53 protein-coding genes are annotated in these 57,671 nt (G+C 40.0%); 26 read left to right on the top strand and 27 right to left on the bottom strand.

The window, feature by feature from the left end:
- Positions 1-413: 413 nt before the first annotated feature.
- Complete coding sequence (locus tag CTN07_RS06815) at positions 414-2,495, bottom strand: ATP-binding protein (protein ID WP_005299416.1); 2,082 nt, start codon at positions 2,493-2,495, stop codon at positions 414-416.
- A gap of 4 nt (positions 2,496-2,499) precedes the next feature.
- Positions 2,500-3,675, bottom strand: a complete 1,176-nt coding sequence (locus CTN07_RS06820; protein WP_005299419.1) for an FIST signal transduction protein — start codon at positions 3,673-3,675, stop codon at positions 2,500-2,502.
- Between the two features lie 159 nt (positions 3,676-3,834).
- On the opposite strand from CTN07_RS06820, the gene CTN07_RS06825 reads away from it, so the two are divergent.
- Positions 3,835-4,560: an SDR family oxidoreductase gene (locus tag CTN07_RS06825; RefSeq protein WP_036763888.1), complete on the top strand. Its 726-nt coding sequence runs from the start codon at positions 3,835-3,837 to the stop codon at positions 4,558-4,560.
- A 139-nt stretch (positions 4,561-4,699) separates the two neighbouring features.
- Here CTN07_RS06825 and CTN07_RS06830 read toward each other — a convergent pair whose 3' ends face one another.
- The gene (locus tag CTN07_RS06830) at positions 4,700-5,143 is read right to left on the bottom strand and encodes a hypothetical protein (RefSeq protein ID WP_036763890.1); all 444 of its coding nucleotides are present in this window, start codon (positions 5,141-5,143) and stop codon (positions 4,700-4,702) included.
- A 278-nt stretch (positions 5,144-5,421) separates the two neighbouring features.
- On the opposite strand from CTN07_RS06830, the gene ccoN reads away from it, so the two are divergent.
- The 10 genes from ccoN (at position 5,422) to uspE (ending at position 14,591) form a co-directional block, all read left to right on the top strand.
- Complete coding sequence (ccoN, locus tag CTN07_RS06835) at positions 5,422-6,852, top strand: cytochrome-c oxidase, cbb3-type subunit I (RefSeq protein ID WP_005299425.1); 1,431 nt, start codon at positions 5,422-5,424, stop codon at positions 6,850-6,852.
- Between the two features lie 11 nt (positions 6,853-6,863).
- Positions 6,864-7,475: a cytochrome-c oxidase, cbb3-type subunit II gene (gene ccoO / locus CTN07_RS06840; RefSeq protein WP_005299428.1), complete on the top strand. Its 612-nt coding sequence runs from the start codon at positions 6,864-6,866 to the stop codon at positions 7,473-7,475.
- Between the two features lie 10 nt (positions 7,476-7,485).
- The gene (locus CTN07_RS06845) at positions 7,486-7,665 is read left to right on the top strand and encodes a cbb3-type cytochrome oxidase subunit 3 (protein ID WP_036763891.1); all 180 of its coding nucleotides are present in this window, start codon (positions 7,486-7,488) and stop codon (positions 7,663-7,665) included.
- Positions 7,662-8,654, top strand: a complete 993-nt coding sequence (gene ccoP, locus CTN07_RS06850; RefSeq protein ID WP_005299430.1) for a cytochrome-c oxidase, cbb3-type subunit III — start codon at positions 7,662-7,664, stop codon at positions 8,652-8,654. The genes CTN07_RS06845 and ccoP overlap by 4 nt, the downstream gene beginning before the upstream one ends.
- Before the next feature lie 95 nt (positions 8,655-8,749).
- On the top strand, positions 8,750-9,241 hold the full coding sequence (locus tag CTN07_RS06855; protein WP_036763893.1) for a FixH family protein: 492 nt from the start codon (positions 8,750-8,752) through the stop codon (positions 9,239-9,241).
- Complete coding sequence (locus tag CTN07_RS06860; RefSeq protein WP_005299433.1) at positions 9,238-11,658, top strand: heavy metal translocating P-type ATPase; 2,421 nt, start codon at positions 9,238-9,240, stop codon at positions 11,656-11,658. The genes CTN07_RS06855 and CTN07_RS06860 overlap by 4 nt, the downstream gene beginning before the upstream one ends.
- Positions 11,659-11,859, top strand: a complete 201-nt coding sequence (gene ccoS / locus CTN07_RS06865; protein WP_036763895.1) for a cbb3-type cytochrome oxidase assembly protein CcoS — start codon at positions 11,659-11,661, stop codon at positions 11,857-11,859.
- 2 nt (positions 11,860-11,861) lie between these two features.
- Complete coding sequence (locus CTN07_RS06870; protein ID WP_005299435.1) at positions 11,862-12,539, top strand: sulfite exporter TauE/SafE family protein; 678 nt, start codon at positions 11,862-11,864, stop codon at positions 12,537-12,539.
- 75 nt (positions 12,540-12,614) lie between these two features.
- Positions 12,615-13,370 (top strand): fumarate/nitrate reduction transcriptional regulator Fnr, encoded by a 756-nt coding sequence (fnr, locus tag CTN07_RS06875; RefSeq protein ID WP_036763897.1) that lies wholly within the window; start codon positions 12,615-12,617, stop codon positions 13,368-13,370.
- A 279-nt stretch (positions 13,371-13,649) separates the two neighbouring features.
- Positions 13,650-14,591, top strand: a complete 942-nt coding sequence (gene uspE, locus CTN07_RS06880) for a universal stress protein UspE (RefSeq protein WP_005299441.1) — start codon at positions 13,650-13,652, stop codon at positions 14,589-14,591.
- Positions 14,592-14,671: 80 nt separating this feature from the next.
- Here uspE and CTN07_RS06885 read toward each other — a convergent pair whose 3' ends face one another.
- A complete protein-coding gene (locus CTN07_RS06885; RefSeq protein WP_036763900.1) occupies positions 14,672-15,019 on the bottom strand; it encodes a hypothetical protein in 348 nt (115 codons plus the stop codon).
- Positions 15,020-15,374: 355 nt separating this feature from the next.
- Here CTN07_RS06885 and ttcA point away from each other — a divergent pair, with 355 nt between their 5' ends.
- The 3 genes from ttcA to CTN07_RS06900 all read left to right on the top strand — a co-directional run bounded on the left by ttcA (position 15,375) and on the right by CTN07_RS06900 (position 18,980).
- The gene (ttcA, locus tag CTN07_RS06890; RefSeq protein ID WP_005299444.1) at positions 15,375-16,304 is read left to right on the top strand and encodes a tRNA 2-thiocytidine(32) synthetase TtcA; all 930 of its coding nucleotides are present in this window, start codon (positions 15,375-15,377) and stop codon (positions 16,302-16,304) included.
- Between the two features lie 195 nt (positions 16,305-16,499).
- Positions 16,500-18,221: a trypsin-like serine protease gene (locus CTN07_RS06895; RefSeq protein WP_005299446.1), complete on the top strand. Its 1,722-nt coding sequence runs from the start codon at positions 16,500-16,502 to the stop codon at positions 18,219-18,221.
- Positions 18,222-18,224: 3 nt separating this feature from the next.
- Positions 18,225-18,980: a protease inhibitor BamI-like protein gene (locus CTN07_RS06900; protein WP_005299449.1), complete on the top strand. Its 756-nt coding sequence runs from the start codon at positions 18,225-18,227 to the stop codon at positions 18,978-18,980.
- A 131-nt stretch (positions 18,981-19,111) separates the two neighbouring features.
- On the opposite strand, the gene CTN07_RS06905 is transcribed toward CTN07_RS06900, so the two are convergent.
- Complete coding sequence (locus tag CTN07_RS06905) at positions 19,112-20,287, bottom strand: D-alanyl-D-alanine carboxypeptidase family protein (protein ID WP_036763904.1); 1,176 nt, start codon at positions 20,285-20,287, stop codon at positions 19,112-19,114.
- A gap of 336 nt (positions 20,288-20,623) precedes the next feature.
- On the opposite strand from CTN07_RS06905, the gene CTN07_RS06910 reads away from it, so the two are divergent.
- Both CTN07_RS06910 and CTN07_RS06915 read left to right on the top strand, forming a co-directional pair.
- Complete coding sequence (locus CTN07_RS06910) at positions 20,624-22,105, top strand: carboxypeptidase M32 (RefSeq protein ID WP_005299457.1); 1,482 nt, start codon at positions 20,624-20,626, stop codon at positions 22,103-22,105.
- A gap of 166 nt (positions 22,106-22,271) precedes the next feature.
- Positions 22,272-22,577 carry a hypothetical protein gene (locus tag CTN07_RS06915; RefSeq protein WP_005299460.1) on the top strand — a complete coding sequence of 102 codons (306 nt, stop codon included), beginning with the start codon at positions 22,272-22,274 and terminating at the stop codon, positions 22,575-22,577.
- Positions 22,578-22,629: 52 nt separating this feature from the next.
- On the opposite strand, the gene CTN07_RS06920 is transcribed toward CTN07_RS06915, so the two are convergent.
- The 5 genes from CTN07_RS06920 to CTN07_RS06940 all read right to left on the bottom strand — a co-directional run bounded on the left by CTN07_RS06920 (position 22,630) and on the right by CTN07_RS06940 (position 26,821).
- Positions 22,630-23,304, bottom strand: a complete 675-nt coding sequence (locus CTN07_RS06920) for an RES family NAD+ phosphorylase (protein ID WP_005299464.1) — start codon at positions 23,302-23,304, stop codon at positions 22,630-22,632.
- A complete protein-coding gene (locus CTN07_RS06925) occupies positions 23,295-23,696 on the bottom strand; it encodes an MbcA/ParS/Xre antitoxin family protein (RefSeq protein WP_036763907.1) in 402 nt (133 codons plus the stop codon). Before CTN07_RS06925 ends, CTN07_RS06920 begins: the two co-directional genes overlap by 10 nt.
- A gap of 141 nt (positions 23,697-23,837) precedes the next feature.
- Positions 23,838-25,070, bottom strand: coding sequence for a peptidase T (pepT, locus tag CTN07_RS06930; protein WP_005299468.1), 1,233 nt, complete (start codon positions 25,068-25,070; stop codon positions 23,838-23,840).
- Between the two features lie 173 nt (positions 25,071-25,243).
- Positions 25,244-25,843, bottom strand: coding sequence for a DUF2987 domain-containing protein (locus CTN07_RS06935; RefSeq protein WP_005299470.1), 600 nt, complete (start codon positions 25,841-25,843; stop codon positions 25,244-25,246).
- 156 nt (positions 25,844-25,999) lie between these two features.
- Complete coding sequence (locus CTN07_RS06940) at positions 26,000-26,821, bottom strand: DUF2189 domain-containing protein (protein ID WP_005299473.1); 822 nt, start codon at positions 26,819-26,821, stop codon at positions 26,000-26,002.
- Positions 26,822-27,264: 443 nt separating this feature from the next.
- Between CTN07_RS06940 and potA the strand changes: the two genes are divergently transcribed.
- The 5 genes from potA to CTN07_RS06965 all read left to right on the top strand — a co-directional run bounded on the left by potA (position 27,265) and on the right by CTN07_RS06965 (position 32,634).
- Complete coding sequence (gene potA, locus CTN07_RS06945; protein ID WP_005299476.1) at positions 27,265-28,383, top strand: spermidine/putrescine ABC transporter ATP-binding protein PotA; 1,119 nt, start codon at positions 27,265-27,267, stop codon at positions 28,381-28,383.
- A complete protein-coding gene (gene potB / locus CTN07_RS06950; RefSeq protein ID WP_005299479.1) occupies positions 28,367-29,224 on the top strand; it encodes a spermidine/putrescine ABC transporter permease PotB in 858 nt (285 codons plus the stop codon). The genes potA and potB overlap by 17 nt, the downstream gene beginning before the upstream one ends.
- On the top strand, positions 29,224-29,991 hold the full coding sequence (gene potC, locus CTN07_RS06955; RefSeq protein ID WP_036763913.1) for a spermidine/putrescine ABC transporter permease PotC: 768 nt from the start codon (positions 29,224-29,226) through the stop codon (positions 29,989-29,991). The genes potB and potC overlap by 1 nt, the downstream gene beginning before the upstream one ends.
- Before the next feature lie 190 nt (positions 29,992-30,181).
- Entirely contained in the window at positions 30,182-31,219 is a 1,038-nt protein-coding gene (locus tag CTN07_RS06960; protein ID WP_005299481.1) for an extracellular solute-binding protein, read from the top strand.
- Positions 31,220-31,590: 371 nt separating this feature from the next.
- Complete coding sequence (locus CTN07_RS06965; protein ID WP_005299483.1) at positions 31,591-32,634, top strand: extracellular solute-binding protein; 1,044 nt, start codon at positions 31,591-31,593, stop codon at positions 32,632-32,634.
- Positions 32,635-32,770: 136 nt separating this feature from the next.
- Here the strand turns inward: CTN07_RS06965 and CTN07_RS06970 are convergent, their stop codons facing one another.
- From CTN07_RS06970 to CTN07_RS07015, 10 genes are all read right to left on the bottom strand, one after another.
- The gene (locus CTN07_RS06970) at positions 32,771-33,025 is read right to left on the bottom strand and encodes a hypothetical protein (RefSeq protein WP_005299485.1); all 255 of its coding nucleotides are present in this window, start codon (positions 33,023-33,025) and stop codon (positions 32,771-32,773) included.
- Between the two features lie 184 nt (positions 33,026-33,209).
- Positions 33,210-33,926 carry a Sir2 family NAD+-dependent deacetylase gene (gene cobB / locus CTN07_RS06975; protein WP_005299487.1) on the bottom strand — a complete coding sequence of 239 codons (717 nt, stop codon included), beginning with the start codon at positions 33,924-33,926 and terminating at the stop codon, positions 33,210-33,212.
- A 210-nt stretch (positions 33,927-34,136) separates the two neighbouring features.
- Entirely contained in the window at positions 34,137-35,174 is a 1,038-nt protein-coding gene (locus CTN07_RS06980; RefSeq protein WP_005299489.1) for a formate dehydrogenase subunit gamma, read from the bottom strand.
- A 118-nt stretch (positions 35,175-35,292) separates the two neighbouring features.
- Complete coding sequence (gene fdh3B, locus CTN07_RS06985) at positions 35,293-35,916, bottom strand: formate dehydrogenase FDH3 subunit beta (RefSeq protein WP_005299491.1); 624 nt, start codon at positions 35,914-35,916, stop codon at positions 35,293-35,295.
- An 11-nt stretch (positions 35,917-35,927) separates the two neighbouring features.
- Positions 35,928-38,789, bottom strand: coding sequence for a formate dehydrogenase subunit alpha (locus CTN07_RS06990; protein ID WP_005299493.1), 2,862 nt, complete (start codon positions 38,787-38,789; stop codon positions 35,928-35,930).
- A gap of 15 nt (positions 38,790-38,804) precedes the next feature.
- Positions 38,805-39,005, bottom strand: a complete 201-nt coding sequence (locus CTN07_RS06995; protein ID WP_005299495.1) for a twin-arginine translocation signal domain-containing protein — start codon at positions 39,003-39,005, stop codon at positions 38,805-38,807.
- 93 nt (positions 39,006-39,098) lie between these two features.
- Positions 39,099-39,701 (bottom strand): TorD/DmsD family molecular chaperone, encoded by a 603-nt coding sequence (locus CTN07_RS07000; protein ID WP_005299497.1) that lies wholly within the window; start codon positions 39,699-39,701, stop codon positions 39,099-39,101.
- An 18-nt stretch (positions 39,702-39,719) separates the two neighbouring features.
- A complete protein-coding gene (locus CTN07_RS07005; protein ID WP_005299500.1) occupies positions 39,720-41,378 on the bottom strand; it encodes a 4Fe-4S binding protein in 1,659 nt (552 codons plus the stop codon).
- Positions 41,379-41,672: 294 nt separating this feature from the next.
- Positions 41,673-42,413: a DUF3306 domain-containing protein gene (locus CTN07_RS07010; RefSeq protein WP_005299501.1), complete on the bottom strand. Its 741-nt coding sequence runs from the start codon at positions 42,411-42,413 to the stop codon at positions 41,673-41,675.
- Entirely contained in the window at positions 42,403-42,900 is a 498-nt protein-coding gene (locus CTN07_RS07015) for a DUF3305 domain-containing protein (RefSeq protein WP_036763917.1), read from the bottom strand. Before CTN07_RS07015 ends, CTN07_RS07010 begins: the two co-directional genes overlap by 11 nt.
- A 255-nt stretch (positions 42,901-43,155) precedes the next feature.
- On the opposite strand from CTN07_RS07015, the gene fdhD reads away from it, so the two are divergent.
- From fdhD to CTN07_RS07040, 5 genes are all read left to right on the top strand, one after another.
- Positions 43,156-44,052: a formate dehydrogenase accessory sulfurtransferase FdhD gene (gene fdhD, locus CTN07_RS07020; protein ID WP_005299503.1), complete on the top strand. Its 897-nt coding sequence runs from the start codon at positions 43,156-43,158 to the stop codon at positions 44,050-44,052.
- A gap of 15 nt (positions 44,053-44,067) precedes the next feature.
- A complete protein-coding gene (locus tag CTN07_RS07025; protein WP_005299505.1) occupies positions 44,068-44,979 on the top strand; it encodes a substrate-binding domain-containing protein in 912 nt (303 codons plus the stop codon).
- 591 nt (positions 44,980-45,570) lie between these two features.
- A complete protein-coding gene (locus tag CTN07_RS07030) occupies positions 45,571-47,562 on the top strand; it encodes an SDR family oxidoreductase (protein WP_005299507.1) in 1,992 nt (663 codons plus the stop codon).
- 10 nt (positions 47,563-47,572) lie between these two features.
- The gene (locus CTN07_RS07035; RefSeq protein WP_036763920.1) at positions 47,573-48,082 is read left to right on the top strand and encodes a DUF2505 domain-containing protein; all 510 of its coding nucleotides are present in this window, start codon (positions 47,573-47,575) and stop codon (positions 48,080-48,082) included.
- Between the two features lie 121 nt (positions 48,083-48,203).
- Complete coding sequence (locus CTN07_RS07040) at positions 48,204-48,836, top strand: TetR/AcrR family transcriptional regulator (protein WP_005299509.1); 633 nt, start codon at positions 48,204-48,206, stop codon at positions 48,834-48,836.
- A 97-nt stretch (positions 48,837-48,933) separates the two neighbouring features.
- Here CTN07_RS07040 and CTN07_RS07045 read toward each other — a convergent pair whose 3' ends face one another.
- From CTN07_RS07045 to CTN07_RS07075, 7 genes are all read right to left on the bottom strand, one after another.
- Positions 48,934-49,545, bottom strand: coding sequence for a PH domain-containing protein (locus CTN07_RS07045; RefSeq protein WP_005299512.1), 612 nt, complete (start codon positions 49,543-49,545; stop codon positions 48,934-48,936).
- 62 nt (positions 49,546-49,607) lie between these two features.
- Positions 49,608-49,967, bottom strand: coding sequence for a hypothetical protein (locus tag CTN07_RS07050; RefSeq protein WP_036763923.1), 360 nt, complete (start codon positions 49,965-49,967; stop codon positions 49,608-49,610).
- A 114-nt stretch (positions 49,968-50,081) separates the two neighbouring features.
- A complete protein-coding gene (locus tag CTN07_RS07055; protein ID WP_005299514.1) occupies positions 50,082-51,056 on the bottom strand; it encodes a tetratricopeptide repeat protein in 975 nt (324 codons plus the stop codon).
- A gap of 80 nt (positions 51,057-51,136) precedes the next feature.
- Positions 51,137-54,151 carry a hypothetical protein gene (locus CTN07_RS07060; RefSeq protein ID WP_005299516.1) on the bottom strand — a complete coding sequence of 1,005 codons (3,015 nt, stop codon included), beginning with the start codon at positions 54,149-54,151 and terminating at the stop codon, positions 51,137-51,139.
- Complete coding sequence (locus CTN07_RS07065) at positions 54,151-54,969, bottom strand: DUF4123 domain-containing protein (RefSeq protein ID WP_005299518.1); 819 nt, start codon at positions 54,967-54,969, stop codon at positions 54,151-54,153. Before CTN07_RS07065 ends, CTN07_RS07060 begins: the two co-directional genes overlap by 1 nt.
- Complete coding sequence (locus CTN07_RS07070; protein WP_005299519.1) at positions 54,957-57,014, bottom strand: type VI secretion system Vgr family protein; 2,058 nt, start codon at positions 57,012-57,014, stop codon at positions 54,957-54,959. Before CTN07_RS07070 ends, CTN07_RS07065 begins: the two co-directional genes overlap by 13 nt.
- A 108-nt stretch (positions 57,015-57,122) precedes the next feature.
- Positions 57,123-57,644, bottom strand: a complete 522-nt coding sequence (locus CTN07_RS07075; RefSeq protein WP_005299521.1) for an Hcp family type VI secretion system effector — start codon at positions 57,642-57,644, stop codon at positions 57,123-57,125.
- Positions 57,645-57,671: the final 27 nt, after the last annotated feature.

Raw genomic sequence — 57,671 nt, forward strand, 5'->3', positions numbered from 1 at the left:
TTCATTATCAGTCATGGTTAACAACATCCACAGGCTCCAAAACAGCAAAGAAAAAGCGTCTTTTGAAGTTAGTTCAACATGACATTTCAATCTGGCTCAAACATGACATTTCTAAATGGGACTTACAACCTTAGTGCGCATTATGTATATTATGTTAAATAAGATATCCAAGTTAATATAATCCAAGTCATATCTTTATAGATAACACCTTGTCTGCTCTACTCTTTAGTATGGATAGTTTGAAAATAAGGGCTATTTAACAGTATTGGCAATTTACCATAAAATAGGTAATTTACATTTAAATTTAAGCTCTGCAGCAAATGTTCAGTTTGCTTAGTTCTTCAATTTATCTGCAAATTACCAAAGAAAAAAGATCATCTTTCAATGATCTTTTTTCTATCGATTGGCCTTTGCTAATTCGCAACGATGTGCTGGTACTTTTGTAGAATTGATGTGAGTTCTGAGCCTCGAATGGGTTTCGGTAAAAACTCATTCATGCCAGCTTCGTGATATTCTATTTGGTCTTGTTTCATTACATTTGCAGTTAAAGCAATAATTGGGATTTCAATTCCTTCACTACGAACAATTCGAGTGGCTTCCACACCATCGACTAATGGCATTGAAACATCCATAAAGACCAAATCAAATTTCTTGTGTCCATGACGAATTGCTTCAAGAGCTTCTTCACCATTATTGACGATGTGAACTTTATGACCTCTTTTCTCTAACATCAATCGAGCAACCATCTGGTTTGTGATGCTGTCTTCGGCCAGTAAAATATTCAAGCATCGGTTTGATGGCGGATATTGTTCAGGTTCATCAACCTCAATCGTCATCAACGGAATCACAATTGGTAAAATCACTTTAAAGCAACTGCCAATACCCAAGGAACTATCAAGTTCAATCTTACCGTTCATTTTAGAAATGAGATGTTTACTGATCGCCAGACCTAAACCTGTACCGCCATACTTACGCGTTATACTACTATCGGCCTGATGAAATGGATGAAACAAATTATTCTGTGCTTGTTTAGCTATACCAATTCCGGTATCTATTACTGAAATTTCAATATTATCTTCGACACGTCGCGCTAGAACTCGAACCGAGCCAGTACTGGTAAACTTGATTGCATTACCAATAAGGTTAAACATGATTTGAGCAATACGATTTTTATCACCACAGATAACACTTGGTACTGTTTGATCTATCTCAGCTTGAAGCAAAATGTTTTTATTACGAGCTTGCTCAGATAATTGATTAACAACCAAATTAATGCAATCTGTAATACTCATCTCACCGTTTGTTAGTTCAAAATTACCTGACTCAATTTTAGATAAATCTAAGATATCATTGATAATAGTAAGAAGTAGCTGAGCCGATTGATCCATCTGCTTAACCCACTCCATCTGTTCTTGGCGCAGACCGGAATCGGCTAAAGTATCCATTAAACCTAACACGGCATTTAATGGTGTTCGAATTTCGTGGCTCATCATGGCAAGAAATTGCGACTTCGCACTGTTAGCACTTTCGGCTTGTTTTCTTGCTTCTTGGAGATCAAACAGACGCTTCTTACGAGCCGTGATATTTTTTGATGTACCGCGGTATCCTAAAAAGTGATCGTTCTTATCGAAATATGGTGTCCCTGTGAATGTGATCCATAAGCCCCCTTCAGATTCAGGCAACTGCCATTCGAAATCTTCAAAAGGTTCTTGTTGCTCGCATTTCTCTTTTAACTTTTGTTTTAGTTCGGGCTGATCGCGGAAAATATCTAATATGTTAGTCTGATCAATCATATGACCAGCAAGTTGTGGTGACGAAATATAAGTAAAGTTAAACGCAGTATCTATTTCCCAAAACCAATCACCAACCGTTTTTGCAAAGTCTTTAAACCGTTGCTGGCTATGAATTAACTCTTGGGTTCTTGCTGTAACTAACGATTGAAGTCTTTCACGATAATCAATATCGATGATGGCACGTTCAACTAATGGTCGTAAACGATCTAACACTCGTCGACATTTAGGCGTGAATTGTCCTTTCTCTGAATGCAAAAAGATAAGCAATGCATCACCAGAACTAACCTTCACCCCTGTCACTAAAGCGGATTTGCAGTATCTTAAATAATCAGGAGGCAGAGATTGAAACTCTTCAACAGCTTCTGGATTAAACAGAGCTACGCTCTCACCATTGATGCAACGACTGAAAGTGCTAAATACCGGCCAAACAGATCCTTCAAACAAATAATTAGTACTAACAAGTTCTTGTATCGGTGCAATTTCATCTTCACGAGTTAAGACAATAGCGTTTTCAAAGAAAATAAACTTGCGAATAACTTCTAGTAAACTATTGAAAACCTGACGTTTATTGTTGGCTCCTGCCATTGCTGATACGCCAGCAAGAATGGCTTCGTTCTCATCTCTTAATTGTGATTCACGTTCCTGACTTCGAAGTAAATCTAGTATGGTTTCCTGTAATTTTTCGGATTCAAAACTTGGCATACTATCAATCCCTATGGAACAGAACGGCAGAAATCATAAGGTTGCCATGAGCATTTTCACCACCCACAAACTGACCTTGTTCACCAAAAGTAAATGGACAAACAAATGGTGCGTTATGCATGGCAATGTTGACGTATTTAGCCACATCTTTCATGCGATCTTTTACTTTCAGCATACAACCGGCACAGTAAATGGTGATCCCTCCAATAGGATCGAGTCGGTTTGAACGGCTAATATCGTAAGCTGAGTTAATTACGCGACCAGCTCGAGTCACAAGTCGCTCAACAGTACCTTCCATAAAGTAAAGAACTTCACCTTCATTTACTTGGGCAAACAGTTCGATACCTCGTTGCTCAGTAACTCGTAATGGATGCGCTAATTTAAAATATGGCAGATCATGCACAGTTCCTGCAATTCGCCCCAAAGGATTTAAACTACTTTCACTGACAATACTATCGTTAATGGCTAACGTTTTTCCCAACCATTCTTGGTAAACATCCATTGCAGGTCGACCATCCAGTTCGATAACTTCTCGGCCTTCAACTCGCGTAGCAATAGCGGATAACCCAGAACTGGCATACCCAGAGTGAAATGAATAACTTACTTGGCATGAAGGATAAAATACCACTATCCCTACACCTTTTTGAGCTATTTGATGATGGGTAAACAGATTCCATTGACCTGCAACGAGATCATCAGCCGCACTGCCCCCAATGATTGGAACTGCGCCCCCAACTTCACTTTCGATACCGCTGATCACTTCTTCTTCATGACCTGGCGTCGCATGTAATAAAATCAAGGCAGGCAATTCGCCAGGTCTACCACTATTTTCAATAGCTCGAAGTACTGCTTGGCGCGCCATATCCTTTGGACTTTGGTTAGTTGAAACAATCGCTGAGCCATAAGCGCCGTAATGATCCGATACTGACCAAAGCGCAATTCCTTGATCTGAGATATACCCTTCGTCAGTCATAATCCCTTGGCATGAGCTACAAGCTAAAATTTGAGCATCTGGATATTCTTCTGATAACGCATTACGTAGCAATACGACATCATAATGTTCTGAAAAGTATGCCAATACCAATTGAGGTTTAAACACTTTCGTTGTTAAAGAATCAATCGCCTCTCGAATGGCTAAATTGGTATCGGAATGAGATGAAAAGCTTGTTGCTATATCCATATGATCATATTTCTTGTCAGCTGATACAGTAATAATAGACATTTTTAGTGTTACAATCAGCTATCAATTTGTGAATTTATGGTTATTTGATTAATGTCTGATAAGTTTTGGTCATTATTTAGTAGTATCGGCAAAAAATTTAGTCATGATAGGGACATAATGACAGGAAAAGTTTATTTAGTAACAGGAGGCGCTAGCGGTATTGGCCGTGGAATTTGTCTTTATTTAGCAAAGAAAAACGCGACGGTTATCGCTCTTGATATTAATGAAGATGTAGGTTTTGAGCTTGTGTCGCAAGAGCCTAGAATCCGTTTTCGTCAAGCCGATGTGACTTCAGAATCCGATATCCAAGCTGTTATAACCGATATTGAAAAAAATTTTGGTCGTTTAGATGGCTTAGTCAATAATGCGGCTATTTCTGATCCATACAATGCCCCACTTAGTGAATTAGCTATGGCTGATTGGCAACGTGTGTTAAATGTGAACTTAACTGCACCGCTATATATTAGCCAGCAATGCTTACCATTACTCAAACAATCACACGGATCTATTATCCATTTAAGCTCAACTCGTGCATCCCAATCAGAACCCAATACTGAAGCCTACAGTGCGACAAAAGGCGCTATTGTTGCACTAACACACTCTATGGCGATGAGTCTGGGGCCTGATATTCGAGTAAACTGCATTTCTCCAGGTTGGATTAATGCCAACCATTCTGAGTTAAGAGAGATTGATCATCAGCAACATCCCGTTGGCCGAGTTGGCGTGGTCGATGATATTGCAGCAATGGTGAGTTTTTTGTTAAGTGAAGAATCAGGATTCATTACAGGTCAAAACTTCACTATTGATGGTGGTATGACGAAAAAAATGATCTATAGCGAATAACTCATTTCTTCTATTTTGTCCCTCTGTATTTTCTCATAGCACAATCTAGAGTGTTCGCTACTAAAATCAAATATAAAAAAGGCTTGAAGAAAATAGTATTCTCAAGCCTTTTTTTGTAGCGATATCAGCAACTAAGATATTATTTTTTCACGGTAAAGTTAGCTGTTATATTAGAACTACCTTCGGTTATCTTAATCGCCCAAACCATAGTCTCGTGCTTACAGGCAGGAACAGTAAAACTCCCTACCCATTTGTCCTCTTTTTGCTCGAAAATAACAGGGACAGTGCCCATATTCATTGAAACACCTTCAACAATGGCAGTAGGTTTTGCTGACATATTATCAATGACAACGGTCAGTAGAGCTTCTGCTTTGGGTTGCTTTTGTGACAGCGTAACTAAAACACCTGAAGCATCTTTATCAAATAAGCACGGCTCTACGGTTAAATCACACTCTTTGGCTAATTCGCTTTTCTGTTCATGAGTTTCATAACTTACAGTACGCCATGTAAATGCTGCGATCAGTACCGTCATTAAAACTAAAATCTGAATTAAACGCCCTTTTGTTAATTTCTCTGCTGCCATTATTTTAACTCTCTTCCCATGTTACATGCTTCAAAGTTTTCATATAAATGTTGCTTAAAAGTAAACAATAGTTGAACTGTGTTCTGTCAATAAATTGTTAATTATCGTATCATTTACCAGGAAAATGTCACTATTACAAACAAATAGCAATATTTCCAAAAAGCATAATTGTGTATTTTTTGTAAATTATTCGCTTGATGTAAAGGTGATATTTTACGTTAACTTGTTGTACACACAAGGACATATGTGTAGAAAATTTAATAGTGGAAGTATGCAACATGAGCCAAATAAAACAGCTTGAGCAGAATTACAACTATACAGTGGTGCGCCAATTTACTATCGCCACGATTCTTTGGGGAATTGTGGGTATGGGTGTTGGCGTTTTAATTGCTGCGCAGTTAGTATGGCCTGCTCTAAACTTTGATACACCTTGGCTAACCTATAGCCGTCTTCGCCCATTACATACCAATGCCGTTATCTTTGCTTTTGGTACGTGTGCCCTTTTTGCCACCTCATATTATGTTGTTCAAAGAACCTGCCAGACCAATCTTTTTGGTGGCAAGTTAGCCGCATTTACCTTCTGGGGGTGGCAAGCAATCATCGTTGCCGCTGCGATTTCTCTTCCTATGGGATGGACATCAGGTAAGGAATACGCAGAACTAGAATGGCCGATCGATATCGCGATTGCCATTGTATGGGTAACCTATGCCGTCGTCTTTTTTGGAACGATAGCAAAACGAAATACCACTCACATTTATATTGCGAACTGGTTCTTCGGCGCATTTATTTTAACGGTTGCGGTACTCCATATTGTCAACAGTTTAGCCATTCCAGTTTCTATGACAAAGTCCTATTCCATTTATGCTGGGGCTGTCGATGCCATGGTTCAATGGTGGTATGGACATAATGCCGTTGGTTTTCTGTTAACCGCAGGATTTCTTGGCATGATGTACTATTTTGTACCCAAGCAAGCGGGTCGTCCGATCTATTCTTATCGTCTCTCTATTGTTCACTTTTGGGCGCTTATCTCTCTTTATATTTGGGCGGGTCCCCACCACTTGCATTACACCGCGCTGCCTGATTGGACTCAGTCTCTTGGCATGGTGATGTCTCTGATTCTGTTCGCACCATCATGGGGCGGTATGATCAACGGAATTATGACGTTATCAGGAGCATGGCATAAGCTTAGAACCGATCCGATCCTTCGCTTCTTAGTTGTGTCATTGTCGTTTTATGGCATGTCGACATTCGAAGGTCCTATGATGTCAATTAAGACGGTGAACGCCCTGTCTCACTATACCGATTGGACAATAGGACATGTTCACTCAGGTGCTTTAGGCTGGGTTGCCATGATATCCATTGGTGCCGTATACCATTTATTACCTAAGCTTTTTGGTCAAGAACGAATGTATTCGATTAAGTTGATCAACGTACATTTTTGGTTAGCAACGGTAGGAACTGTTTTATATATCGTAGCGATGTGGATATCCGGCGTGATGCAAGGCCTAATGTGGCGTGCTGTAAATACAGATGGCACCTTAACTTATAGCTTTGTTGAATCATTACAAGCCTCCTATCCTTTCTATTTTATTCGCTTTGTTGGCGGTGCAATTTTTTTAAGCGGCATGTTCTTAATGGCCTATAACGCTTACAAAACAATCTATGCACCTAAAGCAAGTCTAAAAGCAATTGAAGAGCAACCGGCATAAGGAGATACACCATGGCTAAAAATCGTCATGAAATTGTAGAAAAAAATGTCGGCTTGCTAGCAATACTGATTATCGTCGGCATTAGTTTTGGTGCTCTGGTGGAAATTACCCCATTGATGTACCAAAAACAAACCACAGAACCTGTTCAAGATTTACAGCCATACACCGCGCTACAAATGGAAGGACGAGATGTCTATATCCGTGAAGGTTGTAATGTTTGTCACAGTCAAATGATTCGACCATTCCGTTCAGAAACAGAGCGCTATGGCCATTACTCAGTAGCTGGAGAAAGTGTCTGGGAACACCCTTTTTTATGGGGTTCAAAACGTACAGGACCTGATTTAGCTCGTGTTGGCGGTCGATATTCTGATGAATGGCACTATGTTCATTTGATGGATCCAAGAGCTGTCGTACCTGAATCAAATATGCCCGCCTTTCCATGGCTCGCGGAAAACCAACTTGATGGACAGTTAACCGCAAAAAAACTGACTATCTTCAAAGACCAGTTTGGCGTGCCATACACTGACCAAGATATTCAAAATGCGCCAGAAGCCGTAAAAGGTAAAACCGAAATGGATGCATTAATTGCTTATCTTCAATCTCTTGGTCATGCAATGAAATAAAGGAGGTCAAATGGATATTGGTATTGTTCACAGCATTTGGACCGTATTTCTCTTTGTCTCTTTTATTGCCATTGTTATCTGGGCTTACAGTAAAAGACAAAAACAACGTTTTGAAGAAGCTGCAAATCTTGTCTTCATGGATGATGAACCAGAGGTTTCAGCGGGTGAAAATGACAGGAGAAAGTCATGACCACATTTTGGAGTTTATGGATAACCATCATCACGCTTGGAACCATCGCAGGTGTAGCCGCTATTTTATATTGGTGCGCTAAAGATAAGATGGGCGTTGAAGAAGGTGAAGATATGGGGCACGAGTACGATGGTATTCGCGAACTCAACAACCCTTTGCCTAAATGGTGGCTTTACATGTTTATCGCCACAATCTTATTTGGTTTACTCTACCTTGCTCTCTACCCTGGTTTGGGTAATTTCAAAGGACTCTTAGGTTGGCAAAGTTCAGATCAAACGGTCACATCAGTGTCTGACTCAAAGCAATCAATGGAGTTAGCCAAACAAAATAAGGCGATTAACCAGTATGTGAGAGAGTTAACTCAAGCCGACTCTTTTTTTGGTGAAACCTTTAAAACATTAGCTTATAGCCCTGATGGTCAACAACTCTTACCTATCAGTCAAATAGCTCAAAATCAAGATGCGCTTAAAGTTGGCCAGCGACTCTTCTTACAAAATTGTGCTCAATGCCATGGCTCTGACGCAAGAGGACAAGCCGGATTTCCTAACCTTGCCGATCATGCTTGGCTATATGGTGGAGAGGCTCAAGCTATTAAGACAACCATAATCCAAGGCCGACAAGGTGTAATGCCCGCTTGGAGTGATAGCTTAGGTGTTGAGGGGTTACAAGAAGTGACCAGCTATGTATTAAGTTTATCTGGACGTAAAGTGAATGCAAAAGAAGCCGCTGCCGGTAAGCAACGCTTTGTTGTCTGTGCCGCGTGTCATGGTACCGATGGTAAAGGTAACCCTGCTTTTGGTGCTCCTGATCTTACTGATAATATTTGGCTTTATGGCGGCTCTCGACAAGCGGTACTAGATACTATTGCTTATGGTCGTCAAGGTGTGATGCCTGCGTGGGGAGATATTCTTGGTGAAGATAAAGTACAGTTAATCTCATCTTATGTTTGGAGCTTAACCAATAACGATGATGACGATAGTAATAAATAAATCATAGGAAGAAAGCATTTGCGGGTCATCCCCGGCCCGCAAACAACACCAATCAAAGTCACCGACTGACCTTAGTTTGGTAAAAAGGAATAATTATGACAAAGCCTTGGTATAAGCAGTTTTGGCCTTGGTTCGTGTTTGCCATTCCCGCAATATCGATCATTTCTAGCTTAACTGCCGTATATATATTCTCTCAAAACAGTGTCGACTTAGTGGCTGAAGATTACTACAAAAAAGGGAAAGCCATTAACCTTGATTTAACGCGTTTACATCAAGCCCAAGCACTCAATGTTAAAGCAGAACTGTCTCTAAATCATAATGACGTTCAAATTCAACTCGATAAAGGTCAATTAACCCAATACCCAACCTTGCGCGTTACATTCTCTCATCGTACGCTGGCTGATAAAGATTTTCAGCAGATGTTAAGCCCCAATTTAAGTGGCAAATATGTGATGCAAATACCTCAATCGATTGATGGTCCATGGTTTATTGAGATAGAGCCCTTTAATGATGATTGGATGTTACAAGGACGAGTAAACATGCCAATATCAGATCCGATTTGGTTGTACGGAAAGGTTAAGGAATGACGACATTTAATTATGATGATACACACTGCTACCATTGTGGAGAAGATATTCCGCCACATTCACACTTTCAAGTCGATATCTTAGGTTCCTCTAGGGCGATGTGCTGTCCCGGTTGTGAGGCTGTTGCAACCACCATAGTACAAAGTGGCCTCTCTTCTTATTATGAGTTCCGAACGGAGCCTGCCGATAAAGCTGAACTTGTACCTGAAGAATTACAAGCCCTCACGCTTTATGATAACCATGATATTCAACAAGACTTTGTTCATCAGAAAGGCGAATTCAAAGAAGCCTTATTGTCGATCGAAGGCGTCTCATGTGCTGCTTGTGCTTGGCTAATCGAACGACAAGTCCACAAACTTCCCGGCGTCAAATCAGTTAAAGTAAATACAACAACTCATAGAGCATTATTGTGTTGGGATGAGAATCAAATCAAGCTCAGTGAAATTCTAACGCCAATTCATCAACTGGGTTACAAAGCGGCACCATTTGAAGCGGATGCACACGAACAGCAATATCATCGTGCAATGAAACAATATCTGTATCGCCTGGGGATTGCAGGGATTGCGACCATGCAAGTTATGATGTTGGCATTTGCGCTTTATTTTGAAGTATTTGGCGACCTATCACCTGAGTTTAAACAGTATTTTCGCTGGGTCAGTTTGATCTTTTCAACTCCTGTTTTACTTTATTCTGCTCTACCTTTTTACCTCAATGCTTGGCGTAACCTAAAAGCTCGTACGCTAGGAATGGATGTACCCGTTTCCATTGCCCTATTATTTGCTTATTTTGCCAGCTTATACGCTACCGTGATGGAAACAGGAGAAGTCTTTTTTGAATCCATTGCCATGTTTACCTTTTTTCTTCTCTTGGGCCGTTTTCTTGAAATGCGAGCGAGAAGACAAGCCGCGGCTGCCAGTGCCAATCTACTAAAATTAATACCTGCTATGGCTCGGTTAGCGTCGGGAGAACAAGTTGCCGCGAAAAAGCTTAAAAAAGGTGACGTTGTCACTGTGCTAGCAGGGGAAAGAATTCCAACTGATGGCAACATTGTTTCTGGTAAAAGTACCGTCAATGAATCTATGTTAACTGGCGAATCAAAGCCAATAACCAAAGAGCTAGGTGCCACTGTTTTTGCAGGCACCATCAATGGTGAAGGCATTCTTAAAGTTAAAGTTGAGAACGAAAAAAATGAGTCATTAATCTCGCAAATTGTACGGCTACAAGATGAAGCGCAGCAGTCGAAACCACAGATAGCTATCGTTGCAGATGTTGTCGCCCGTTACTTTGTTACCGCGATCTTAACCATCGCCGCTTTTACTTGGCTTTACTGGCATTTTAATCAACCTAATGATGCGCTTTGGATCACCTTAGCCGTTCTGGTTGCAACTTGTCCTTGTGCCTTATCTCTGGCAACACCAACAGCATTAACATGTTCAACCTCTTCTTTAAGTCGCCTTGGCATTTTATTGCGTCGTGAACATGTCTTAGAAACCCTTTCTAACGTCAATCGTTTGATTATCGATAAAACAGGTACCCTAACTGAGGGTAATATTCAGATCACTGAGACCCACCTCTTTACTGAACGCTATTCAATGGTGCAAATACAAGCTTATGCCGTGGGTCTAGAATTTTACTCATCCCATCCAATTGCTAGAGCTTTTCAGCAAGAAGATAACCAGCAAAAGATTCAATTTGATTCAGTAGAAAACCATGTTGGCTTTGGATTGCAAGGACATCTCGGCAACGATATTTGGCGTATTGGCAAGTATGCTTATATAACTGAGCTTAGTAATCATCATAACTCCACTAGATCGGCGCAATGTTTTACCAATATCCAGCACTACCCAGTTTGGCTATCTGTAAATGGTTTACCTATTGCTGCTTTTTCTTTATCTGATCCTATTCGCCCTTCAAGTTTTGAGTTGATAGAGCATTTTCATAATCATGGTATAAAAGTCACAATGTTAACAGGTGATCATTCAGACAACGCTCAGTCTGTAGCTCAAGCTCTAAATATTGATGAACTGATCTCCAATCAAACTCCGCAAGGGAAATTAAACTATTTAAAGTCCTTACCAAAATCAGACATTAGTTTGATGGTTGGAGATGGAGTGAACGACGCGCCGGTACTTGCAGGGGCTCATCTCTCTTTAGCTATGGGAGGAGGAACTGATATTGCTAAATCATCGGCGGATATGGTGCTATTGGGCGATAATTTACAACGTCTTCTCGATGCGCGAGCATTAGCGCAAAAAACACAGAACATTATCAAACAAAATCTTGCTTGGGCATTAGGTTATAATCTGATCATACTTCCACTGGCTGTTTGTGGTTATGTTGCACCTTATATAGCAGTTATAGGAATGTCTGCGAGTTCGCTTATCGTTGTATCAAATTCTTTAAGGTTATTAAAATAAATGGCAAGTCTTTACATATTAATACCGATAGCCATCATCTTTGTCATTATTGCTGTGGCGATATTTCTCTGGGCGGTAAAAAGCGATCAATACGATGATTTAGAGCGTCAAGGGTCGAATATTCTGTTTGAAGAAGACGAAGAAACAACTTCTAACAATAAAAATGAGTGTCATAGCGATAACAAAAATAAGGACTGTTAATAGTGGAACTAGATTTTATTGCTGCCTTTATGATTGGATTGTTAGGCTCTGGCCACTGCATTGGTATGTGTGGCGGTATGGGAGCTGCCATCACTCTTAGTATCGATAGAACCGACCATCAACGTCGCTATCTTTATCTACTATTATACAATTTTGGTCGCATAGCCTCTTACTGTTTATTAGGTGGTGTTATTGGGGCATTAGTAACAGGTGTAACAAGCTTTGGTAGCAGTAATAGTATGCTTATCGCTTTACGGCTATGTGCCAGTATGATGATGATTTTACTCGCATGTTATATAGGCGGTTGGTGGTTTGGTCTTACTTTCTTGGAAAAACAAGGTCAAAAAATTTGGCGTTATATTGCGCCAATAACCGGTCGTTTACTGCCCTTGAAATCGCCTATTTATGCATTACCTTTAGGATTTTTATGGGGATGGCTTCCATGTGGGCTGGTTTATTCTGCACTCACATGGGCAGCCGTTTCGGGAAGTGCCTTAAACGGTTCGAGTATAATGCTAGCCTTTGGTTTAGGAACATTACCGGCATTACTTCTGGTTGGTTTCATGGCTGATACCGTAAAATCCGTTTTAAAAAATCGCTACATTAAACACGCAAGTGCCCTACTTTTGTTGTTTTACGGTATACAAACTGGTTACATTGCAATCAAACAATTGATGTAAGGATTTTTAATACTCGTCATAATGATTCATAATGTGTTAAAATATTGACCTACATCAAATTGGTTAGACAGGCTTATGATTTCAGACAAACTTACACCCAAGAGAATTCAGTCAGGCGGATGTGCGATCCACTGTCAGGATTGTAGTATCAGTCAGTTGTGTATTCCATTCACACTGAATGAGTCTGAGTTAGATCAATTGGATCAGATCATCGAACGCAAAAAGCCTATTCAGAAGGGTCAAGAGCTGTTTAAAGCTGGTGACGAACTGAAATCACTTTATGCTATTCGTTCTGGTACTATCAAAAGTTACACCATCACAGAACAAGGTGATGAACAGATTACCGCTTTCCACTTAGCCGGAGATCTGGTTGGCTTTGATGCTATCAACGAAATGCAACACCCTAGTTTTGCTCAATCTTTAGAGACTTCTATGGTGTGTGAAATTCCTTTTGAAATTTTAGATGATCTGTCTGGCAAAATGCCAAAGCTGCGTCAGCAAATTATGCGCTTAATGAGTAGCGAAATTAAAGGCGACCAAGAGATGATCCTTCTGCTTTCGAAAAAGAATGCAGAAGAACGTTTAGCTGCATTTTTATACAATTTATCACTACGATTCTCTCAGCGTGGTTTTTCACCTCGTGAATTTCGTCTAACTATGACTCGTGGTGATATCGGTAACTACCTAGGTTTAACGGTTGAAACCATCAGTCGTCTATTAGGTCGTTTCCAGAAATCAGGTATGCTCAGCGTTAAAGGTAAATACATTACCATCTTAGATCATGAAGAAATGGCGCGACTAGCTGGTGTAAGCAAAAACAACAACATCTAACTTAGATACCCTGTTATTTTGCAAAAAGAAGTGATATGACCTTTGCGTTATATCACTTTTTTTGTATCTAACGGATAGAAATACTCCCTTTATGCTCAGTGTTAGAGTAAAGTGATGGTAAAGGAATAATGTTAATAACTTGATTTTTAACATCATATTTAGGTCGCGACACTCAAAAACTCGACTATATTTAATGTAGTGAAGCGCCTGCAGATTACACAAGGCAACTTACAATCTGTATTAGTGTTACCAGAACTATGGATTGTTTAAGGGGGCATAATGAAAAAGTACAAAAATATTCTTGTGGTAGCCGATCCTAATCAGGACTACCAACCAGCGCTTGTTCGCGCGGCTTATCTTGCTAAGCATTCTGAAAATGCAAAGATCACCCTATTTCTTGCCATTTATGACTTCTCTTATGAGATGACTTCTATGTTGTCTGCCGATGAGCGTATTGCTATGCGACGCGGTGTTGTTATGCAACGAGAAGAGTGGCTAAAAGAGATTATTAAGCCGTATGAAAGTGACTCTTATGAGATCGCAATTTCTGTTGTTTGGCATAATCGTCCATACGAGGCTGTGATTGCAGAAGTCTTTAGTCAAGATATTGAGCTATTGATTAAAGCAACCCACAATCACGATACACTTGGCTCTGTGATTTTTACACCAACCGATTGGCACCTTCTTCGTAAATGTCCATGCCCTGTTCTTCTAGTAAAAGATCAGGAATGGCAACCAAATGGAAAAGTGCTCGCTTGTGTAAACCTTGCTGCTGATAATGAAACCCATGAAGAACTCAATGATAATATTATTGATGAAGCAAATCGTTTTGCCCATGTGCTTGAAGCAGAAGTCAATTTAGTTAACGCTTACCCATCAACACCGGTCAACATTACTATTGAACTACCAGAATTTGATCCTGCGTCATACACAGATGCGGTTCGAGGTCATCATCTAACATCAATGAAAGCACTACGCCAGAAATACGGCATTGATGAAGCGCAAACTCATGTCTTAGAAGGATTACCTGAAGATATCATTCCTCGCGTTGCAGAAGACCTTGGAGTTGAAATGGTCGTTCTTGGAACAACTGGACGTACAGGTTTATCTGCCGTGTTTATTGGTAATACAGCCGAACACACTATCGATCGATTGAATTGTGACTTATTAGCATTAAAACCAACAGGTTATATCAGTCCATTAGCACCAAATATTGAATAGATTTGATATAACGCAGCTGTAATAAAAACGCCGCAGTCCATGCGGCGTTCCTTTATAAGCTGAATTTTACCCGCTTAAAATCAATCTATCACTGCCGGTAATACCGTTGCTGCTGCATCGACAGCATCCTGTTCACTTTTAATGCCAGTTACCCATTTAGCAAATTTTGTTGCGTAGTATTCATTGTATTTTTTGTCGCAATACTTTCGGCTCAGTTTTCGTTTGTTCCACTCAGAAGCTAAAGCGACTTTGGTTTGCGTTGTCGCGCGACCATAGAGATAGGTTTCACAGATCTCCGCATTGGACATATATTGAGGATATTTTGCGACTGCACCACCACCTAATCCCAATTGAGCGGCTTGTTTAGAGCTGCACCCTATTAAGGATAGAGCGATACAAGTAGATAATAGTACGCTTTTAGGTGACACAACAATTCCCTATTCGATTTCATGAAGCGAGGTGATAATTTTAGCATAGAAAAATCACCTAACTTATCGATTACGCATTTCTCTTTGGTAAATCAATCACAAGCTCGCAAAAATAAGCACAATTGATAAGCACCTATTGCACGTCATAAGCAGTAAACGAGATCAAATTAACGTTATCTGCGGTTTTTATTTCGTTTTTTTCATAAGAATATACGACTAACTGCAAAACACACTGGAATTACTGGCTGAAATACATAAAATACCCGCCATACTTTTTGCATGTATGCCGTTTATCACAAGCGGATATACCCGCAACGGGATGCTTGGCACCATTTTACAGATAAAGAGTTTAATAATGAGCGATCAAAACGAGCTAACTAAAGCTCAACAGTACAACTTTAACAAACTGCAGAAGAAGTTACGCCGTAATGTAGGTAATGCAATCATCGACTTCAATATGATTGAAGATGGCGATCGTATTATGGTGTGTTTATCTGGTGGTAAAGACAGTTATGCGATGCTTGATATTCTTCGCAGCCTTCAGCGTAGCGCGCCAGTTAAATTTGAACTGATTGCTGTAAACCTTGACCAAAAGCAACCAGGCTTCCCAGATCATATCTTACCTGAATATCTTGATACTCTTGGCGTTGAATACAAGATTGTTAATGAAGATACTTACTCTATCGTTAAAGAGAAGATCCCTGAAGGCAAAACGACTTGTTCACTTTGTTCTCGCCTACGTCGTGGTATTTTATACCGCACAGCGAAAGAGATTGGTGCAACTAAAATTGCTCTAGGTCACCACCGTGATGACATGCTAGAGACCTTGTTCTTAAATATGTTTTATGGCGGCAAGCTAAAGAGTATGCCACCAAAGCTAGTATCTGATAATGGCGAGCATGTGGTTATTCGCCCATTAGCATACTGTCGTGAAAAAGACATCGAACGTTTTGCTGAACTAAAAGAGTTCCCGATCATTCCATGTAATCTATGTGGCTCACAACCTAACCTACAGCGTCAGGTTATTAAAGACATGCTACGTGATTGGGATCGTCGCTACCCAGGTCGTATTGAGACCATGTTTACAGCACTACAAAATGTGGTACCTTCACACCTTGCTGACTTCAATCTATTTGATTTTAAATCAGTAACTAAAGAATCTGGTACGATTGATGGTGGTGATATTGCTTTTGATAAGCAAGAGATCCCAGCAGCTCCTGTAAGCTCAGACGATGTAAACGAATTCGATCCAGGTGAAACTCTGAACGTCGTTCAAGTGCAGTAATCGCGGTAAAATTGCCATAATTTGAAAGCCATCGACTTATTCGGTGGCTTTTTTATTTCCTAATCTCAACATTAAGATTTAAGAGTTTCTTACTATTTAATAAGAACTTACCACAAACAGTTACCATTTATTATCCCTCAAGTATACAAAGCATCCGCTATAGTTAAACTAAGTCATAGTAAAGGGTGCTGAATCATGAAACTGCGTAGTATTCCTCTTGCTTTAATTGCAACCGGTCTCTTTTATTCATCCTCGGTCAATGCCATTGCTCTTACCGACAGTAAATATACTGATATTGCGGGAAGTTTAGACCCTGCTTTAAAACAAACGGTCACGTCTCATTTAAATGAATTAGCTTCAACCGAAAGCTACAACTCTGTTGGTCTTGTGATTGGTAACGGCTACTGTTCAGGTACTTGGTTGGGCAGCGATAATAGTCATAGCTACATCTTAACAGCAGCGCACTGTCTTGCAGGGTCAACAAGTAATGAATACACAGGTCAGACGGTTTCCTTCAAACTACAGGATGGTACGTTAATAGCGTCAGGAATTGCGACCAACTATTTTCATGATTACTTAAACTGCGGTTCAGATATCGCGGTAGCAAAAATCCCTAAGGTTGTTGATCCTTTAGATTCGACAGGTAACGTGATTCCCCAACCTTTTATCAACACAACTCTCGATGGGAATGAACTACACAGCGGTGTGAATTTTACAGGTTTTGGCGTTTTTGGTACGCGATCTCTTGGCCAGCTCGATTGGATTGGAAAGCGCCACGGTAAAGGTAATTTTATTGGCCTCTACTCAAACTGTTTGATCAATCGCGCAGTAGAAAATACCGATTCTTGGGCTTTTGCTTCTCCAGGCGATAGCGGTTCTGCAAGTTGGCAAGAACGAAAAGGACACCCTGTTGCGGTAGGTATTGCTTCATGGTGGTTTGGTTGGTATTGGGGCTACTCTGGTCATGCAGCTATAGGCCCTCATGGTGATTGGCTTAAGAGCGTAGTACCTGTGCTGAAAACGGTCGATGATATCCCTGATGAGCCAGTAGAGACGCAATTTGTGTTAACTGAAAAAGAGCCACTTCTAACTGACAATATTGAAAAAGATATTCGAGGTTCGGCTTACTATGTTAAAGGCGCAAATATTGTTGATGGTCCTAATCGTTATATCTGGCGTTATCCAAGAGCAACAACCTCATTTTCGGTCAACCTCACTCACCAAGAATCCAATGTTAGCTATAAAGTGTGGTTACAAGGTCAACGTAAGACTTACTGTGGCTGGGGAAAAGTCAATAACAGTGCTTGGTGTTATCCACGACCAGATCTTGGTCAACTCAAACTGAAATTTGATCAAAAAGATAATCCATCCTTGCCTATAGGTACTTACACCGGAGACTTTAGTTTTATCGCTCTTAGTCTGTACAACCGTCAGTTTCAACAAGAGATTCCAATTCAAGCAAATATCGTTATTGACCAAGAACTGCCTGCCGATGGTGAAATTACAGAGTCATCCCCTTATCTTGGTGAGCGATTGGATAAAGAGACTTATGGTACGGTTTATTATTTAGCTAAAGAGATGATTGGCGTACCTCGTCCTATTTGGAGTGGTCGCCGCGGGATCTACAAACGAATTCACATTGAACTGCAAAATACCGAAACAGGTGCAATAGAGCGTGTTGCTTTACGGAGCGAGCGAAATCTTGGTTGTGGTTGGTCAACCATGAATAATGCTGCTTATTGCTGGCGTAAAGGCCCTAATTATGGTGAGTTACGCGTCAGTTACGTTGCTGATGATAATCTTGATTTACCTATTGGAGCTTATTCTGGGGTTTTAAATGTCACCGCCAAAGGGCTACATAACAGAAGTTTTCAACGTCAATTACTGCTTAATATCAATATTGTAAAAACGGAGTAAGTTATGTCCCGTTCTCTTGTACTGACCATCTTATTTATTCTATTGGCGCTGTTTATTGGTTACCTTTTTCTTGTACCAGATGAACATAAACAGGTACAAGAGTTACAACCGAAACAAATCAAAGTGCCATTAGAGCGTTTTAGTGAAGATGATTTAGATCGAGTTATTGATCCTCCGAGTAATTTTCACCAACTACAACAAGTGACGGATACGATAGATCAACAGCTGTCTGATATTTGCGTGGAAGAGCCTAGTTTTGAACAATTAGAGCAATTTGGTACGGCAAAAAACCATCAAACATCGACACTCCCTCAATCTATAACCATCATTGATCAACCGCTTTGGCACTTTCACCCTCAACTAAAAAAAACCGTCGTGTCTGAGCAACAAATCACAGAACTGCCCGATGAAAACTATCTTGAATTGGATAGTAACTTATTGGATGCCCTAACGGTTGGTGATCAGTTGGACTTAGCGCTACCAGGTGGAGAGGCACAAACAGTAATTATTACTAATGTCAGTCAACCTCGAAGTGATCTTAAAATTGTAAAATTAGCCAATCAACAAGGTCGAAATATTGGAAATATCACTCAGTTTAACAACACCACAGAGGGTCAGATTCGATCGGATGATAATCAAGAGTATCATCTTAGAACAACCAAGCAACGAGGATGGATTGCAAGCAAAAAAGCCCTATCTCAAGTTAACGATCCCGCAGTTAAAAACAATAGTGACCCTTTTACTGATTTAATCCAATAACGGTTATAGGTCTATAAGAGATAGAGAGTTAGAACTAAACCCCTAGATATTAAAAAGCCGCCAGTATGTTCATTACTCGCGGCCTTTTGATTATGCTGCTTCAAGTGTTCGAGCTTATTTAAAACTCATTATTAGTTAAACAAGCCATACACAAACTTTTTCACCATATCGATGATCTTGCTAAAGAAACTGCCTTCGTTAACCGTTTCAAGAGCAACAAGCGGTTGTGAGGCAACATCTTTACCATCTACCGAGTAAATGACTTTACCCACTTGTTGGCCTTTTTCGATCGGAGCTTCTAACTGCCCTGTCATTTCGACGCTAGCTGTCATTTTCTTCACATCATTACGTGACAGCGTCACATAGCTAGTTTCAGCAACGCCAAGCTTAACTTGCTCTTTGTCACCCATCCAAATGCGTTCAGTCATGATTTCATCACCCGCTTTGTGCGGCGATACCGTATCAAAGAAGCGGAAACCATAATTCAACAGTTGCTTGCTTTCTGCTTGGCGGATTTTAGGGCTTTTTGTTCCCATAACCACAGCAATCAAACGCATGTCACCTTCTGTTGCTGAACTTGCTAAACTATAGCCAGCTCCACCTGTGTAACCTGTCTTCATACCATCAACATTCATACTAGAATCGTGCAGAAGGCCATTACGGTTACGTTGGGTAATGTTGTTATAAGTAAATGACTTTTCACTATATAACGGATAAATATCAGGTAAATCACGAATTAGAGCTTGGCCTAATAGTGCAATATCATAAGGCGTACTGTAAAGGTCATCATGATCAAGACCGTGAGCATTCGCAAAACGGCTATTGTTCATATTCAGCTTTTTCGCCCATGAGTTCATCAAACCAACAAAGGCATCTTGAGAACCTGCAACATGCTCAGCAATGGCGACACTCGCATCATTACCAGACTGAATAATCAAGCCTCGAAACAAATCCATCATAGGTACTTCAGCACCCACTTCGATGAACATTTTCGATGAGTCATGGAAGTTACGAGCCCATGCATTACGGCTAATAACAACCACATCATCTTTTGAGATATTGCCCTGCTTCATCTCTTGACCTGCGACGTAACTTGTCATCAACTTGGTCAAACTTGCAGGGTTTAGTTTTTCGTTAGCATTATGTTCAACTAACACGCGGCCAGTGTGATAGTCCATCAACACATAACCTTTTGCACTTAACGACGGTGCATCAGGAATCACCGATGGTGCAGCAAAGCTAGAAAAAGACAGTGAACACAATACTGATGCACTCACTGCTGAAATCAATTTAGAGGTTTTCTTCATCTTAACGCGATGTCCCTTTGGTAAATCATCAATCCAATCTGCAGGCTTATATATCCATAGCAATAGATAAACATAAATATGCAGACTGGTTGTGCCAGTATATCTTAGGAATTAAAGAAAACGTGTGAGCTACACACGGTCTTACGAAATGATAATTTTTGTTACATTTTCAGTGAAATTTTAGCGATCAATATCACAAATTTACTGTTGTAACAGCATGAAATCCTGAGCAAAAAACACACAACAGATACAATTATCTACAGCGTTTGATTGTCAACATCGAACAATGTGATTTATCCTAGCTACGTTGACTAACTAAAATCGGGATCAAAACAGATGAGTTACTATAAAAAACTAGAACAACATGCACGAAAACTCTCTCGACTTAATCATTTAAGTGCGATCTGCGGTTGGGATCAGGCGGCAATGATGCCATCTGGTGGTAATACAGCACGTTCAGAAGCGCTGGCCGAACTTGCGGTTATGAAACATGACCTAGCAACAGCTGAATACCTTGCAAATTGGTATGAACTAGCAGAAAAAGAAGAATTAAGTCATGACGAAAAAGTCAGCCTTAATGAAATGAAACGCCAATGGCAACAATATATCGCCTTACCTGCTGATTTAGTGGAAGCTCAATCTTTAGCAGGTTCTCAATGTGAACATGCTTGGCGAACTCAACGCGCTAACAATGATTGGGATGGTTTTAAAGCTAATCTAGAAAAAGTCGTCGAACTTTCTCGTAAAGAAGCCGCTGAGCGCGCAAAAATCACAGGAACAAGTAAGTACAACGCTCTAGTTGACTTATATGAGCCAGGAATGACGACAGAGACCTTAGACGCTATCTTTAGCGAGGTTAAAACTTGGCTTCCAGAGTTAATTCAAAAGGTTCAAGCAAATCAAGCACAAGAAAATATTCAGATCCCTCAAGGCCCATTTCTAATAGAGCAACAAAAAGCACTCAGCATTAAAGCAATGGAGATCTTGAATTTCGATTTTAACCATGGTCGTATTGATATCAGTACTCACCCATTTTGTGGTGGCGTTCCTACCGATGTACGTATTACGACCCGTTACGATGAAACCGATTTTTCTTCTGCTTTAATGGGTGTCATTCATGAAACTGGCCATGCTCGATATGAACAAGGCTTACCTCAAACATGGCGTGACCTACCTGTAGGTGAAGCCCGTTCTATGGGAATTCATGAATCACAATCACTGTTTTTTGAAATGCAGTTATCTCGTAGCACAGCGTTTATGGCATGGTTAGCACCTGAAATTCAGAATGTGTTTAGCCGTGCAGATGATGCTTCCCTTTCGGCAGAAAACCTAGGCAAGTTAACGACTCGTGTTAAACCAGGATTTATTCGTGTCGACGCAGATGAAGTAACTTATCCAGCTCACGTCATTTTACGTTACGAAATAGAGCGCGATTTAATTGAAGGCAATATTGAAGTTGCTGATATCCCTGCGCTTTGGCAGAAAAAGATGGCGCAGTACTTAGGCTTAGATACGACCGATAATTTTAAAGATGGCTGTATGCAAGATATTCACTGGACAGATGGCAGCTTTGGTTACTTCCCATCTTATACTTTAGGTGCCATGTATGCTGCACAATTTATGGCTGCTATTAAACGTGAAATGGATGTTGATGCACTGATAGAAAAACACGATCTTAGTCCGATATTTAATTGGCTAGAAACTAATATCTGGAGTAAAGCATCAACACTTTCTACTGATGAACTTGTTCGTCAAGCAACCGGAGAAAGTTTGAATCCTCGCTACTTTAAAGAGCATTTAGAAAGCCGTTATTTGTAATCACATTAAGATATACGTCACAATTAGCTTACAATTAAAGTAACATTTAGTATCATTTTTGGAGTTTTAGTCACAGATTATTGCTCCAAAAAACTTATACTAATTAGGATGATAAATGTATACCTACAGAGCTAGGTATCACCCTGATGTATACAAGGAAAAATTAATGACATACAAAGCAAGTGATCTGAACTATCGTGGCGAAAACTGTGGCGTTCACAACTGGATTACCGATCAGGGTCAATCATTTTATTGGCACCCAGATTGGCTTCATATTGCAGAAGATGAAACGGGCCTTCACGGTAAAGAAGAAATTGCGCTACCAGCAGGAGAACACGCATCTAAAGAGCATGCGGTTACAGCAATTCTTCGTAAATTAAATACTTGGGCAGTTGATCACTTTGAGAAACACCCAGATTTAGAGCAAGAAGCAAAGAAAGCTGAAGAAGAATTGAAAAAATCTGACAAGTAATTTGCTAATAGACAAATATTAAGGGTGCATATTTCTGCGCCCTTTTCTTAACTTACACTCCCAAATTTTCAACTGTATTTACTTCTGCAATTTGCTCGCCATTCCAGATCATTTCAACAAGATAGCTTTGAACAACATCCGTAATAGGCTTTGGGGTAAATATCGCCCAACATAGCGCATCTTCAGCACGCACGGATGGATATTCAATAGCCTGAAAACCTTCTTTTTTTACTTTGCGAGCTAATTGTTGTGCTGCGCTATAACAATCTGGGTTGAGAATAGCGGAATCGTCACCGCACACATGATAAATAGGTGCTGATTGATGAGAGATAAGTAAACCTCGGAATAAAAATCGATCGTACTCTAACCCTTCAATATTTTGCCAATACTCTTGCTGGTGGAATTTCACTTCAAGTGCCGCAGTATGAGCATTATCAGCAACATACAATGCGCCAAATAATCCATCATTAAATCGTCCCCCCTTTGGATTGATATGGGTAAAAGGTGCAACCGCATAACTTCGACCACGCAGACAATCAAATGGGATCTCGGCAGGGTCAATTAAACAAATATCACCAACCTCATCTCGTAATCTAGGATTAGTAAGAGCTTGAATGGCATAAAGCAGCTCAAATTCTTCCGGGCTCGCGACATCATCAAATAAAGCAATGGGCGGATACTTAGTATTAATCAATCGATGACCTTTGTATTCTATCTTTACCCCCACAAGCCACCTCGTAGTGCATCAACTCGACGAGCAACTTCATACAGATCACCAAATTTACCCGACTCAATGATCTCTAAAGGTGTCCTACCCGCAAAGAAATCATTATGGTTTTTCATTGTCATAAAGCCATAAATGTTTGCAGGATTACTAAAGACAATTCGCAAGGCTTGATGAATATTAAGGAGATAACTTACTCGCTCAAGTTGGTCATCACTAAGCTTTGTAGTTTCTGGATTGGCTTTAAATTTATGGTATGACGATTTAGAGAGTTTTAAAATATTTTGACTCTGCTGCGCCGTGCATCCCCACGATGATAAAATATTATCAGCTGCTTTAAACCCTGCCATCGAAAGTGCTTTGGGATCAAATCCCGTCTCTTTTGCTAAATTCATAATTAATCCTCAAGTGGACTTTAAATTCAATTTAGTCCATTTTAAGACTTTTGTAAAATAATACTCCAGAAACAACAAAGCCTCACCACACTGCTACCCTAACAAAAGAAACAATGCGATGAGGCTCATTAAATATTTTAATTATTTGTTGGAAAGAGCCGTTTTTCCTGCCAACTTAACAATCACGTTTACCGCTTTCTCCATCCCTTCAACGGTGATGAATTCATGAATACCATGGAAATTATAACCGCCCGTAAAAATGTTCGGGCAAGGTAATCCCATAAAGGATAAACGTGCGCCATCAGTACCGCCACGGATTGGCTTAATATCAGGTTCAATATCACACTCAACCATAGCCTGCTTAGCCAACTCGATAATATGAGGATATGGCTCTACCATTTCACGCATATTGTAGTAGCTATCAGTGATAGACAGCTCAATTCGACCTTTTTTATTTAGCTCTGCATTTAACTCATCAACTTTCTGCTGCATAAAAGCTTTACGTTGCGCTAAGCCATCACGATCAAAATCACGAATAATGTAGTTCAACTGAGTTTTTGCAACGGATGACTGCATTGACGTTAAGTGATAGAAACCTTCATATCCTTCTGTGCATTCAGGGGTCTCATCAGCGGGCATCATAAGTTGGAATTTAGCGGCAATATTCATTGAGTTAATCATCTTACCCTTGGCAGTACCCGGGTGAACATTAATGCCGTGAACAATAACTTGTGCCGATGACGCGTTAAAGTTTTCAAATTCAAGCTCTCCAACAGGGCCACCATCGATGGTATATGCCCATTGAGCGCCAAATTTCTCAACATCAAAGAGATTTGCACCACGGCCAATCTCTTCATCAGGTGTAAAACCAACACAAATTTTACCGTGCGGAAGCTCTGGATTCGCAACCAGTACCTCAATTGCTGTCATGATTTCAGCAATACCCGCTTTATTGTCGGCACCGAGCAATGTTGAGCCATCTGTTGTAATGATATTGTGACCGTGTAACTTATTGAGATCTGGATACTGTATAGGAGAAAGAACTTCATCTCCAATGCCCAATGCGATATCACCACCACGATAGTTCTCAACAATTTGAGGTTTTACGTTTTTACCCGATGCATCAGGAGCGGTATCCATATGGGCTACAAAACCGATGGCTGGTACATCATAGTTAACATTGGCTGGCAGATGACCCATCAAATAACCATTTTCATCAAGGCTAACATCTTGTAAGCCGATGTTGATCATTTCTTGTTGTAGCTCTTGGGCGAAAGTAAGCTGTCCGGGAGTGCTTGGACAATTTGTATTTGCGCCATTTGATTGAGTATCAAAGCTAACGTAGCGAAGAAACCGTTTGATTAAATTATCCATCTTACACTCTTCTCTGTTCGGTGTTACGTTTCCAAGTAATATCAACGTGCTAAAAAGTCAGTGAAAACAGCTTGGACCTATATAAAAGAAATCTGGGAGTGAGCCCCAAATATTGTTATTTATCTTAACTAATTTGCGTAATATCACCATGCGATGAATCATTTTTTGCAAAATTAATTACTACCCTGATCAAACAGCGGAGTAATTGATTCTATAGCGAGCTCATAATGTTTATTATCTGTAGCAGTAAATTCATTTATCCATAATTTATCGGTACTTGATGAATCTTTAAAATGAACTTCAACCCCTGTCACCTTCGGAACAAACCATGACCCGACCCTACCGCTGAGATTTGTCATTAATTGACTAAATGCCATTTGGTACTGTAAGGCTTCTTTTCCTGTAATCGTATTATGAGGCGTTCGCTTAGAGGTGAATTGATAGTGAAAATTACAATCTTGGCCATCTGCTACGCTAATCTTAATATCTGGATTCACTTTTCTTAAATGGGCATCAACCGGTATTTTCACTTCCCCAGTTGCAAGCAGCGGTAATTGCTCTGAATGCTGCTTTGAATACATGATAATCTGTTTAATGACACAAGCTTGCTGACTTTGCTTATCAATCAAAAAAGATCTGACTTCAACCAAAGAACTCTCCTGATTATATCGCTGCTTGTTATATAACTCTGCGTAGCGAAGATTGAGATCTTGAGCAAAGACATAATTCCCTATTAAAGCTAAACCAAGATATAGCGTATTACGAAAGTTCATTGTTCCATCCATGGTTACGTTATATTGATATTATAACTATAAAGTTATAGTGCATTAGAAATAGATTGATAGCTAAGTCTTAAATATCAGTTATAAAAAAAGCGCATAGCTAAATATAACCATGCGCTTGTTATAAAGTTCAAGATTTATCAATTATTAAGCATCAAAAGTGTTGCCTTGAGAGCTTGTTGAACCATTCTCTGGACTTGATGATGGTGGCGTTGAATCTTTATTGTCACCTTCAATTGTCATTACCTGTAGTGTAATACCAAACATATTGCGGTAAATAATGGCCTTCACATTAAAGAAGAATGGCAGAGTCCAAAGTAAACCAAGACCTGCCGTTGCCATTGAGATAAACATCATAATGAGGATCACAAGGTAAATAGCTGTCATTGGCATTAACTTACGGACAGTCGCCATAAACGAGTACTGGATTGCTTTTAGTGGTGTTACTCGCTTTTCGCACACCAATGTCATGGCTAAGCTTAACGCCATCGTTAAAAATAAACCAACCAATGGGAAGATAGTATTACCAATACCCTGAATAGAAGACGTCAGTAACATGGTAATAATAGATACAAGAGTAAAGGAAAAACCACGTACAATCTGTCCCGGTTTTGTTGGCAGACCAACCGCATGGTTTAATGCCATTAAACTTACACCTGCATATAAAGGTGCAATCAGAACATCAGACCAGAAATTTGCCATTAGAGCAGACTGCATCAAATCCGGTGTTATGCCCTCTCCCGTAATAAAAGCATTAAAGAAAATATTAGGATCACCAAGTTGGACTTTAAGACCTAATAGCAACAGTGCAACTTGCGCAACAAACAAGCCGATAATTGCAGGTAAAAAACGAAAGAAATGTTTCGCAGTTACCTTCCAAGCTTCTTGCAACACATCGACTGCTTTTAATTCGACTTCACCTTTTACGGCTTTCTCAATTGAGCCACCAACGTGAAAGCTCTTTGTCATTGGTTCTTTCATATTCTCAAAATTCTAATTGACCTACTGCTATTGTACGTTACTCACGACGTGATTCGAAACCATATATAGAGAAAATTAATCCAAATCACTTTAATTTGTCCCTTTTTTACCCGATAATTATTTAATTCGTCCAAAAGGTTACAATTTTCTGTAAGTATTTGGCACAATAGAGATGTATCAGAACATTAGGAGTCGTATGAGGACACGTTTCGTAGAAAAAGCGTACAGAGTGATGCTATTTGTTTAAGTAGTAATCACTCGGTAATAATGCTTAATTTTATAATTAATGTAATGCTTATAAAGCATTGCAATATTTATATTTTTTTGAAAAAAACGCTTTAAATTGCAAAACATCACGTCTATTATGCGCACCCTAAATTTACCAAAATAATGGAATCAGTACATGGTTCCTGGGTGGAGATAACGTAGAATTGAACGCTGCAACAACATCTAAGAAACCTGTGATTCAGCTGAAGGGTCTTGGCAAAAGCTTTGACGGTAAGCAGATCATCTCGGGTTTGGATCTAAATGTTAACGATGGTGAATTTTTAACCATCCTAGGTCCATCGGGCTGTGGTAAAACCACGGTACTACGTCTAATTGCTGGCTTTGAGAATGCTGACAACGGTCAGGTTATCATTGATGGTAAGGATGTCACTAGTATTCCGGCTGAACAACGCCATGTAAATACTGTGTTTCAGAGTTATGCACTGTTCCCTCATATGACAGTGTTTGACAATGTTGCGTTTGGTTTACGCATGCAAAACGTTAGTGCGAGTGAAATTGAACCTCGAGTAATGGAAGCATTGCGTATGGTGCAGTTAGATAAGTTTGCCCCTCGTAAACCACATCAATTGTCTGGTGGTCAGCAGCAACGTGTTGCTATCGCCCGTGCAGTTGTTAACAAACCAAAAGTTTTATTGTTAGATGAATCTTTATCTGCATTGGATTACAAACTACGTAAACAAATGCAGATCGAGCTTAAACAGCTACAACGTAAACTGGGTATTACTTTTATCTTCGTAACGCACGATCAGGAAGAAGCATTGTCAATGTCTGACCGCATTATTGTTATGCGCGATGGTAATGTTGAACAAGATGGCTCACCTCGTGAAATTTATGAAGAGCCAACAAACCTATTTGTTGCGCGCTTTATTGGTGAAATCAACGTATTTGACGCTATCGTTAAAGAACGTGTTGATGAAAAACGTATTTTAGCTGATGTTGAAGGTCGCCGAGCAACTATCCTATGTGATTTAGATGTAAATCCTGGTGATAAAGTGAAGGTGCTGCTTCGTCCAGAAGATATTCGCATTGAAGAAATTCATAATGGCGATAGCGTATCTGGCATCCTTGGTTATGTACGTGAACGTACCTATAAAGGCATGACTCTTGATTCTGTTGTACAACTAGAATCTGGCAAAAATGTAATGGTTAGTGAATTCTTCAATGAAGATGATCCTGATGTAGACCACTCTCTTGATCAGAAAGTTGCCATTACCTGGGTTGAAAGTTGGGAAGTGGTACTAGCTGATGAGCAAGAAGTTTAATCTACAAAATATCATCATCTCGATCATCGTTGGCTGGCTTGTTGTTTTTGTCTTCATGCCAAACCTAATGATCATCGGAACAAGTTTCTTAACTCGAGATGATGCAAACCTAATCAAGATGGTGTTCACGCTGGATAACTATACCCGCTTGTTCGACCCTCTTTACGCAAAAGTGATGTGGCACTCCTTCTATATGGCGTTGACTGCAACCATTTTGTGTTTATTGATTGGTTACCCTTTTGCATACGCGATTGCAAAAATGCCCGAAAAGTGGCGTCCATTTATGCTGTTTTTAGTGATTGTGCCGTTTTGGACCAACTCACTGATCCGTACTTACGGTCTAAAAATCATGCTGGGCACCCGTGGCTTATTAAATAACACGCTAATGTATTTAGACATTATTGATAAGCCGCTGCGCATTATGTACACCGAATATGCAGTAATGATTGGTCTGGTTTATATCCTTTTACCGTTTATGGTACTGCCACTGTATTCGGCTATTGAAAAACTAGACAATACTTATATTGAAGCGGCTCGTGACTTAGGTGCGAACAAGTTCCAAACTTTTACTAAGGTGATCTTCCCGCTCACTATGCCAGGTATCATCGCAGGCTGTTTGCTTGTTTTATTACCGGCTCTAGGTATGTTCTATGTATCAGACCTATTAGGTGGCGCGAAAAACCTTCTTATTGGTAACGTAATTAAGAGCCAAGTTCTAAATGCGCGTGATTGGCCGTTTGGTGCAGCGACAAGTATCGCTCTAACGGTGGCAATGGCTGTACTGCTTTATGCGTACTACCGTGCAGGTAAACTTCTTAACCGTAAGGTGGATTTAGAATAATGGGTCGCTTATTTAAATTTAGCTTTATGAGTGTGGTGTATGCATTTTTGTATACACCTATCATCATCCTGATTGTAAACTCATTCAATGCCAGTAAGTTTGGTATGAAATGGGATGGCTTTACATTCAAATGGTATGAACAACTCGTTACGAACGATAGCTTGATGCAAGCTGCTGGTCACTCGATCACTATCGCTGTTTTCTCAGCAACTGCAGCAGCATTAATTGGTAGCTTAACGGCGGTTGCCCTTTTCCGTTATCAGTTTAAGGGTAAGAAGTTTGTAACAGGTATGCTCTTTATCGTTATGATGTCACCAGATATCGTAATGGCAATTTCGCTACTTGCGTTGTTCCTACTAATGGGTGCAGAACTGGGTTTCTTAACTCTGCTACTATCACACATCACATTCTGTTTACCATTTGTTGTGGTAACCGTATATAGCCGCTTAAAAGGCTTTGATGTAAAAATGCTAGAAGCAGCTCGTGACCTAGGTGCAAGTGAGTGGGTAATTCTAAAACAGATTATTCTACCATTGGCAAAACCCGCTGTTGCAGCAGGTTGGCTATTGAGCTTTACCCTATCTTTGGATGATGTAATTATCAGTTCATTTACAACAGGTCCAACATACGAGATCTTACCTTTGAAGATTTACTCAATGGTTAAAGTTGGTATTTCACCTGAAGTAAATGCACTAGCGACAATCATGCTGGTTGTCTCTCTTGTTCTAGTTATCTGTTCTCAGTTACTGGCTCGAGAAAAAGTGTAATTGCTCAGTTTTACGTACTAAATCAAATGGCTAACTTATTGAGTTAGCCATTTTTTTATCCCAAATTCCTACCCTATTAGAAACTCACGCCATTCGTTACATTTAGACACACATTTTCACTATCCAAAAATCCTTTCCTGCTTTAGATTGCGCTCCACTTTTTATCTCTTTCATCTATGAAGATACTCGAATGAAAAAATGGTCATCTCTTTTGATCGGTTCCGCTCTACTGTCTGCTAGCCTAAATGTGGCAGCAGAAGAGACTAAAGACAAACAACTTGTTTTTATGAACTGGGGTCCCTACATCTCCACTGAGCTGCGTGAGCAATTCACCAAGGAAACCGGTATTAAAGTGATCTACTCGACTTATGAGTCAAATGAAACCATGTATGCCAAATTACGTGCGCATCCTGAAGGTTATGACTTAGTTGTACCTTCGACCTATTTCGTTGCCAAAATGCGCGATGAAGGCATGCTACAGAAGATTGATAAAAGTAAACTAACAAACTTTAATCAGCTAGATAAGAACTACCTAGATAAGCCGTTTGAACCAAGCAATGACTACTCTATTCCACACGTTATTGCGATGACCGGCCTTGCGGTTAATACCGATATGTATAATCCAGATGACTTTAATAGCTGGGCTGATCTATGGCGTCCAGAGCTAAAAGGTCAGTTAATGTTAATGGATGACACTCGAGAAGTGTTCCATATTGCTCTGCGTAAACTGGGCTATTCAGGTAATACAACCGATCCTAAACAGATTGATGAAGCGTATGAAGAGCTGAAAAAACTGATGCCTAACGTATTAGTATTTAATTCAGACAACCCTGCTGCGCCATATTTATCGGGTGAGGTTGGCTTAGGTATGTTGTGGAATGGATCTGCGGCGGCGGCACAAAAAGAAGGTTTACCAATTAAGCTTATCTGGCCAAAAGAAGGCGGGATTTTCTGGGTAGATAGTTTAGCTATTGCAAAAAATGCTAAAAACGTAGAAGCCGCACATAAGATGATCGATTTCTTATTGCGCCCTGAGATTGCAGCTAAAATCTCTGAGGAAACAGGTTATTTGACCGCAGTAGAAAAGTCTAATGCGAAATATAAAGATAACCCTACACTGTTCCCACCTCAAGAAGACCTTGACCGTGGTGAGTGGCAAGATGCGGTAGGTACAATGAATAACCGCTATGAAAATTATTTCCTTGAACTGAAAGCTGGCGATAATTAATATCTTATCTGCGGGTAGCATTAATTTGCTACTCGTAGTACTTTTGATAACATTAAAAATACATACCTTTCCAACTATCGATACCATATTCTGCTATATCCCCTAACAACTGATAATAAATTCTCCAGCGATTAGTAAATATCTCGATAATTTATTAACAGCACATCATACTCTGCTATACTTATGCCATCTTTATGATTCATAATAGATATGTTTCTATACCAAGCCTGATCAATAAATTAATTATTAATCACTTGGTCGTAGTCCTAGTTACCCATTTACTAGTGCAATACACCAAAAACTAGGGGGCGGTATTTTCCGCTAGAGAACACTCTCGAAAAATCCTGTATTTTAGTTAGGAGCTAAAAGAAATGAAAAAATGGTCTTCTTTAATGACCGGCGCTGTTTGCGCAATGGCTATGTTTTCAAACGTAGCGTCTGCAGCAGACAACGAACTGTATTTCTACAACTGGTCTGAGTACATTCCTCAAGATGTTATTGAACAGTTTACGAAAGAAACAGGCATTAAAGTGATTTATTCGACCTATGAGTCGAATGAAACTATGTATGCAAAGCTTAAGACCAACGGTGAAGGTTACGACTTAGTAGTTCCTTCAACTTATTACGTATCTAAGATGCGTGATGAAGGCATGCTACAAAAGATCGATCACTCTAAACTTTCACACTTCAAAGATCTTGACCCTAACTTCCTAGACAAGCCTTTTGACCCAAATAACGATTACTCTATTCCGTACATCTGGGGCGCAACAGGTATTGGTGTAAATACTGACGTTATCGACAAGTCTAAAATCCACAGCTGGGCTGATTTATGGGATCCTAAGTGGGAAGGTCAATTAATGATGATGGATGATGCTCGTGAGTTCTTCCACATTGGTCTTCGCAAGCTAGGTTATTCTGGTAATACAAAAGATCCTGCACAAATTAAAGCAGCATACGAAGAGCTTAAGAAGCTGATGCCTAATGTATTAGTATTTAACTCTGACTACCCTGCTAACCCATACATGGCGGGTGAAACTTCTCTAGGTATGCTATGGAATGGTTCTGCATACCAGGCTCAGCAAGAAGGCGCGCCAATTGATATCGTATGGCCAAAAGAAGGTGCAATCTTCTGGATGGACAGCTTATCTATTCCAGCTCAAGCTAAGCACATTGATGCTGCATACAAGATGATTGACTTCCTTCTACGTCCTGAAAACGCTGCTAAGATAGCACAGCAAATTGGTTACCCAACTCCTGTTGCGACTGCGAAGAAATTCCTACCTAAATCATTTGTTAATAATCCAATGATTTACCCACCACAATCAGTACTTGATGCTGGTGAGTGGCAGAACAGCGTTGGTAGCGCAAACGAGCTTTACGAAGAGTACTTCCAAAAGCTAAAAGCAGGTGAATAATACACTGCTCTAACGCAACAAAAAAAGAAGCCGAGCTTATTAATAGCTCGGCTTTTTGTTTATAGCTCTTCTTAAACACCATGGTATCTTGATAATGTATCGCTACGATACTATTGAAGAGTTCGCCTTATTGTTCTTATAATTTAACTGAAAGTAAGCTCACTTCTTTACTTATAGGCGTTACTTCAAATTGAGAACTATTTTTAAGATCCTCAACTTGAGCTTTATTCCATGCTTCATAAGTAACAACCTTACCATCCGTGCTCACGTTAACTGGCTCACCAGAAGGCACTCGACCACTCCATGAGATAGATGCAGATGCTGCTAATGCCATTGAACTAAAAGTGGTTGCAGCAACGATAGCAGCATAAAAAAGTGGTTTCATAGACATTGAATATAACCTCACATGTATTAGTTGTGATGAATTATATTCTTAGCATCTGCCTTGGCAACTGGGCAAAAATGCTAAATAGCGATCAATTGTTATACATCAAGCTTACCGAATATACCGTATAGATTTAGCATCTATTTATTTAGAAATCAAAACATGCTAATTGCACTTATTTACACCCAAGCTAATTTATGCTTAGGGTGTTTTTAATGTATTCAGGAACAATCTGAGTCGCTTTACCATAAATCTTTTCCTCAAATTCACTCTGAACCTGACTTGGCTCAAGATTTAACTCAACGGTGTGCAATCCTTGTAGTACCGCTTCATGAACAAAACCAGCGGCAGGATACACAACACCCGACGTACCAATAGAGATAAATAAATCTGCATCACAAATAGCACGATGAATGGCATCCATTCCAATTGGCATCTCACCAAACCAAACAATATCAGGTCGCATTGGAGCCGGGATTTGACAACAATGGCAGCGATCACTGGTATGAAGATCACCATGCCAATCTACCGTTTGTCCAGACTCACAACAGCGAGCCTTAAGAAGTTCACCGTGCATATGAATTACATTAACACTACCCGCTCTCTCATGAAGATTATCAATATTTTGCGTAACAATAGTCACTTTCCCTTCATGTTCTCGCTCTAACTGCGCTAAGGCTAAATGAGCGGCATTAGGAGCTACAGAGCCATCTTCAATTTGACGGCGTCTATCGTTATAAAAGTTCTGTACTAATTCTGGATTGCGTTCATAACCTTCTGGTGTTGCCACATCTTCAACTCGATGATTTTCCCAAAGCCCATCTTCGGATCGAAACGTACATATGCCTGATTCAGCAGAAATGCCTGCTCCTGTCAGTACGACAATATTTCGGTAAGGAAAAAGCATAATAGTATTCCTTTTTATATATTCTAGTGACTTTAGTTATATCATTGATTTTATTTAAGGTGTAGATAGCACATGTTAGACATTAGTATAAATATCAACACGGAAAGAAAATAAGAATATCTCTATTGTCTGCTTAAGCAAAATTAACCAATAAAAAAGCCGACACACTGAGTATCGGCTTTGAGATATCAAATAAGCTAATGAGAGTTATCAGCTGTTTTTGGTTGTATTTTCTTTTGGTTGGTTCTCTGGAAGGTCTTTAACTTCATCAAACCATAAGTTATGGTGCTCACGAGCCCAAGTTTCATCAACTTCACCCGTAATCATGCCATCAAGACCCGCTTCCATACCAAATAAACCAATGTAGATATGGAAAATAAAGCCACAAATCAGAATAAGAGCAGAGAACATATGAATTAAGTTCGATAGCTCCATATGACGACGTGTTTGATCAAAAATTGGGAAATCTAGAACAAAGCCACTTACAGTAATAAAGATACCGAAGAAGATAAGTAGCCAGAAGATAACCTTCTCACCACCGTTCGAGAAACCTGCTGATGGATGGGATCCTTTATGTTTACCAACCATACCGCCCATTTTCATGAACCACTGGATATCAACTTTATTGAAGATACTCTTACGCCACCACTTGATTAATACAGCAAACAGCAAAATCGCAAAGATTGGACCCATATAGTTATGGTATTGCTTAGCGGCAAAAATCACCCAGCCCCAAACATCTGTAGATAAAATTGGCTTTAAAAAGTGTTTACCATAAACCAGAGTCAGACCGCTGAAACCAAGGGTTAAGAAAGTAAATGCCATACTCCAGTGTAGAGCACGATCCATACGACTCCAGCGTTGAATCTTGCGGCCTGTTTTTGGCTTACTCAGTTTTAGAGGGCCAACAACAAAATACGCCAAAGTCACCATTGCTAAGCTACCAAAAATAGCTAATGCACCAAGCGGCGACATCCACTTTTCTTTTAAGATATACCAAGTTTGTCCTGGTACACTGATTAACACGTCATGCTCAGGCCAACCTGAAGTGGTATACCCCTTTTGACCATCTTTAACAGCGCGCCAATAATCAGCACCAGCAAAGCCAATAACTTCTCGCTTAACTACCGACTCACCCGCAGTTAAATCGTTAGAAGAAGAATTATCAGCAGCTAATACGGATGCAGAGAACGCAACCATTAAAGCGGTGAACACAACCGTTAACCAGCGTTGAATTCGCTTAGTCATTAAAGCTCCTGCCTGCTCTATTGAACAGTTCATCAATGTGCTACCACAGCAACACAGGGTTAGAATCAAAAAGAACAATTAGCGCTAAACGTTAAAGTCTAGCGCTAATTTTTATGGCTTAAGCCTTGCGAACTTTACTTGCATCCATAGCAAGTTCATCAGCTGCAGTGCTTGCCCAACCAGCATCTTTAGCACCACGAGCCGCTACACGTTTGCTGTAGATTTCAGAGATCTTCTCTGCATCACCTGCAAGTAACGACTTAGTAGAACACATAGATGCACACATTGGCAGCTTGCCTTCAGCGATGCGGTTTGCACCGTAAAGTAGGCGTTCTTTTTCAGAGCCAGGTTCAGTATTTGGACCACCTGAACAGTAAGTACATTTATCCATTTTACCGCGCTCAGCAAATGCCTGTTGTTTAGGAAACTGAGGCGCACCAAACGGGCAAGCAAATAGGCAGTAACCACAACCGATACATAGATCTTTATTGTGCTGAACAATGCCATCTTCTGTTTGACTGAAACAATCGGCAGGACACACCGCCATACAAGGCGCATCACTACAGTGCATACAAGCAACAGAAATCGAAGTTTCACCAGGAAGACCGTCGTTTAGCGTTACAACACGACGACGCTGGATACCCCAACCTACTGCTTCTGAGTTTGCGTTTTTACAAGCTGTCACACAGCCGTTACACTCGATGCAACGTTTTGTGTCACAAAGAAATTTCATACGTGCCATGGGTTAGCTCCTTAAGCTTTAGTAATATTACAAAGAGTTACTTTTGTTTCTTGCATCTGAGTAACAGGGTCATAACCGTAAGTGGTTGCCGTGTTAGCTGCTTCGCCAGAAACATAAGGAGCACAACCTTCTGGGTAGTGACTACGTAGACTTTCACCTTCAAACTCGCCACCGAAGTGGAATGGTAAGAATGCTAGACCTTCACGAACACGAGGTGTCACCATCGCTTTCACTTTAATACGGCCTTTTTCTGCGCCTTCAACCCAAACCATTTCGCCATCTTTAATGCCACGATCGTTCGCATCTTTTAGGTTAAGCTCAACAAACATCTCTTGTTGTAGCTCTGCAAGCCATGGGTTAGAACGTGTTTCCTCACCACCACCTTCGTACTCAACCAGACGACCAGAAGTTAGGATGATTGGGTATTCACCTGATACATCTTTATCCTGAATTGACTTGTAAAGTGTTGGTAAGCGGAATAGGTTCGCTTTGTCATCCCATGTTGGGTAATCAACAACAAGGTCACGACGAGGTGTATACAGAGGCTCACGGTGAAGTGGCACTGCATCAGGGAATGTCCAAACAACTGTACGAGCTTTTGCGTTACCGTAAGGAATACAACCGTGCTTAATAGCAACACGCTGAATACCACCAGATAAGTCTGTCTTCCAGTTTTTACCTTCTGCAGCTTGCTTCTCTTCTGCAGTTAGATCGTCCCACCAACCAAGTTGCTTCAACATCTTATCAGTGAATTCTGGGTAACCATCTTCCAGTTCACAACCCAGAGAGTAGCTATCTACTGCAAGTAGGCTTTGACCATCATGTTCAACACCAAAACGAGCACGGAAGTTACCACCACCTTGAGCAACCGTCTTTGATGTATCGTAAAGGATGTGAGTACCTGGGTGATTCATCTCAGGCGTACCCCAACATGGCCAAGGTAGACCGTAAGTTTCACCATTTGCTGGACCACCAATCGCCTCTAGAGAAGTACGATCGAATGTGTGCCAGTTTTTCTGGTGCTCTTTAAGACGCTCAGGACTTTGACCTGTGTAACCGATAGTCCACATACCCTTGTTATATTCACGAGTAATGTCTTCGATTACTGGACGGTTATTTTCAACCTTGATGTTCTTAAACAGTTTGTCTGCATAGCCCAGTTTTTGAGTCAATAAATACATGATCTCGTGGTCTGGCTTAGATTCAAACAGAGGATCAATAACCTGATCACGCCACTGAATTGAACGGTTAGTTGCTGTTACAGAACCGTAAGTTTCAAACTGTGTTGATGCTGGGAATAGGTATACATTATCAGTACGACCATTCATTACCGATGCAACACCTGGGTACGGGTCAACAATAACCATTAGGTCAAGTTTACCCATTGCTTTACGCATTTCTGGCCCACGAGTTTGTGAGTTTACTGCGTGACCCCAATAGAACATGGCACGGATATTATCGCGTTGAGCAATCTTATCTTTGTTCTCAAGAACACCATCAATCCAACGAGAAACAGGGATACCCTTGCTGTTCATTGGTTTTGCGCCAGCGTAAGTATTTGGATCGAAACGGCCTTGCATCCATTCATAATCCACATCCCATACGCGAGACCAGTGTTTCCAAGCACCTTCAGATAGACCGTAGTAACCAGGAAGGTTGTCAGATAGTACGCCAAAGTCTGTTGCACCCTGTACGTTATCGTGACCACGGAAGATATTTGCACCGCCACCTGATTTACCCATGTTGCCAAGAGCAAGTTCAAGGATACAGTAAGCACGTGTGTTGTTGTTACCTGTTGTATGCTGAGTACCACCCATACACCAAACAACACAACCAGGACGGTTTTCAGATAGCATTTTCGCCGTCTGGTAAACTTGTTCTTCAGGTACGCCAGTTACACGTTCAACTTCTTTTGGATTCCACTTCGCAACTTCTGCACGAACTTGGTCCATACCGTAAACGCGTTGACGAATAAACTCTTTATCTTCCCAACCATTTTGGAAAATATGGAACAGAACACCCCAAATAAAGGCTACGTCAGAACCTGGACGTAATGATACATAATGATCAGCTTTTGCCGCAGTACGTGTACGACGAGGGTCAACAACTACAATTTTACAGTCGTTAGTTTCTTTCGCGATCAAGATATGCTGCATTGCCACTGGGTGTGCTTCTGCAGGGTTTGAACCGATAAACAGAATTGACTTACAGTTGTGCATATCGTTAAGCGAGTTTGTCATTGCACCGTAGCCCCAAGTGTTTGCTACACCGGCAACTGTGGTTGAGTGACAGATACGCGCTTGGTGGTCAACGTTGTTAGTACCCCACATTGACACCATTTTACGGAACATGTAAGCCTGTTCGTTGTTGTGTTTTGCAGAACCTAACCAGTAAACTGAATCTGGGCCTGACTCTTCACGAATCTTAAGGATTTGCTGGCTTACTTCAGATAGAGCCTGATCCCAGCTTAGACGCTGCCACTTACCATTCACAAGCTTCATTGGATATTTAACGCGACGCGCACCGTGACCGTGTTCACGAAGTGCAGCACCCTTAGCACAGTGGCCACCAGCATTGAAAGGATGGTCAAAAGCGGGTTCCTGGTGAGTCCATACACCTTCTTGGGTTTCTGCGTAAATACCACAACCAACAGAACAGTGAGAACAAATAGTACGTTTCACTTCTTTTGGTGCGTCAGTTGGAATGAATTCCTCTGCCGCTTGTGCTTTTTTCATCATGCCTGGTGCAAACATGCTTGCACCAGCAATACCACCAGCAGCGGCGATTGATGAGTTACGAATAAATGAACGACGAGAGATACCTAGCTGGTTTTCGTCCTTGCTCACTTTGTCGGAACGTTTTGTTAGTTTCATTGAGTGCTCCGTCTATTACAAGGTATTGTAGTAATCACGAATATGCTGAGTTTCGTGATAACCTTTTGTTTTAGTTTCTTCTTTTTTCTCTTCTGACTTAGCAGCTGCTTGGACAGCAGTTGTTGTGCCAGCAGCAATTGCACCAGCTGCCGCAGTTAGGCCAATGTTTTTCAACAATTGACGGCGGCTTTCGTTGAGTTTTTTCTGCTCACTCATGAAAGTTTGCTCCTCTGTCGCTCAACCTGTTTAATAAAGGTGTCGATCATTTTTTATGCTTCTAGTCGCGATTTCTAAAACAGTTAGTAGGGATTAATCTGCTTGTAAAAATCGTGTTTTTTCTACTGTTAAAAACTGTAGCGCAAGTTCACCAACAGCGGTGTAAAAAACAGCACTTTTTGCCGTTTTAATATCGGTCGATACTTTTTCACACCAAGGTGCCAAATGGCGGTTGAAAAAAGTACGTTGAAGGTGCTCATCGCCCCCTTCCACCAGCATTGCCATCACTTCGAGCAAAGCGGCAATATGATCTTCCGGTTCTTTCACAGACTCATTACGTTCATAACCCAGTTGTTTTAGGTCACTACGAAGATGAGCCAGAGGCATTTCCATTAATGATCCAGTTAGATACCAAGAACCATAAGGCACAACGTCACCACGTCCAATGCCAATAAATAGATCTTGATATTCTTCTGCAACCGCAATAGGTGTCGCTTTTTGAGCCGCTAGTTTTAATAGAGGCCAAGCCGCAGCCATTGACGATTGATGCGGATCGTTTGTGCCTTCGACATCTAAATCTGCAAGCCAATCAAGCACATCTTGAGATGGAGATTGACGTAAAAGATGAGCCAGCAAATTGTAAATTTCGATGCGCAGTATTGCGTCTTGATTCGATGATGTTTGGTGCGAGTTCATAGCGCTTTCAATCTCCGGTTAAACTCGAATTTGATCTTCAGGATCGTCTTCAAATTTCGAAAAAATATCTCGAACACGACAATCTTCACACATAGATAAACGACGAATTGCGTCACCTTGAAAATGTGAATGTCCTTGAAGTTTTTCAATAAGCATTTTAACCATAGACTCAGGTGCAAATGGTTTTCCGCAATTAATACAACATGCGGCAGGCTCTTCATGAACAAGTTTTGCTTCTTTACGTGCTTGCCAACCCCAATTAAAACCGGGTTCAACTGTAATCACGTTTTCAGGGCATGCTTTTTGACACATACCACATTGAATACAATCTTCTTCAATAAATAGAAGGCCTGGACGATCACCAATTGCATGAAGAGCACGCGTTGGACAAACCGCCACACAACCCATACAAAGCGTACAATCATCGGCTTGACATGAAATAGAACCATAAGGTGCTTTTTCAATAACCGCAGAATGTTCAGGTTTTGTTGGAGCTTGTGCGTATAGTGCTTCTAATGTCGTAAACAATTTCTGACGCTTATTCCCTGAAAGTTGTTCACCTGCAGGTAATAGAGCCTCAGAAAATGGAACGTAGTTTTCAACATCAGCAAAGTTAAATAAGCAAATACGATCTGCTTCATAACCCATTTCAGTTAAAAACATTTGTGCCGTTGTTAGTTCATCAGAAAGCACACGATCAATCGTTGCAGGAATATAAGCCGTATTCGTTGCCAGAAGAACTTGATGTGCACCATAAAACAGTGCGCTAAACCAAGTATCTACGCCAACAGTTGCTAGTTCTTCTAAAGCAACAGGAATCACAGAAGTAGGCAGATGCGCAAGAGCATTAACCACATTCGCTTCATCACGGTTACCGTAAAATAGTAGCGTAGGTTTAACCCCACCCTCATTGGCATAACGTGTTAACAGGCGATGCACAAAATGTTGAGTATCGTCTGCATCTGGAAGAGCATAAGTGATCGCCTCTGTTGGACAGGCAGTCGCACAAGTACCAACGCCCTGACATAAGTAAGGGTTAATTTCGATTTCTTGATCCGCATTAGCCGAAATAGCACCAGCAGGACAAGCATCTAAACAACGATCACAACCTTCAACGCCACGAGATGCATGAGCACAAAGATCGGGATTAAATCTAAAATACTTAGGCTTATCAAAGGTACCCAGCATGTCTGGTAGTTCTTCAATAACACGAGCCAGTTTGTCTTTTCGAGCACCAATAGCGTAATAACCCGGTGCTGGAATTTCATAAGACATCACACCGTTTTCAGTTAGATCCACAATCAAATCGAAGCTATCACGACCAAGCGCAATTTTTGCCAGATTGGTTGTAGGCTCTAAACCGGCTACAGAAACTCGACACGTTACCTCGAACGCACCAAGATAGCCTTTAACATGAATTTCATCGCTAAAATATAGATTCTCCTCGGTTGCTTCAGAGGTTTTCTCTGTGGCAAGCAACGTAACAGAATGAAGTTCAGCAAATTGAGCAGCTAAAGGAGTAATTGTTTCCTGAGGTCCAACGATCAACAAATCCCCACGGCTTTCATAGGTAACCGTAGGTGGAATGAGATTTGCCAACTCAACAGTGCCAGTAATAGCAGCCAATCGAGCTTGACCATTGTTATCAGAAAATGCTTCTAGTGTACTTTTTAACATTTTTATTCCTGTGTACTCGTCACCGTTTGTCAGTGCCGATTCAAAGAAAACTGTTTATCTAATAAAATAATTCGAAACAGTTTTCTTCTTGCTTCTTATAGAGCAATAACCGATCCAACTTTTAACGGAATAAAATGACCAATAAGGAACTAAAATCGGAATCGGACACTCTGACCCACCAGCTATAGGACAATATGTCCCATCCTTTTTGTATCAATGCGCCAAAATGTCCCGATTAAATATAAGGTTTTAGTTCCCTTTTTGTCCCAGTGTTACTTTTTGAAAAAATTTTTTCTAACTCTTGTTCACTGGTTTGTGTGTTGCTTTGTGTGCGGCGAAATCTTCAGTTTGTGTTGATTCGGTAGGGAGAGATTCAACAGAAGAGTCAGCGCTAGTTTGAGTTGTTGTTAAGGATAGTTCAGAATCTGTAGATTGCTCATTTAATTGCTCTGATGAATCTACAGAATTCTTTGTAAGTTCAGCAGGTTGAGCTTGACTCTGGCTATTGTCAGATGCTTGTTCAGGTGTGAGTAGATCATCAATTTGTTCTTTAGCCCAAGAACGCAGTTCCCCTTTCACTTTATCTGATAACGTTTCTAGCTGAGAGAAGTCCTCGGTACAATCATCCATATCACTGATATAGTTGTATTCACTTGAATGAAACAGTTTACGCAAGGCCGCTTTTTTAACGGCTTTATCAACACCTTGCTTCAAGAAAGAGGCAGCACCAGATTCAAACGTCACCTTATCAACATCCGATAACGTTAAGTCTTCTGTTTCTTCAACCTCGTTATCAATCTCAGAACTATGATTATCCGAGACAGAATTATCTAGAGCAGATGTATCCGACTGTTCACAAGGACTGGTTGATTCTGAGCTTGCGTTGGCTTCATCTATATGAGTATTAGATAAAGACTGAGCGACTGTATCATCTATAATTTCAATAGAATCTTCTTTCTTTTCTTCTACTTGTGGCGTTTCTTCCCTTGCCGTTAATTTCCTACTTGACCAACGTTGGAAAAAATTACTTGTCACAAGAGCGTCCTCGACTTTTCTCTTTTGGGCCTTTGTCTTTAAAGCCTTTACGTTTAAATTCTAATAACTCGCCATGGCGGCCAATGTAAGCTTCCATCCAAGCTTGAATTGGTAATGGAATGCTAATATGTAAAACCGTGTAATCACCATCCATATAGCGAGCTGCAACCCCTTGTGCCGCCGTTACTAATACGGGTTTAAGTTGTTCATTATCAATCGCTTCACACACAAAAAACAGATGAGGATCTTGTGAGCTTAGGTTAAAGCGGTAATCGGTTCGTTCATCACGAAACAAAGCCAGAGGTAATAAATAACACGCATCACTTTGATGAGCTTCTGTAACATCTTCATCGTATAGACAAACATCATCAATAGACCAAGATAAGGTTGTCCAACGACCGACTTGTTTTTCTTCTGCATTTAGACAAAAACGAATTGGCCAAATTGACTCATCTTTTTTGAGTTCTTCAAGTTGTTGTTCGATCACAGATGACTCCTTTGTCTCTTTTCGACCAGATTAAAACGCAAGGTAATAAGCAAATATTAGACCAATTTATAAAGCATGTTACGAAAGCTTCTGATTCTTTACTTTGATCTTATCGTGCAAAACAACAAATTGAGTATAAAATCAGCAGTTATGCCTTAGGTAACGTATTTGGAATAAACCACTTATCAAAACTGGAACAATCTTTGCTTATAGCCTATCGTTCTTGCTATTAAACTATTTCCATAGGAATCCCTGATGACCCAGTTGCCAAAGATCATTAAAACGAACTCGTCTGTTAAGCAGACTTTTACAGTCGACATTATGGATGAGTATGGCGATATGCAGACGAAAGAGATTGCGTGCGAGCATCCCTTAACTGTGTATTTGAACTGGATTGAGATTGTTACCTTAATGACGTTAGGTGAACGACCTTCAGCTTTAGTGTTAGGGTATTTAAAAAACCAAGGCTTTATTAAAGATATCGATGCAATAGAGTCGGTGATCATTGACTGGGATACCAACTCTGCCGCGGTGATTACCAAAGAAAATACTGATGGAGTGAGTAAAACTCTTGAGAAGAAAACCGTTACCTCTGGCTGTGGTCAAGGCACCATGTACGGTAATGTGATGAAAAAACTAGAGGGTGTAACCTTACCTCAGCCTCAAATCTCACAAGCAAAACTCTATCAATTGCTTGAAGCGCTCACCCATCATAATGAGACCTATAAAGCAGCGGGAGCGGTTCATGGTTGTGCCGTGTGTAAAGATACTGAGATCCTATCTTTTGTTGAAGATGTAGGCCGTCACAATGCCGTTGATACTTTAGCCGGTGAGATGTGGTTAAAAGGTGAAACTGGTAACGATAAGATTTTTTATACAACAGGTCGACTTACTTCAGAGATGGTGATCAAAGTAGCTCAAATGGGGATTCCCGTTCTGCTTTCTCGCTCTGGCGCGACACAAATGGGTTATGAGCTAGCACAAAAGCTGGGGATTACCATGATAGCTCGTGCTAAAGGTCACCGTTTCCAAGTATACAGTGGCATGGATAATCTAATTCTCGATGTTAAGGGGAATGCCATGTCCGACACAGAACAAAAACAACAAGAAAAAATGACTCCGAATAAGGGTCAATCAGATAATTTACTTTAAGGGCTTGTTTTATCCATGACTGAATTTCCAGAATTTATGAATGCCAAATTAGTGGCTGAATATCTCGATCTTAACGAAAAGAAAGTTTATGCATTAGCTAATGAAGGCCTATTGCCAGCAACTAAAGTAACGGGCAAATGGTTATTCCCAAAGGCAATGCTGGATAAGTGGCTACTTGAATCTTGTCATAATGGCGTATTAAACGATCGTTTACTTATTGCAGGCTCTGATGATCCACTATTGCAGATGGTTGTTGGTAAAATGGCTAATCAATTAGGTAGTACCGCATTGATTGGTTACACATCAACAGGTACTCGACAAGGTCTATCGATGCTAAGCAAAGGCCATGTGGATATATGTGCCATTCACTGGGGTAATGCAGAAGAGGCCGCACTTCGTCACCCTGCTCTCTTACAACAATATTCGGGCCATAAGAACTGGGTATTAGTCCATGCCTTTGAGCGTGAACAAGGCTTAGTGGTAAGTAAAGAAATTGCCGATGCTGTAAATAATCGTTCTTTAAACCCTCATGAATTAGTCGCATCTCGCTGGCGTTGGGCTTTACGTCAAGAAGGTGCTGGTAGTATGAGAGCGCTTGAAGAATGGCTTCATGGTAGTGCATGTAATCTATCTATGTTAACGCAAGTAGACGTCTGTAACAGTGAGCGAGAATTAGCTTCGGCGATTGCTCGTGGACATGCTGATGTCGGTTGTGCCAGTGAAAGTACTGCCGGAGAATTTGGACTGGGGTTTGTTCCTCTTTGTACTGAAGCATTTGAATTGGTGATCCCAAAGAACATCTATTTTAGAACGCTACAACAACAGCTACTGCAATCTCTATCCGATCCTGAAGTGCAAAAACGAGGTCATGAGCTTGGTGGCTATAACTTCGCCCGTACAGGTAAGCAGGTTTGGAGTTCAAACTGATTCACCAAGCTCTCTAATTTCACCGATAATTCTAATTACAATACTCATCCAACAAAGGCTGTCATTTCGATGATGGCCTTTTTAATTGCAAAAAATCATAATCGCTTGATACACCCCGCTAGAGTACGCAATCAAAACTAAATAATACAAAAACACGAAACAATAAAAGCAATCATTTTAGTTTTCCGTATTAAACCATAATATCCACCAGTCAGATCTTATAAACCCAGCTAAATATACTATCTATTATAAATATGCACCCTCTCGCAAATTCACCAATTATGGATAGAAACATAAAATATTCATGAGATATCTGTCGTAATTTCTCTATCTTTTGTCTGAAAATGTAAGCAACACAGCGCATAAATTGTGACTTAATTCATTAATTGAGTAATGGCTCAGTAAAAACATTGATCCAATGCAACATATTGCAATTCAACAGTTTTTATTTACTAGTCAGACATCATAATTACTTAGACATCTGACCAGTATCTTCATAGATTTAACCGACTCGGTTTATCTCAATAAAAATAACAGTTGCTGCTGGTTAGCACGGAATTCAGTTCAACAAATATAAGCGAAGGAGTGGTAATGAATTATTTCATAACCGGCGCAACAGGCTTTATTGGAAGTCATTTATTAGCTCGTCTGGCAAAACGTTCTGGCAATTTTTATCTTCTGGCTCGTAGTGATAATGCAGAGCAAAAACTGCAGCTGTTAATCGAAAAGCATCAGTTACCTGCCGACCGTTTTCATTTAGTCACAGGCTCAATTACCGAGACGAACTTAGGTTTATCCAGCAAAACCATTTCTGAACTCACAGGCAAAATTACCCACTTCTATCATCTTGCTGCTATTTATGATTTAGAAGCTGACGAAGAAGCCTTAAAGCGTGCCAATATAGAAGGTACGGAAAACTGTGTTCGTATGGCTGAACGCCTACAGGCAAAATGTTTTCACCATGTAAGTTCCATCGCGGTTGCAGGTCAGTTCCGCGGCTGGTTCCGTGAAGATATGCTCGATCAAGCAACAGGTCTTGATCACCCTTATTTCTCAACCAAACATGAGTCAGAAAAAATCGTTCAGCAATCTTGTACAATCCCGTGGCGGGTTTATCGTCCAGGTATTGTGGTGGGACACTCTAAAACGGGTGAAGCAGAGCGTATTGATGGTCCATACTATTTCTTCAAGATCATCCAAAAACTCCGTCAAGCTCTACCTGAATGGATGCCATTATTAGGTCTTGAAGGGGGACGTCTTAATATTGTTCCTGTCGATTATGTTGCCGATACCATAGATCACATCTCTCATCTAGAGGATTTAGATCAGCAATGTTTCCATGTCGTTGATCCTGACCCATACCGCGCAGGTGAAGTGATTAATCTCTTTGCTCAAGCTGGTCACGCCCCTCGTATGGCTATGCGTTTTGATATGCGTCTACTCAATATGGTTCCCTCCCACCTGTGGAAACAATTGGCGCATTTACCTGTATTAGAACGTTTCATTGATGCAATCAGTCAAGAAATACGCGTCCCTAAAGACGCATTGAGTATGTTTAACTACCCAACGCAATTTGATTGCACTAATACACTACAAGCACTTGAAGGCAGTAACATCACCTGCCCTCGTCTAAGTGAATACGCAGCACCTATTTGGGATTATTGGGAACGTAACCTAGATCCAGATCTGCACGTTGAGAAAAGCTTAAAAGGCTGTGTGGCAGGAAAAGTCATCGCAATTACTGGTGCTTCTTCAGGTATTGGATATACAACCGCAATCAAACTGGCAAAAACCGATGCTAAATTGGTGTTAATTGCTCGTGATTTAGAACGCCTACAACAAACACGCAATGAAATTGAACGTTTGGGCGGTCATGCGGCAATTTATCAATGTGATTTAAGTAAAGATGAGCCAGCTCAAGAGACATTAGAGCTAATTAAGCAGCACCATGGCTCTATTGATATTTTGATTAACAACGCAGGACGTTCAATTCGCCGCTCAGTAGTCAATTCTGTCGATCGCCTTCACGATTATGAACGTACAATGCAGATCAACTATTTTGGTGCGCTTCGTATGATCATGGGCACTTTGCCAGGCATGCTTGAGAAAGAAGCTGGTCACATCATTAATATCTCATCCATCGCCGTATTAACCAATCAGCCACGATTCTCAGCTTACGCAGCATCAAAGGCGGCCCTAGATTCATTTACTCGTACAGCAGGTGCCGAACTGTGTGGTCAGGGTGTCCATTTCACAACGATTAATATGCCGTTAGTAGAAACACCAATGATTGCAGACCATTACCGTCAAGCGAAAGGTGGCATTCCATTGCTGACTTCCGAAGAAGCGGCGGATTTGATTATCAAAGCTATTATTGAAAAACCGAAACGTATTGCGACTAAGTTGGGACTATTTGCCGCGCTAGTACACGGTGTATATCCAAAACTTGGCGAATTGGTGATGAATGCAGGCTTTAATATTTCTCCTGATTCCGATGATCCTGAGCGTGATAGTCAACAACCAAAAGAACACACTCCAGATGTTGTTGCCCTCTCTAGTTTAATTCGTGAAATTCATATGTAAGGATACAAACATGAATTTATCTGCAACCCATGATTACCAACAAGATCTTGATAGCTTGTTGCAATACTTTAGCGAAGAAGAGCTCATCATTGAGAAATATCAAGCGCTTGGGGCAAAAAATGTCAAAGTGCAAGAGTTAAAAGAGACCTCTGCTGGATTTGTTGTGACAACCTATCGTGACGTACCTGCAAATGTACCTAGCTTATTGAAAAGTGTATTGGTCGATTACAACACCATTAAACAAGTGGAAAATTGGGCTTGGCAAGATGACGGTAGCCTAGTTTGCGCTATGTCCGTCACTATAGAAGGTGTTCCAGCTGAAATGACGGGAACACTGCATTTTAGTGAACCGTTAAGCATGGTCGGTGATGGGCCTGTTACACGTAATGAAATCAATTTGACCATTACCAGTGCTATTCCTTTTGTCGGTAAGCAATTGGTTAACTTTATTGGTCAAGACAGCAAACAACAGATGGAGGCCGAATACCAGTTTCTTAAAGAGCTGGAGTTGACCGCCTAACGAGCAGCAGTAAGTGAGTCATGAACACTATGATGATATCGATAACAAAGTCCATGACTCACTTCTTCGCATCGTGTTTATTTTTGCTTTTAATTTTGGTTAATCGATACAAGGACTGTATATGAAAACTCGAGATCGCATTCTGGCTGTGAGTCTTGATTTATTTAACCGTCATGGTGTCTCTCAAGTAAGCACCCTGATAATTGCAACTGAAATGGGGATCAGCCCAGGTAATCTTTACTATCATTTCCGCGGCAAAGAAGAGATCATTTCAACTATGATTTCTGATCTTCAACATGCCATTACCCAATTGAGTGCTGAATATCCAAACCAAGTTAAAGAGTTTGATGATTATTGGCCATTTATGCATACGGTTATGGCTCTGTTTACTCATTATCGTTTTTTATTTCGTAATCTTGATAATCTCAATAGCCAAGATCAACAAATGCGCCGTAAAATTCGCTCGCTGGTGTTAAAGCTACGTCAAATTACGACGGATATGATAAATCACCTCATTGAGTTAGAAAAAATTCGTTGTGATAAACAGACGGTTCCTCTTTTGGCCGATAACCTATTATTGGTATCACTTAATTGGCTTAACTATCAAACGTTACTTGATGATAAATACAGTGATGAAGAGTTAATTCGAACGGGTGTCCTTCGCATAATCTCTTTGTTAGAACCCTACTTAACTGAAAATGCCCAGTCACCATATTTTACCCATCAAGATTTATTAAATGAACTGGTGATCTAGCATCACCTTTTGTAGTCCTATCATCGCTTTGTTTTTAACAAAAAATACCCAAGTCAATTAGCTTGGGTATTTTCATTTAAGCGATGAGTGATAGAAATCAGTTATTGATAAACTTTTGGAATACTTCCGTAAAGTCACTTCTCTGATACGTACCTTTGGCTGATTCAATATACTGGAAGGCAAATTGAGTCATTTTTTCAAACTCAGTAGATGGCGTTGCGTTGGATGAAAGTCGACCAACAGCTGAAGTTGCCAGTTCTAGTGACTTACGAGCATCATCTAAACTCACCATGTTCAAATATTGCTGGTGTGCAATTTCAAACAAGGCTTTATACAGATCTTTTAACTGTTCAATTTGCTGCTTATCGACATCAATAGAGAAATACTCTTCACCTAACTGGAATTTGATCTCTGCATCTAAATCGATTGTACCTGCGGTTTCTAGCAGTACATGACGGAAAGTATAGTGCGAATATTCATAACGCTTTAAAACACGCTTAGAACTCACAGCTGATGCCCCATCTACATGAATAAGAGCACGGTTAGTAAAGCAGTATTCATCTTTCTTCGATTTGATCAAAAAGAAAATCTGCTCATTATCTTCGTGGAAAATATAATCATCAGAATCTACTTTATTGTAATCTCCTGGTGCAATAATTTTACCAATGTCACTTAAACCTAGAGCCTCTGACGCAAGCTTTTTAAACATGTGAAATCCTTTTAAATCATTTTTTCATTACGGTTTCAAACTAACTAATTTTTTGCTGTTTTTCAATGTGACTTAAGTAATTGGCTTTTGATTCCATTAAACATAGCAAGCAACCTATCATAAGCGGCTTGGTGTTGATTAATGAATACACGACACACTCTGGCACTTTCTCGATACCCATCAGGCAAACCAAGATTGAGATCTTTTGCCATATTATTGGCTAACTGGATTTCCTGTTCTGTCGGTGGTTTCAGCTCATCGGGTATAGCTTGAATAATAGAATTGTGTAAAGCCGTGCTGAACCCATCCCAAGTATTAAGATCGACTTCTGTTTGTTCAGTTAAAGCCAATAACTCTTGTTGTTCTTTGGTTAGGTGATATGAATAAACAATATTACCTAATTTGAATTCGATCTTGTCCATATTATTCTCATCAATAATAACTGCTTTAGTTATACTGCATAGCGGAAAATATATCTCTTCAACAATACAAAAACACTCCCAATATAAGAAGTGTTTCAAACAGGCAATGTAAAACTAGCGAAGTACTCTCACTGTGTGTGTTTTTAAGAACTCTTTAGCAAAGTCGTTAACTTGTTCTTTTTGAGCTTCTGATAAATGACTCATTGCTTCAAGATAATCTTCTTTATAAATCTCATAAAGAGATTGTTTTTTATCCGTACCCATCGAATCTAAATATATTTTTGAGTACGCAGCACCAAGCACTTCATCTTTCTCTGGATATGTAATCCTTGGTGTAGCATTTAGGTATCCTGCAGCAAGAAAAATAATGGAACCCGCATCTCCAGTATTCGCCATTTTCTTCCATATCTCTAACGCCTTTTCTTTTTTTCCTTCTCGTAGGAGAATAGAAGCATAGCCTTCCATACCCCTAAAATTACCCTGTTCGGCTGAGGCTTTGTATAAACGTTTTACTTCTTTTTCTCGCTTGCCCGGTATAAAAAACCAACCATCACCAACCTCATAAGTTCTACCTAATTCATACTGAGCATTCGCATCACCATGCTCTGCTGCTTTTTCTTTCCATTCGGTTTCTTCTGAGCCAGAATACAAAAGTGATAATCTATACATGGCTTTTGCATCACCTTGTTTTGCTCTATCTTTTAATGCCTTTATCTGCTCAGCTCGGTACAGGTCTCTATCACCAAAAACATTACGGCTAAATGAAAGCGCAAATTTAGCATCATCACTTCCTAGTTTCGCAGCTTTAACTGCATATTCATGTTCTTGGGGGCCAAGAACCATAACATTTGTTGATAGACTTCTTGAATAAGCCAAAGCTGCTTTCGCATTACCTTTGTCAGCCGCGTATTTTAAATATGGTTGACCTTGTTTTATTTTATATTGGTCTACCAGCAAATCCCCTAATTGATAAGCATCTTCAACAGACATGGTGTTAGGTGCTGGATACGTTGCTTGTGCCTGTATTTGTGAGACGAATAGCAGGCATAAACATAACAACCACCAATAACCAATTTTTATTTTTTCCATTGTTTAATAATCCTTAAATTCACATGTACTGTAATTAGTATTTTGCTGAGCTCATAAGACTCAATACTGATAGGTTACATTTAATGACGACCATTATTCACATGACTTAAACCTTCATCAAAGGCAGCATTCGCGTACACATCTCTGTCTGTATAATAGGCATCGAATAACTTTACTGTTAATGCATCGAATTCTGTATAAAACATCCCATTATTTGAATATTTATAAAGTTTCATAGAATGGTCAATGTTATAGGGCTTATCCATATCGACATTAAAATCCTTTTCCATGAATTTTAAAATAGTGCGTCTGTTGACAAGGAAATCATTCTTTTTCACATCCTCTGATTGCGACGCTTTACTATATGGATTCATCCTCTCAAGCGCTTTTTGCATTTGTCTAGTTGCGGCTTTTTTCTCTACACTCATGATATGGTCATTACCCAACCAGTGAATCACTTTACACAGCGCCAACTGTTGCATCAGTAAGGCTTCATCTATTTCGATTTTTATTCGGTTATTATTCGAGTCAACTATATTAAATTTTTTAGGCGAAGATACTAATGTAAACAATAGAGGCCCTAAAGCTTCGGGGATCATCAATCGCATCCATTCAGATAAAATCGTCTCATCCCCATTAATTAAAGTATAAGCTACTAGCCCAGCAGAACTTTGTTCAAATATATCTAAAATATTGTCGTAAGTGTCTTTTTGTTTTGCCAAAAAAAGACCAATGTTTAATTGACTGTAAAGAATCCCTTTGCTTAGCAGAGAAAGTTGTTTGAATGTTTCATCATCAGCGACGATATCAATTCTACGATAATGAGCTTGTCGTAATAAGCGTTGAAATTGCCAAATCCAGGCTCCAATCATTGTTGGGTTTATAGCTCCTTCAAAAGCGAGACCTACACTCGGAGGACCAAAGCGCACTCCAATAAGTAATTTTTTGTCGACAAAGCGGAACCGAAATGGTAACTCAACCATTTTACTTTTTTCTATTTTAAATACACCTTTCATCAATGAGTGAGCTGATGAGTCTTTATCTATCAAATACTCAGGGTATCCTGACGGTGGATACCAAAAAATGAAACCACCGATTTCAACTCCAGCCTTAAGGCCCATTTCAAACTTAACACCTTTAAAGCTCACTTCATCATCATTAACTTCATATAATTTAGGAATCGACAAACCACCAGCATTTAACTCAACTTTTCCACCAAGTATTAAATTCGCTCCAGCAAAACCCCATGCTTTACAGTAAAACTGAGCTTGAATTGCGCCACATTGAAATTTAGTTAATTTTTGGACTCCATTATGTTCATATTTAACCGGTATTACGAGGTCACGGTCTTGTTTTGTTATAGCTTCAGGAATTTTAATAAGAGGCTTACCTGTTAACATCTTAAATATATTAACTTCACCTTTAGCTAAAATTAACTCAGTCTTAGCTTCTAGTGGTAACATCTCCATTTTGTTTGTACTACCTGAGTCATGAGATTCATTTCCAACGACAATATCTAATGGATTAGACAACCCTGACTGTGTCGATGCTACTGTCATTCGTAATGCTTGTGCTTGCTTACTATCATCAAAAGGTGATAAACGTGCTTTTAAATCTCGTGAAAATAAGACCTCAGAAATTGCTTGTTCCCATACTTTAGAATTCTCTTTTAAGCTTTCGACTTCTATATGCTTATCAGATAGTGTTTTATAGAATGCCTTGCTATCAAATACGCCATCATCGCCAAACCAGCCGTCTTCAATAGGTAATTCTTGTAAATAATCTCCAAGCATTTCTATTATTGCATAATCACTTTTTTCTTCGGCAGATATAAGCTTATTTCCCTTTGCTTCAGGTTGTGGAATGTCAATCAAACTACAGTAGCGTAAACCATCTTTTTGATTACTATTACTCCCACCTAAAATATACTCTCGTAATGGGAAGTCACCTTTAACAATATATTTTAATGGTTTTGGTCGATAGTCCTCTATATCCCATAACAAAAATAGCGAACTCGACATATTAAGTATATTCGTAATAGCTTGCAGATGAATTTTTAATGCCTCTTTTTCAAGCGCTTTAAGCTGTTTATATTCCTCTTTCAGAATTTGATTTGGAGGCAACGCAAAGTTATTAGTCGATTTCAAAAGAGCCTTTAACTTTTCATTTAAAACCTCTTCCTGTTTTTTAGCTCTTTTAAGGTAATCAAAATACAAAGCATAATACTCATGCCCTTTTGACTTGTCCTGTCCGGCTAAAGCAAGTTCTGGAGTGGCTATACCACAAACAGATAAATCTTCTATACTCTTTTCTAGTGCTTCTTTATGTTTTTCAGCGTTTGCCGTTTGCTTAATTAAATGAGCCTTATAATATTCAACAGCATCCCCAACTTGGTATTGTGCGTTTGAATATACTTTATTAAGTGCTTGTAGACGTTTTTTCAAATCATCAATCTGAGCTTGAGGTGTTAACTCTGACTGTTTTAGAAATGCTTCTCTTGCCTTTTGATATGCTTTAATTGCTTTTCGTATTTTGGGTTCTTTTGGTGAATACAACTTACCATCATCAAAAATATATCCTTGATCCTTAGCATTCTGTTGAGCTTTAGCTAAAATCCGTTTATGAATTTCTCGTTTTTGATTAACTAATGCACTGGCCTCATAGGCAGAAGAGGCATTTTGAAGATGTTTTTGTTGATGAGATAGCCAATGTTCAGTTTCTTGAAACAATAGCTTATCTTCATCGGCAATAAAAGATGTTAATGTAGCGCTTAATAGACCATCTAGAATACCAGCTTGAGATAAGCTTGGCATAACATTTGTACTATCTTTACCTTTAAATCTCGCTTTAAATTTACTTTCTGCGTCTTCTAAATATTGAACGGCAGTTTCATCCATAAGGTAGAATGCATCGCCTTCGATAAAATAAGCAATATCTTTATATTTCTTAACCTTAGACTCTTTTTCACACGTCATTATGTGCTTCGGAAATAAATTTTGCTCTGCACCTATCGGCTGTTTATCTGCTGCAGGTAAAATAACAACGGGGTAATTTGCACTACTATCATCAGACGCCATGTCTATTTTATCTATCATCAATTTTTCTCTCTAACCATAAAGTCATCAGATTGTTTTACAACCATAGCTAATTGAATCGCTGATTCATAAAGACCCATATCGTCTAATGACTGATTTAACAATGAGTTCCATTCTGGTCGATCAATGATTGCTAAATTATCAGCAAGAAATCCTCTCCACTCTTCCAATAATGCTTGGTTTTGCAATCCATTTTTAATCAAACTCTCGATCACAATACTTGCTCGATGAAGCTCTTCTGACGGTTTTTGTTGCCATCTTTCACATAAACCTAACCATGCACCTAAACGATAGCGCTCCATTACTTGTACGGTTATATCTGAAATTGAGATCACTCTTTTCTTTATTTCTTCTTTTGATAGATCACAATAAACCCATTGTTTTCGCGTTATTTGTGGGCAAATAACTTTAAAACCATAAAAGAGTTCTGGTTCACTATTTAACAAAGAAAGACAAACGCTTGGAGCATAGAATCTTACATAAACAGATCCAAGATTTTCACTATCTACTTCTAAATATTGATTTAATGTTTCTCTAACTTGCTCTATAGACAGTTTTGAAAGAAGTAATATACCTAAATATTCATTCATCATAGATTCAACCACATAAGTATCATCTAATTTCAAACTTATTAATAATGGGCTAGCTTCAATAGCGGATTTAAACCTCGTCCCGATAAACAAAGCTTCTTGATCATACTCAGTTATTTCATTTATTAAATGAGATCTATCCATCAACGCGTAAAGTTTGTAACCCTGAGCCAAATCTTCAGTAATAACCTTATCAAACAATTTATGGGTATTATTTATTTCTTGCATAAACATTTATCTCCTCTCTGACAACTTCCATCACTTTGCAATCCGCATACTGGTAGTAGCGGAATATTTGCCTTACTTGCAATGAGAAGAGCAGAAACAAAAACAGGAGGAACGTCTAATGGATATGGGGCCACCTCAATCGCCCCAGGTAATAAAGGAGCTGAACCTGCATACCCTGAACCACTGCCAGCACTGCCGCCTGAATTTAGGTTAACCGCAGAGCCAACCAGTGACACACCAGAGTCATCCACTTTAATAAAGCTTCCGCCCGCTTTTACGGTAATTTCAGCGCCTGCTTCAATAACAACTTTCTGTCCAGCTTTAATATGAATTTCATTACCAGATTCCGAGATCCAAGCCTGACCTGTTTTAACATGAAGCGAGCCATCAACAACTAACGTTTGATTACCTTTCGTATGCTGGCGAGCTTCACCATCAACCGTAAGATGATCATTGGCCTTGATATGAGAAAAACGCTCATTTTCTACATCAAGGTGTAAATCGTGTTTAATATTATCAGTACGGTCGTTTTCAACTAATACGTTGACATCTTTTTGAGCATGAACATAAATTTCTTCTTTACCAGCTTGGTCTTCAAAACGTAGCTCATTATATCCGTCACCTTGATGTGTTTCGGTGCGCAATACAGTTCGAGTTTTATGTGCCGGTAGCTCATAAGGTGGTTTATTTGTAGCATGAAAGGTTCGACCCGTAATCAGCGGTTGATCCGGATCGCCTTCAAGAAAACTGACGATAACTTCGTTACCAACCCTAGGGATCGTAACCATGCCATATTGAGTACCTGCCCATGCTTGTGAAACCCGAATCCAGCAACTCGCTTTATCATCACTGTTGCTGTATCTATCCCACGGAAATTGAACCTTTACTCGACCATATTCATCACAATAGATCTCTTCCCCTTCAGGGCCAACCACTTGTGCTATTTGTGGTCCATCAACCCGAGGTTTTGCGTTAAATGGAGGTCGCCATGCATGATGCCCAGAAATGACCAAAAACTCGTTATTATAGGTTGTTTCGCCTTCCCCTCCGGCCTCTTCTAACGCCTGAGGCTGAGTACCCACATGGTTATTTTCAACAACAAACCAATCACGATTACACTCTTCGGTGCTGTGATCTTGTAATAGGATTTTTTGACCCGGTATAACCTTGGCTATATTACTTTTTCCCAAACCGATATTGGCATCACGGCGTAATGATTCAAGACGAAATTGAGTAAAAGGCTTTCCATTTTCATCATCTTTATAGCGACCTGGATAATCATAATGCTCATAAATGTCTTGCTGATAGTCCGACTCTGTCGCTTGAAAGGTTTGCAAGAAACTGTAGGCTGGGTTCTTAAAACTGTAGTCTTTTAGTTGTGCTGATGATGGACGAATTTGAGTTGTTTGTTTGAATTGACGAACAAAGGGCAATGGGCTGCTACCACCACTTAAAGCATTATACGTTACAGGATCTGCTAACATTTCAACGTTTTGGTTATCATCTGTAAAGATAACTGTATTTTTCTTATTATGGTTGAAATGAAAAAAGATCCCTTCTTCAGCCGCTACTCGTTGGATAAATTCCAAATCACTTTCACGGTACTGTACACAATATTCACGTTGTGGATACTGACGAGCCAAAGCAAAAGCGTAGTCTTGAATATTCATCTCTTGCAATAAGATAGAAATGATCTCAGGAACCGTTTGAGTTTGAAATATTCGACTATTTTGACGTAAGCTTAAGCGAGCTAATGGCGGCACCATTTCAACTTGATATAGCGTATGACGATGGCCTGTATCTCCTTGAGAAAAAGCTGAAACAATACCATGCCACTCTTGCTGACATTCTCCATCTCGCCATACGGTTAGAGTACAGTTGTTATCGACAATCTCATCAGGCCCAATAAAAGGCTCACGACTTGCCAGTTCGATCAAAAATGAAAATGGTAATGACAAACCATCATTACCACAAAATTCAGTAACTGCAAAAGTTGATGTCTCACATCCTTCTACAGTAAAAGTAAATTGTAAACCTGTAGCCATACTGACGTTACTCATCTTATCTATTATTTTTAATGCTGAATGAGTTACTCAACAAAAGGAACACGCCTCCCGTAAAAGTGAGGCGCATTCCGCAGAGTTAATTACAACTTATGATGCTTCTAATGGCGCACGCCAATCATCAGAACCTGATGTACCTGAAATCTTATGGTCCCAATTAATCTTACGATAAGCCATTGATACTTCAATTAGCTGGGTGTAATCCGCTTTTGATGGATCTTGGCAGTGTGGCATTTGGTTATTGATATCAACGATGGTTGCATCGGTCAGAGTTGTCGTAAAGAAGTGCTCTTGCTTACCCTGAATAGAGGTGCGGTACCATTTGAGTTCTACGGTTGGCAGCATTTCACCCGATGCTAATGCGTTATATAGCAATGGAACGGCTTTATTTAGAGCAACAGTAAACTTAAATGGTTTATGGACGCGCTGACCTGATGGCTGACCTGATTGAGGATCGGTTGGAACCGTAACAATATGCTTAAACTCTTGAACTAACATCTGGTCTTCATGACCTTCAACAAAAATATTTCCAACAGAGTTTGCAGTAAACGCACCAGATGTAATATTCCCCTGAGTTTTACCTTGAATTGAAATATAACAAGGAGTTGGCATTTTTTAATTTCCTTTTAATTTGTTACA

The organism is Photobacterium damselae (assembly GCF_003026815.1).
GTDB classification, from domain to species: Bacteria; Pseudomonadota; Gammaproteobacteria; order Enterobacterales; family Vibrionaceae; genus Photobacterium; species Photobacterium damselae.

Coding starts and splice junctions, on each gene's coding strand:
- CTN07_RS06815 (WP_005299416.1), bottom strand. CDS start 2,495: ATGCCAAGTTTTGAATCCGAAAAATTACAGGAAACCATACTAGATTTA.
- CTN07_RS06820 (WP_005299419.1), bottom strand. CDS start 3,675: ATGGATATAGCAACAAGCTTTTCATCTCATTCCGATACCAATTTAGCC.
- CTN07_RS06825 (WP_036763888.1), top strand. CDS start 3,835: ATGACAGGAAAAGTTTATTTAGTAACAGGAGGCGCTAGCGGTATTGGC.
- CTN07_RS06830 (WP_036763890.1), bottom strand. CDS start 5,143: ATGGCAGCAGAGAAATTAACAAAAGGGCGTTTAATTCAGATTTTAGTT.
- ccoN (WP_005299425.1), top strand. CDS start 5,422: ATGAGCCAAATAAAACAGCTTGAGCAGAATTACAACTATACAGTGGTG.
- ccoO (WP_005299428.1), top strand. CDS start 6,864: ATGGCTAAAAATCGTCATGAAATTGTAGAAAAAAATGTCGGCTTGCTA.
- CTN07_RS06845 (WP_036763891.1), top strand. CDS start 7,486: ATGGATATTGGTATTGTTCACAGCATTTGGACCGTATTTCTCTTTGTC.
- ccoP (WP_005299430.1), top strand. CDS start 7,662: ATGACCACATTTTGGAGTTTATGGATAACCATCATCACGCTTGGAACC.
- CTN07_RS06855 (WP_036763893.1), top strand. CDS start 8,750: ATGACAAAGCCTTGGTATAAGCAGTTTTGGCCTTGGTTCGTGTTTGCC.
- CTN07_RS06860 (WP_005299433.1), top strand. CDS start 9,238: ATGACGACATTTAATTATGATGATACACACTGCTACCATTGTGGAGAA.
- ccoS (WP_036763895.1), top strand. CDS start 11,659: ATGGCAAGTCTTTACATATTAATACCGATAGCCATCATCTTTGTCATT.
- fnr (WP_036763897.1), top strand. CDS start 12,615: ATGATTTCAGACAAACTTACACCCAAGAGAATTCAGTCAGGCGGATGT.
- uspE (WP_005299441.1), top strand. CDS start 13,650: ATGAAAAAGTACAAAAATATTCTTGTGGTAGCCGATCCTAATCAGGAC.
- ttcA (WP_005299444.1), top strand. CDS start 15,375: ATGAGCGATCAAAACGAGCTAACTAAAGCTCAACAGTACAACTTTAAC.
- CTN07_RS06895 (WP_005299446.1), top strand. CDS start 16,500: ATGAAACTGCGTAGTATTCCTCTTGCTTTAATTGCAACCGGTCTCTTT.
- CTN07_RS06900 (WP_005299449.1), top strand. CDS start 18,225: ATGTCCCGTTCTCTTGTACTGACCATCTTATTTATTCTATTGGCGCTG.
- CTN07_RS06905 (WP_036763904.1), bottom strand. CDS start 20,287: ATGAAGAAAACCTCTAAATTGATTTCAGCAGTGAGTGCATCAGTATTG.
- CTN07_RS06910 (WP_005299457.1), top strand. CDS start 20,624: ATGAGTTACTATAAAAAACTAGAACAACATGCACGAAAACTCTCTCGA.
- CTN07_RS06915 (WP_005299460.1), top strand. CDS start 22,272: ATGACATACAAAGCAAGTGATCTGAACTATCGTGGCGAAAACTGTGGC.
- CTN07_RS06925 (WP_036763907.1), bottom strand. CDS start 23,696: ATGAATTTAGCAAAAGAGACGGGATTTGATCCCAAAGCACTTTCGATG.
- pepT (WP_005299468.1), bottom strand. CDS start 25,070: ATGGATAATTTAATCAAACGGTTTCTTCGCTACGTTAGCTTTGATACT.
- CTN07_RS06935 (WP_005299470.1), bottom strand. CDS start 25,843: ATGAACTTTCGTAATACGCTATATCTTGGTTTAGCTTTAATAGGGAAT.
- CTN07_RS06940 (WP_005299473.1), bottom strand. CDS start 26,821: ATGACAAAGAGCTTTCACGTTGGTGGCTCAATTGAGAAAGCCGTAAAA.
- potB (WP_005299479.1), top strand. CDS start 28,367: ATGAGCAAGAAGTTTAATCTACAAAATATCATCATCTCGATCATCGTT.
- potC (WP_036763913.1), top strand. CDS start 29,224: ATGGGTCGCTTATTTAAATTTAGCTTTATGAGTGTGGTGTATGCATTT.
- CTN07_RS06960 (WP_005299481.1), top strand. CDS start 30,182: ATGAAAAAATGGTCATCTCTTTTGATCGGTTCCGCTCTACTGTCTGCT.
- CTN07_RS06965 (WP_005299483.1), top strand. CDS start 31,591: ATGAAAAAATGGTCTTCTTTAATGACCGGCGCTGTTTGCGCAATGGCT.
- CTN07_RS06970 (WP_005299485.1), bottom strand. CDS start 33,025: ATGTCTATGAAACCACTTTTTTATGCTGCTATCGTTGCTGCAACCACT.
- cobB (WP_005299487.1), bottom strand. CDS start 33,926: ATGCTTTTTCCTTACCGAAATATTGTCGTACTGACAGGAGCAGGCATT.
- CTN07_RS06980 (WP_005299489.1), bottom strand. CDS start 35,174: ATGACTAAGCGAATTCAACGCTGGTTAACGGTTGTGTTCACCGCTTTA.
- fdh3B (WP_005299491.1), bottom strand. CDS start 35,916: ATGGCACGTATGAAATTTCTTTGTGACACAAAACGTTGCATCGAGTGT.
- CTN07_RS06990 (WP_005299493.1), bottom strand. CDS start 38,789: ATGAAACTAACAAAACGTTCCGACAAAGTGAGCAAGGACGAAAACCAG.
- CTN07_RS06995 (WP_005299495.1), bottom strand. CDS start 39,005: ATGAGTGAGCAGAAAAAACTCAACGAAAGCCGCCGTCAATTGTTGAAA.
- CTN07_RS07000 (WP_005299497.1), bottom strand. CDS start 39,701: ATGAACTCGCACCAAACATCATCGAATCAAGACGCAATACTGCGCATC.
- CTN07_RS07005 (WP_005299500.1), bottom strand. CDS start 41,378: ATGTTAAAAAGTACACTAGAAGCATTTTCTGATAACAATGGTCAAGCT.
- fdhD (WP_005299503.1), top strand. CDS start 43,156: ATGACCCAGTTGCCAAAGATCATTAAAACGAACTCGTCTGTTAAGCAG.
- CTN07_RS07025 (WP_005299505.1), top strand. CDS start 44,068: ATGACTGAATTTCCAGAATTTATGAATGCCAAATTAGTGGCTGAATAT.
- CTN07_RS07030 (WP_005299507.1), top strand. CDS start 45,571: ATGAATTATTTCATAACCGGCGCAACAGGCTTTATTGGAAGTCATTTA.
- CTN07_RS07035 (WP_036763920.1), top strand. CDS start 47,573: ATGAATTTATCTGCAACCCATGATTACCAACAAGATCTTGATAGCTTG.
- CTN07_RS07040 (WP_005299509.1), top strand. CDS start 48,204: ATGAAAACTCGAGATCGCATTCTGGCTGTGAGTCTTGATTTATTTAAC.
- CTN07_RS07045 (WP_005299512.1), bottom strand. CDS start 49,545: ATGTTTAAAAAGCTTGCGTCAGAGGCTCTAGGTTTAAGTGACATTGGT.
- CTN07_RS07050 (WP_036763923.1), bottom strand. CDS start 49,967: ATGGACAAGATCGAATTCAAATTAGGTAATATTGTTTATTCATATCAC.
- CTN07_RS07055 (WP_005299514.1), bottom strand. CDS start 51,056: ATGGAAAAAATAAAAATTGGTTATTGGTGGTTGTTATGTTTATGCCTG.
- CTN07_RS07060 (WP_005299516.1), bottom strand. CDS start 54,151: ATGATAGATAAAATAGACATGGCGTCTGATGATAGTAGTGCAAATTAC.
- CTN07_RS07065 (WP_005299518.1), bottom strand. CDS start 54,969: ATGCAAGAAATAAATAATACCCATAAATTGTTTGATAAGGTTATTACT.
- CTN07_RS07070 (WP_005299519.1), bottom strand. CDS start 57,014: ATGGCTACAGGTTTACAATTTACTTTTACTGTAGAAGGATGTGAGACA.
- CTN07_RS07075 (WP_005299521.1), bottom strand. CDS start 57,644: ATGCCAACTCCTTGTTATATTTCAATTCAAGGTAAAACTCAGGGGAAT.